Raw genomic sequence first — 56829 nt, forward strand, 5'->3', positions numbered from 1 at the left:
CTCACCCGAACCGACCGATCATCCTCACCGGCGACCGCACGACCGGCCCGCTGCATCTCGGCCATTACATCGGCTCGCTGCGCGCTCGCGTGCAGATGCAGCACGAAGCGCAGCAATTCCTGCTGCTCGCCGATACGCAGGCGCTGACCGACAACATGGGCCGCCGCCAGCGCGTCACCGAGAACGTAATCGAGGTCGCGCTCGACTATCTCGCCGTCGGCATCGATCCGGCGATCTCGACGATCGTCGTGCAGTCGCAAGTGCCCGAACTCGCCGAACTGTCGCAATACCTGCTCAACCTCGTCACGGTCGCGCGCCTCGAGCGCAATCCGACCATCAAGGAAGAGATCCGCCTGCGCGGGTTCGAGCGCGACATCCCGGCCGGTTTCCTGACCTACCCGGTAAGCCAGGCGGCCGACATCACCGCGTTCAAGGCGACGCACGTGCCGGTCGGCGACGATCAGCTCCCGATGATCGAACAGACCAACGAACTCGTGCGCCGCTTCAACGCGACGGTCGACAAGCAAGTACTGGTCGAATGCGAGGCCGTGCTGTCGTCGGTCACGCGACTGCCGGGCATCGACGGCAAGGCGAAGATGAGCAAGTCGCTCGGCAACGCGATCACGCTCGGCTCGACGCCGGACGAGATCACGCAAGCCGTGAAGGACATGTACACGGACCCGAACCATCTGCGCGTGAGCGATCCCGGCCAGGTCGAGGGCAACGTCGTGTTCACGTTCCTCGATGCATTCGAGCCGGACGTCGCGAAAGTCGACGAGCTGAAGGCCCACTACCGCCGCGGCGGCCTCGGCGACAGCGTCGTCAAGCGCGTACTGAACGAGCGGCTGCAGGCGCTGATCGAACCGATCCGCACGCGCCGCCGCGAGTTCGAGGCCGACAAGACCGAGGTGATGGCGATCCTGAAGCGCGGCACGCTGCACGCGCGGGAAGTGGCCGGCGCGACGCTCGCAGAGGTGAAGGGTGCGATGGGGCTCACGTATTTCGACTGAGCGGCACCGTCACGGCCGCTCGCGCTCCGCCGGAGCGGCATGACACACGGCCTCGATCCGGTTGCCGGCCGGGTCGACGAGAAAGGCCGCGTAGTAGTCGCCATGATAGTGCGGCCTCAATCCGGGGTCGCCGTCGGACTGGCCGCCCGTTGACAGGCCGGCTTCGAAAAACGCGTGCACCTGCTCGCGCGAAGACGCCTTGAAACACCAGTGCCGCTTGCTCGTCCCGACTTCGGCGGGATCCAGATACACCGCCAGACAAGTCGATGCGATGTCGTCCGCGTTGCAACGTTCGCCGTAGCCGAGCGCGGTGGGCCGGTCGTAGACCTTGGCTGCGCCCAGCGCGGCCATGACGGCATCGTAGAAGGGGCGCGCCTGGTCGATATCCGGCACGCCGATGGACACGTGATCAAGAAGTTGCATGGTGTGGGCTCCGTTGGACGTGCACGAGTCTACACAAGCACCACGTATTGCGCCGAAGCCCCCTCGCACATTGCGGCCAAGCACTTAGTCCACTCCGCCGATGTCGCGCCCCTGCGCACCCGCTATCGTTTCCCCGTCATCCACACAGTTCACGACACCATGACGCCCCAGGAATCGATCGACCGGCTGGACATCCAGGATCTGCTGACGCGCTACTGCCACGCCGTCGACCGCCGGGACTGGCGCGAATTCGAGCGGCTCTTCGCCGCCAACGCACGTCTCGACTACACGGCATTCGGTGGCCCGGTCGGCAGCCGCGCGGAAATTGCAACCTATCTGGAACAGATGACCTCGGCGATGCGCGGCACGCAGCACACGATCTCGACGTCGCTGCTGATCGTCGACGGCGACGCCGCAACCGCGCGAACGGCCGGCCAGGTGATGATGATCTCGGCCGATGAAGCCGGCGACGATCGCGTGTGCTTCGTCGGGCTGTGGTATCGCGACCTGCTGGTGCGGACCGAATGCGGGTGGCGCATTCAGAGCCGCATGCAGGAGCGCAGCTGGATGCACAACGCGCCGCCGGTCGCGGCGCTCTGACAAAGCCCGTGCGGCGCGTTACTTCATCTGCATCAGCTGAATCAGGTTCCCGCACGTATCGTCGACGATCGCGACGCGCACGGGCCCCGCATCCATCGGCTCCAGCGTGAACTGCACGCCGAGTGCCGCGAGCCGCGCGAACTCGCCGTCGAGATCGTCGACCTGGAACGACGCGGCCGGGATCCCGTCCTCGTACAGCGCCTGCTTGTACGGCCCCACCGCGCGATGGTTGCTCGGCTCGAGCAGCAGCTCGGTGCCGTCCGGCTGGTCTTTCGACACGACGGTCAACCAGCGGTAGTCGCCCACCGGCACGTTATTCTTAAGCTTGAAACCGAGCTTGTCGGTATAGAACGTCAACGCCTTGTCCTGGTCGTCGACAAAGATACTCGTCACGTAGATTCGCACGTCACTCTCCTGAAGCAGCTATCCGTAATCGGCGCCCGCCTCTATTCTTCGTCGAAATCGATGACAAACGCATAACCGTCGTCGATCAGCTTGCGCAGGTAGCCGTCGAAGTCGTCGGCGATCACCGCGTAGCCGTCGGGATCGTGCAGGAAGCGCACGACCTGCCCCACCTTGCCGCCGGGCGCCGGCGCGAAATCGATGTAGAGCTGCGACGTGCCGCCGTTGTTCATGCAGTGCGAGAAGCACAGGCGCCGGCCCATCGGCAATGCGATGTCGATGCGCGAATCGACGAGTTCGCCATCGTCGTTCGCGTCGTCGCCGTAGATCTCCGCGATGCTGTCGCGGTACTTCGCGCCTTCTTCGAGCATCTGCGCGGCAGACAGCAGGTAATAGGGGTATTCGTAGACGTCGGAACCCAGCACGAGCACATTGATCGTCGTACCGCCGTAGTCGCGCCAGTAGGTGCCGTCAAGCTTGCCGAGCAGTTCGAGCAGGCTGGCCGGGCACAGTGGATACGCCGCACGCAGCGCGTCGAGCTGGGCGGGCGTCGCGCCCGTGGCGACGGTGAGCGCCGTATTGTCGGCCTCGGGCAGCGCAGCCCGCAGGCCGGCGAGATAGGTATCGACGAGGGTCATCGCGAAGGATCCTGATTCCGGGAAACGGGCAAGCGCCATTCTAGCGCCGCTCGCCGCCCCGCATGATCGCCCCGCTTGAGCGCCCCCCCCTTACGTGATCTGGTACGTCGACGCCGGCACGAATTCCTCCGGTATCGGACGGTCGCCCAGTTCGAGCACCGACCGCTCGATCGTGCGCGTCATCGCATCGAGTGCGAGCGCATTCGGCGCGAGGCCGAACGGTTCGGCGACCTCGTTCGCGATCGCTTCGAGCGCGATCAGCGTGTACGAGATGAACACGCAGATCAGCGGCGTAAAGAATTCCGTCGAATCGACGAGCCCGAACGGCAGCAGCACGCAGTACGCATACACGGTGCGATGCAGCAGCACACTGTACGAGAACGGGATCGGCGTCGACAGGATGCGCTCGCAACCACCCACCGATTTGCCGAGCTCATCGAGCTGCGCATCGAACATCCAGCAGGTCGCGTCGCTACCGGGCGCGCGGCCCAGCGCACGGACGATGCCGCCGCGCAGCTCGTCGAGGATCGCAACGGGTTTGAAGCATTTGCCGCCAAGCTCGACCGTGCGCTCCACGCCGAGAATGCGCTGGAGGTCCGCGGTCGGATCGGTATGGCGCAGCTGATGCTTCAGCGCATACGTGAACGCGATCAGCAGATCGGCGAGCCGGTTGCGCTCGACGGTGCCGACGCTGTCGGGCAAGTAGCGGTTCAGTTGGGACGTCACGGTGCGCGCGGCGATCAGCAGGTTGCCCCACAGATGGCGCGCCTCCTTGAAACGCTCGAAGCTCGCATTGTTGCGAAACGCGAGGAAGATCGCGAGTGCGAGCCCGAACAGCGTGAACGGCGCGGTGTTGAGCGGAATCTTCTCGCCGAAGATGCGCCCGTTCGTGAAGACCGCCAGCGTGCTGACGATCGCCATGAACACGAGCTGCGGAATGATCGATTGCAGCACGGAGCCGTTCCATACGAACAGCATCCTGAGCCAGTTTTGTCGTGGTCTGACGATCATGGTGTTTTCTCGACTGCCAAAGGAATGCGCGGCGCGGCACACCCGATGCGCAACGGCCCGCGCGTGGCGGGCCGCTGTCGGTCGGGTGCGGTGCCGGAGGCGCGCTGCGCGTGATGATACGCCCGCGCACGCCGCGCCCCGTCACATCGCATGCTGCTCAGTGATAGCCGACGTCGCCCTCGCGCACCTTGCCGCGGAATACGCGGTACTGCATCGCGTTGTACACGAGGATGATCGGCAGCACGATCACGGTGCCGACGAGCGCGAACAACTGGCTCGAATGGCTCGACGACGCCGCCCAGATCGTCAGCGAAGGCGGCACGATGTTCGGCCAGATGCTGATCACGAGCCCCGTGTAGCCGAGGAACACGAGCGCGAGCGTCAGCAGGAACGGCGTGGCCTCATGTTCGCGCTTCACCGTATGGAAAATGCCCCACACGCATGCGACGACGAGGACCGGCACCGGCAGGAACCAGCCGAGGTTGCCGCTGCCGAACCAGCGGTGCGCGACGGCCGGCAACCCGATCACGGTCCACAGGCTCACCACGCCCATCACGGCGAGCAACACGCCCGCGAGCGGCTTCATCAGCAGCCGCATCTTGCGCTGCAGTTCGCCGTCGACCTTCAGGATCAGCCAGCCGCAACCGAGCGTCGCATACGTGACGAGCACGCCGATCCCGCAGAGCAGGCTGAACGGCGACAGCCAGTCGAACGGCCCGCCCGCGAACTGGTTGTTCTCGATCTTGATGCCCTGCAGCAGCGAACCGAGCACGATCCCCTGGCAGAACGCCGCGAGCGCGGAACCGCCGATGAACGCGAGATCCCACATGTGTTGCGTGCGGGTGGCCTTCGCGCGCAACTCGAACGCCGCACCGCGGAAGATCAGGCCGACCAGCATCAGCACCAGCGGCAGGTAGTTCGCGGGCAGCAGCGTCGAATACACGACCGGGAACGCGCCATAGAGGCCCGCGCCGCCGAGCACGAGGAACGTCTCGTTGCCGTCCCATACCGGCGCGACGGTGTCGAGCATCACCTGGCGCTCGGCCTTCGCATCGAAGAACGGAAACAGCAGGCCGATACCGAGATCGAAGCCGTCCAGCATCACGTAGATGAATACGCCAAGGCCGATGATCGCGGCCCATACGACAGGAAGATCGATTTGCATGGCTTACTCCGCTTCGGTGACGTTCAGCGGCGTGGACAGCGCGCTCTTGCGCAGCCCCGGATGCCGGTGCAGCTCGATGTACCCGGCCTGGGCAGCCGGCCCGCGCCTCATCAGTTTCAGCATGTAGTAGATACCCGTCCCGAATACCAGGAAATAAACGACCACGAAGATCAGCAGCGACACGCCGACCTGCTGCGCGCTCAGCGGCGCAACCGAATCGATGGTGCGCAGCACGCCGTAGACGGTCCACGGCTGCCGCCCGACCTCGGTCGTGATCCAGCCGGCCAGCAGCGCGACGATGCCGGAAGGCCCCATGCAGACCACGAACCACTGGAACCAGCGCGTTTCATAGAGGCGCCCGCCCTTTCTCAGCAGCAGCCCGAGCAGCGCGGTGAGCAGCATCAGCATCCCGAGGCCGGCCATGATCCGGAACGTCCAGAAGATGATCGGCGAGTACGGGCGATCCTGCGGCGGGAATTCCTTCAGCCCGCGAATCTCGCCGTCCCAGCTGTGCGTGAGGATCAGGCTGCCGAGGTGCGGCACCTGGATCGCATAGCGCGTGGTTTCGGCCTGCATGTCGGGCAGCCCGACGAGATTCAGCGCGGTGCCGCCCTTCTCGGTTTCCCACAGCCCCTCGATCGCCGCGATCTTCGCCGGCTGGTATTCGCGCGTGTTCAGCCCGTGCGCATCGCCGACGACGATCTGGATCGGCGCGAGCACGAGCAGCATCCACAGCGCCATCGAGAAGCTGCGTTTCACCGGCTCGTCGCGGCGTCCCTTCAGCAGGTGCCACGCGCCGCACGCGGCAACGATGAAGCCCGCGACGATGAACGCCGCGATCGTCATGTGCACGAGACGGTACGGGAACGACGGATTGAAGACGATCTTGAACCAGTCGACCGGCACGACGAGGCCGTTCTCGATCTTGTAGCCCTGCGGAGTCTGCATGAAGCTGTTCGACGCGAGGATCCAGAACGTCGAGATCAGCGTGCCGACCGCGACCATCAGCGTCGCGAAGAAGTGCGCACGCGGGCTGACACGCTGCCAGCCGAACAGCATCACGCCGAGGAAGCCGGCTTCGAGGAAGAACGCGGTCAGTACCTCATACGTAAGCAGCGGCCCCGTGATGTTGCCCGCGACGCGCGAGAAGCCGGCCCAGTTGGTGCCGAACTCGTACGCCATCACGACGCCGGAGACGACCCCCATCCCGAAGCCGATCGCGAAGATCTTCGACCAGAACTGGAACATGGATTTGTAGGCGGCGTCGCCGGTGACGAGATAACGCCACTCCAGCACCGCCAGGAAGCTCGCCATGCCGATGCTGATCGCGGGAAACACGATGTGGAACGACACCGTGAATGCGAATTGCAACCGGGCGAGATGGAACGCATCGAAGATTTCCATGACCGTAATTTGCTCGTGATTGTGAGGACGTACGCCCGAAGCAGGAAATCGCGCGACGGCTTGGCGACAACACATGCGAACACAAACGGTCACTCGCATGGCATCGAAGCGTGAATGACGATATCGCGTTTGCAACGATACTCGCAATCACTCGAACGTGCGCTGAAACTGTGCTGCTTCCGTCGCCGAAGATGTGTGTACGGAAAACACATTTCGTGCCCGCGGGATGGCCAGCTGTACTGCTTTCCGCGTTGCAGCGCTGTGCCTGCGGCGCGCTGTTCACTCCACTTAACATGTTATGCAACGCCTGCCCGAGGCGGTAGTGCGCCCACCCGGCGCCCCCCCCGGCGGCACCGATTCCCGTCGTCCGGCGTACGCACCGGACGATCCGCCTGGAGAAAAAACGCATGGAGTCCCGCACCCGATTCGACGATCCGACCGGCAGCGCCGCGTGTCAGGTGACGCGCCATCGCGCCGGCCAAGCGCGCGACACCGTCGATCGCGTCGTCGAGGAAACCCCGGTTGCACTCGTGTTCAACGGCATCTCGCACACGGTCATGATGGCGACGCCGATCGACCTCGACGCGTTCGGCCTCGGCTTCGCGCTGAGCGAAGGCATCGTCGAGCGTGCGTCGGACGTATTCGAAATCGAAAGCGAATGCCGGCCCGGCAGCGCCGAAGTGCGGCTCACCGTGTCGCAGCAGGCGTTCATGGCGCTGAAGGCCCATCGGCGCGCGCTGGCCGGACGCACGGGTTGCGGCGTCTGCGGGATCGAAAGCATCGCGCAGCTCGACCTGCACCCGCCGCGCATCGCGGCCGCCGGCGCGGCGGCCGGCATCGGCGCCGACGCGATTGCACGCGCCGCCCGCACGCTGCCGGCCCACCAGACGCTGATGCGCGAGACGGGCGGCATCCATGCCGCCGCGTGGTGCGACCGCGACGGCGCCGTGTGCGACGTGTTCGAGGACGTCGGCCGCCACAACGCGCTCGACAAGCTGATCGGGCATCTCGCGCGGCGCCGCGCCGACCTGCACGCGGGCTTCGTGTTCCTGTCGAGCCGCGCGAGCTACGAACTGGTGCGCAAGGCCGCACGGGTCGGCATCCCGATGATCGCGACGATCTCGGCACCGACGTCGCTCGCGATCGACGTCGCCCGCGAAGCCGGCGTGCGGCTGATCGGCTTCTGCCGCAACGACGGCTTCGTCGAATACGTGTCGCCCGATGCCGTTCACCCCGACCAACCGGCGCTTGCGCCCGCGCACCCCGCCTTCTCGTCATGAAACACCTGTTCGATTTCGATACCGCGCAACAGCACTTCGCCGGCGCGTTTGCCCCGCTTGCGACCACTGCCTCCCTGCCGGTCGCCGAAGCAGCCGGCCATGTGCTGGCCGCGCCACTGACCGCCGTGCTCGACCAGCCGCCGGCCGACCAGAGCGCGATGGACGGCTATGCCGTGCGTCACGCGGATCTCTCGCATGGCGAGCCGCTGCGCGTCGCGCAACGCTGCTATGCAGGCGACACGCCGGCGCCGCTGGCCACGCGTACGGCGGCGCGCATCTTTACCGGTAGCGTGATTCCGCCCGGCGCGGATACCGTCGTGATGCAGGAGCATGCACGCGAACAGGACGGTTGGGTCACGTTCGACGTGCCGCAGCGCAGCGGATCGCACATCCGCCGCCGTGGCGAGGAAGTGCGCGCCGGCGACCTGCTCGTGCCGGCCGGTGTGCGGATGGGCGCGATGCACGTCGGCGTGGCCGCCGCACAAGGTTTCGCGCGCATCGATGTGCGTCCGGCGCTGCGCGTCGGCATCCTGACGACCGGCGACGAGCTCGTCGCGTGCGGCCAGCCGCGTGCGCCGCAGCAGATCTACAACAGCAACGCGCCGATGCTCGCCGCGCTGGTGTCCGGAACCGGTGCCAGCGTGGCGATGAGCCTGCATGCGGCCGACACGGCGGCGGCCGTCGATCGTGCGCTGCGTGACCTGCACGCGGGTTGCGACCTGGTGATCTGCGTCGGCGGCGCATCGGTCGGCGACAAGGATCTGCTGCGCCCCGCGCTGACCGCGCTCGATGCATCGTTCATCGTCACCGGCGTGCGGATGAAGCCCGGCAAGCCGGTTGCGCTCGCGCGGCTCGACACGCGGCCCGTCGTGCTGCTGCCCGGCAACCCGGGCGCCGCGATGACGACGTTCGCGCTGTTCGTCGCGCCGCTGATCCGCCGCCTGCAGGGGCGCGATGCGTGCCTGCCGGTCGTGCCGTCGCTGCCGATCGACACCGGCTTCGAGCCGGATGCGCAGCGCGAACGCTTCGTGCGGGTGCGCTGCACGGTCGGCGCCGATGGCGTACCGGTGCTCGATACGCTGCGCCAGCAAGGCGCCGGCACGCTGCAGTCGCTCGTACAGGCGAGCGGGCTTGCGCGGCTGCCGGCCGGGCGAGCCGTCGCGCGCGGCGACGCCGTACCGTATTACGAATTCGCACACTGGCTCGCATGAGCGCGACGCCAATCACGCGCCCGATGCAGTGCATGCGCCGCGCGCGCCGCACGGTGAACTGTATTCCTGCAATTCGGGCGCGATTGTGCCTCTGCCGGCAAAACCCGGCGGACTATGCTCACGATGAGGCTCGTCACGACCTGTGCGCCGACACGTCGGCACCCGCACGGCCGACCGGCGACGCCCCTCCGCTTACTTCATGCAGGCCGACGAACCGATCGTGAATGCCATCGCTTCAGCCGCGCCGGCCGCCGCCGCTTCATCCGGCGGCGCATCGCCCGGCGCCTTTCCCCGCACGTCCGACACGCTCGGACGCCCGCTGCGCGACCTGCGCCTGTCCGTGATCGACCAGTGCAACTTCCGCTGCGGCTACTGCATGCCGCGCGAAAGTTTCGGTTCCGACTATGCATTCATGCCGTCGTCCGAGCGGCTGTCGTTCGCGCAACTCGAAAAGATCGCACGCGCGTTCACGTCGCTCGGCGTCGAGAAGATCCGCATCACGGGCGGCGAGCCGCTGCTGCGCCGCAACCTCGAGGCGCTGATCGAGCGGCTCTCCGCACTGACGACCGTCGACGGCAAACCCGTCGAAATCGCGCTGACGACCAACGGCTCGCTGCTCGCCGCGAAGGCGCGCTCGTTGCGCGACGCCGGGTTGTCGCGCGTGACCGTGAGCCTCGACGCGCTCGACGATGCCGTATTCCGCCGGATGAGCGACACCGACGTGCCCGTGTCGCGCGTGCTCGCCGGCATCGAAGCCGCGCACGCAGCCGGGCTCGCACCGGTCAAGGTCAACGCGGTGATCGAGCGCGGCGCGAACGACGACCAGATCCTGCCACTCGTGCGCCACTTCCGGCATACGGGCGTGGCGGTGCGCTTCATCGAATACATGGACGTCGGCGGTGCGAGCTTCTGGTCCGGCGACAAGGTCGTGCCGGCCGCGCGAATGCGCGAGCTGATCGACGAACACTATCCGCTCGTGCTCGTCGGCGAACCGGGGCACGACGCGACCGCGATCCGTTGCGCGCACATCGACGGCGCGGGTGAAGTCGGCTTCATCGCGAGCGTGTCGCATCCGTTCTGCGGCACCTGCTCGCGCGCCCGCGTGTCGGCCGACGGGCAGCTCTATACGTGCCTGTTCGCGACCCAAGGCACCGACCTGCGGCCGTGGCTCGACGAAACAGCGTCGACCGACGATCTCGCGGCCGCCGTCCGCGATCGCTGGATGCGGCGCGACGACCGCTATTCCGAGCGCCGGGCCGCACGGCCGGCCCGCGCGCCGGGCAAGACCTATCCGACCGTGCGCATGTCGCTCGTCGGCGGCTGACCGGCCGCCGCGCGACACAGGACGCGCCGCCTACAGGAGAACGTGTCATGACAACCTTCACCGAATCCCGCGCCGGGCTGCCGGACGATCCGTTGCGTGCCGGCGGTCACCCGCTTCCCGCCGATGCGGCCGACCCGCACACCGAACCGCCGCCCGCGATCGCCGCCGGCTTCGAAGTGCGCGTGCAGTACGCGCCGATCGACGCAGGCGCCGAGCTCGCGCCGATCGTTCGCAATCCGAATGTCGGTGCCGTCGTGAATTTCCTCGGTGTCGTGCGCAAGGAAGGCGACGTCGACGACGTCGTCGCGCTGGAAGTCGAGCACTACCCGACGATGACCGAACAGGCGCTGTGGAGCATCGTCGAGGAAGCCAGCGCGCGCTGGCGGCTCGAAGCGGTCAAGATCGTGCATCGCGTCGGCCGCATTCCGCTCGGCCAGGCCGTCGTACTGGTCGTCGTGGCCGCCGCGCATCGCGCGTCCGCATTCGATGCATGCGAATTCCTGATGGACTTCCTGAAGACGCACGCGCCGTTCTGGAAGAAGGAAATTCGGCATGACGGCGAATCCGGCTGGGTCGAGGCGAAGACGCACGACGACCAGGCGATGCGGCGCTGGGGCTGACTGCATTCTCTATGCGCTTTCCGATTCCGCCGACTCCATTCAAGACATCGCCATGAAACTGACGATCAAATACTTCGCGAGCATTCGCGAACAACTCGAACGCGACGAGGAAATCGTCGAGATCGATGCACGCGAACTCACCGTCGATACGCTGCGCGGCACGCTGGCCGCGCGCGACGCGCGCAGTGCCGATGCACTGCGGATGGACCGCCCCGTGCGGGCAGCCGTGAACCTCGAGATGGTGACCGGGGAATTCGTCGTGCGCGAGGATAGCGAGGTCGCGTTTTTTCCGCCGGTGACGGGTGGGTGACGCGACACACGGATCACGAACGCACGAATCCCGTTTCGGTGGTTGTCCGCGATCGGGAACAGGTCGCCAGGGCTGATCGTGATCCCCTGCTCCAGCGCGCGGGTACCGCCGCAACGCGCCGGCCACACGGCGCGTGTCAGCCGATGATCCGCCGGTCGTGCAGATCGGCGGCGATCTTGCGCAGCAGCGCGTCGACGGTCGCTTGCTGCCGCTCCGCGTAGACGTCGCGCTTGCCCCACTGCACGCCCATGTAACTGCCGTCGGCCGCGCCGGCCCAAAGCGGCGTGCCGTCGCTGTCCGCCAGCGACGCCGTGATCTTCAGCGTCGCGCGAAAGCCATCCTGCGTGCCGGCATCCCTGAGCAGCAGGACGGGCAGGCGATCGTGCTGCCGGTTGTCGGCAAGCAGCGTGGCGACGAGGTCCGTCTTGACCGAGCGGACCTGTGCTTCGACGCCGTATGCCTGCAGGATCGGCGGCACGTGCCGGGCGACCACGTCTCCGTCGGTCGCGTACGTGCGCGTGTCGCGTGTCGGGTCGTTGCCGGACGACGGCGCGTGGACCGCAGTGTCGTCTTCATAAATTACGAGCAGACGGGTCAACGGCGCGTCCGGCTGCCGGACGGTGTGGCTCGTCAAACCGGAATCGGCGCTACCCCCGATTACCGGCCCGGGGCCCATGTGGAGCGGGACCGTTGCGCGCGGGACTTCCTGCGCGATGGCCGGAAACACCGCACCCAGTGCGGCGACCCAGCACGCGGCAGCCATCGACGATCTTTTCATTGCGCTGTCCTGTCTTGGAGCAATCCACGAGCATAGCCCAGTGCCTGGGCTGCGTGGGCGCTGCGCCCGGGTTGACCGGCTGGCCCGGACGCGCGTACGTGCTTGCCGGCCGGCCGCCTTCGACTCGCCCGGGCGCCGACCGAATCGCTCGAGCGGCACGGGCAATGCTCAAAAAAAAACAAAGCCGGCACAAGGCCGGCTTCGTCATCGACACGCACGACACCGCGCGCCTCCATTCACCGCATGCACGCCGCGGCCAGCTTCCCGACCGCGATCACCGCCTGCTCGATCTCCGGCGACCACGGGCTGCTGTAGTTCAACCGGATGAAGTTCCGGTAGTTGTCGGTGATCGAGAACATGTAGCCCGGCCCGATCGTGATGCCCTGCTCCAGCGCGAGCTGATACAGCCGCATCGCGTCGACCTGTGCGGGCAACTCGACCCACAACACGTAGCCGCCCGCCGGGCTGGAAATGCGCGTGCCTTCCGGGAAGAACCGCGACACCATCGCCCGCATCAGGTTCGCCTGCTGCGCATACGCCTTGCGCAAGCGCCGCAGGTGATGCTCGTAGCCGTCGCGTTCCAGAAACTCCGCGATCGCCAGCTGCGGCAGCGACGGTGTCGCCAGCGTATTCAGGAATTTCAGCTTCTCGACCTGATCGCGATAACGGCCCGGCAGCGCCCAGCCGATCCGGTAGGCGGCCGTCAGGCTCTTCGAGAACGACGAGCAATGCAGCACGATCCCGGTCCGGTCGTAGGACTTCAGCGAACTCGGATGCGTATCGCCGAAGTACAGTTCGTTGTACACGCCGTTCTCGATCAGCGGCATGCCCGTCTTCGTTGCGAACTCAACCAGCTCGCGTTTGCGCTCGTCAGGCATCTGGAAGCCGAGCGGATTCTGGAAGTTCGGCATCACCATGCACGCGGCAATCGGCTGCGACTTCGCGATCGCGGCCAGCGCCGCGATGTCGATCCCGTATTCCGGATGCGTCGCGACTTCGATCGCCTTCATCCCCATCCGCTCGATCGCATGCAGCATCGCGTAGAACGTCGGCGATTCCACCGCGATCGTGTCGCCCGGCTTCGCAACGGCTTGCAGGCACAGGTTGATCGCCTCTGTCGCGCCAACCGTCACGATGATCTCGTTCGGGTCCACCGACATCCCGTTTTCCAGGTAGCGGCGCGCGATTTGGCGAATCAGCCGCGGATGGCCGGGCGGCAAGCCATCCGTCACGCCCCACAGCGACTTGTCGCGGCCGGCTGCGTACGCGTAGCGGTTCAGCTTCTCGAACGGAAACAGGCTCGGGTCCGGGTACGGCGAGCCGAGCGGCACCGCGTCGTCGGTGCCGATCGAGCGCAGCGTCGACAGCACGAGCCGGCTCACGTCGACCGACGACGAGATCGCGATCGGCTTCGACGGCCGCAGTTCGCGCACCGGCGCGTGACTGTCGTCGCGCCGCAGGTTCACGAAATAGCCCGACTGCGGCCGGCTTTCGAGCAGTCCGCGGCTTTCCAGCAGCAGATACGCATGCAGCACGGTCGTGATGCTGATCCGGTGCTGCTGGCTCGCCTGCCGCACCGACGGAATCCGGTCGCCGTGCCGGTACACGCCCTGGCGGATCAGGCGCTCGATGTCGTCCGCGAGTTTTTCATAGAGTTTCATCGTGCGTCTCCCGCCGGCATGCGCAGCCGCGCCGCCATGCCGTGTGCGTCCGACACGCACGTGTTTCGCCCGCCGACCGGGCCGTCGTGATTCCTGATCTTTCCCTCCGGTTTTGCCTTTTCCATCGCACTGGCTCTCTCTTGAAGATGCGCCAACAGGGTTCCGGTACGACTGGATCTGCGGCACTGTGCACTTGATGATGGAATATTAAGAGCAGAACAGTTGGCGGCGAGTACACACATCGACCACGCGAACAAGAGTACAGTTCGGCGCGAATCGCGCATTGTGAGAGAACTGTACGTCTTATGAAATGGCCGGACGGCCGAAAACCTTGCGCAGCAAGGCCGTATCGGCCGGGAAAGCCCGTCGCGCGGGTATTCGTCCGACTGTCTCGATAGCGGTGCAATACTGTGCGACCGCACGGTTTTCATTGCCGGAGTCAGACCCATGCCGCACACGATCGAACCAGCAGCCGGCCTCGGCGGCGCGATCCGCGCCGCCCGACCAGTACAGATGACGAAATGGTGTCAGAACGTAACGACCGACCGCGCCGGCACCGGTGCATCGCGCGCCTCCGGCAAGGAAACCGCCCATGACTGATCGCGATCTCGCCGCGCGGCTCGTCGCGCGACTGACCGGCAACGCCGACCATCCGCGCTTCACCGGCGCGCCGATCGACCTGTCGACGCTCGATGCCCACACGCTCGGCGCGGTCTGGCCGGCGCTGCGTCGCGCCGAGCACGCGCTCATGCTGCACGACCACGCATACGACGACCCGCGCGCCGAATTCGCACGCTGGCTGCGCGGGCAGATCGATGCGGTCGGCCTCGTGCCGCTCGTCGACGCCGATGCCGCACTCGAACTGTTCCGCGACATTCCGCCCGGCGGATGGAGACGCGCGCTGGAAGACCTGCCCTGCCTCGACGCGCTGCCGTCGCCCGCGCTGCAGGCCGAGCTCGCGCGCATCGCGGGCGAACCGGAAGACGGCGAGATCGGCGCGAAATCCGCCTATGGCGCATACGCGCTCGACTGGTTCGCCGGCCGCCGCGACTTCTCCGCACGGCGCGATGCGTATGCGCAGGCGCTGGCGGATTCGCCGTTTCGCGTACGCGAACTCGACGTGCTACCCGAACTCGGAGCGGCCGCGCTGCTCGCACTGGCCGCGACGAACGACGGTTATTTCGCACCAAAGCGGCTGTGGCTCGACCTCAACGACCCGGCCGTCACGCTCGCGGAAGACGCCGCGTATGTCGGATTCGCGCGCGACGCGCTGACCGAGGCCGCGCAACAGGTCGCCGCGCTTCATGCCGGCGCCGTGCCGTACGAAGCCGATCGTGCCTTCACGACCGACGACGCGCAGGTCGTCGCGCGCGCCGCGCGCGTAGCCGCCTATCGCGACGAAGCATGGCTGCGCCCGCTGATCGGGTCGCTGCTGACCGGCGTATGCGTGGCGCCGACAACCGCGAAAACGGCGCCGTCGCAGTCGCTCGCGATCGCACTCGGCCACGCGGTCGAGACGATCCCGACGCCCGAGAGCGTGCGTGCGCTGCGCGACGCACTGGCCGCCGTACGTCACGCCGGCGTGCAGAAAAAGCTCGCGCGCAACCTGAAGCCGGCCGAACGCGCACTCGGCGAGCGGCCGCATACGGCACTGCGCATGACGCTCGACGCGAAACCGGACAAGAAGCAGCTCGCGATGCTCGCCACGTGCATGGAAGCCGGCTTCTGGCAGCCGATGTCGCTCGGTCATGCCGAATGGCGCGAGCGGCTCGTCGATGCGCCGGCCGGCGCCGCATTCTCCGCGCGGATGATCTGGCAAGCGCGCGACCGTGATGGATCGACGCAATCATTCATCCCCGACATCGCGAAAGGCAAGGTCGTGCTGCGCGACGTGAGCGGGCACGCATGCGACCTCGCGGATGATTGCGAGATCCGGCTCTGGCATCCGCTGCTGGCCGACGCGGACGAGCGGCTCGCGTGGCAGCGCGCGATCGTCGCCCGCACGCTCCGGCAACCGGTCAGGCAGGCGTTCCGCGAGTACTACGTGCCGGCCGACGGCGACGCGTCGGCCAGCGATTCCGCGATGTTCGAAGGTCACGTGCTGTCGAGCCGGCCGCTGCTCGGCGTCGCGCGCCGCGAAGGCTGGTCGATCCGCGCGTACGACGACGGGCTCGCCCGCGAATTCGGCGACGTACGCGCAACCTTCCTCGTCGATGCGCGGCTCTTTCCCGGAACGGAGGGCCACGGCACCTCGCGCCGGCTGCATTTCGAGCGCCGGCACGACCGGCGCTGGGTGCCGCTGCCGATCGGCAAGATCGACGCGGTCGTGTTCTCCGAAGTGGCGCGCGCGGTCGACCTGCTCGTCAGCGTGGCCGCGTTCGCGCTCGACGACGATGCGACACGCGCGGCGACCGCCTCGCTTGCAGCGGACCCGGCCCGCCTGCGCGAGCTCGAATCCGAACGCTGGCAGCGCCTGAACCGGTTGTCGGATCTGCCGCTCGGCGTGATGGCGCGGCATCGCAAGCACGTGCTGTCGCTCGTGTTCGCCGAACCGGTTGCGCAAGGGAAGATCACGATCGACGAACGCCACGTGCGTGTCGGCGCGTGGTCGGTGCATTGCGCGACCGGCCGCGTGACGCGCGACGGCGAGCCTGTCGATACCGCGATCGAGCCGCCGCCGTCGCCGCTGCGTGCGGTGCCGTGGCTGCCCTACGACGAAGCGCTGTTGCAGCGGATCGTCGACGTCGTCGCGGATCTGCTCGACTAGCGCCTGTTCACGCCCTGGCCGCGGTCAGATCGAGCCGAACAGCGCGCGCGGCCGGTCCTTCAGCGTGCCTGACAGGATCCGCAGCCCGTTGACGAGCTCGTCGCGCGTGGCCGGGCACGCGAGGTTGATGCGCACGCCGTGCTCGATTTCCGCGCGGTCGACCGCGAACGTCGACGACGGCATCACGATCACGCCGCGCGCCTTCGCGTTCGCGGCGAAATCGTCGGCGCGCCAGGGCGGCGGCAGCCGCAGCCACACGAACATGCATGCCGGGTCCGACTTCAGTTGCCCGGCCGGCAGCAGCTCCCGTGCGAGATCGACGCGTGCGCGGATCTCCGCGAGCTGCGCGGCCATGATCCGCTCGGCCGTGCCGTCCTCGATCCATACCGTCGCGATCAGCATCGACGTCGGTGCAGGCATCCATGCGGTCGTACGCACGGCTTCCGCGCACAGTGCGACGCTGTCGCGCGGGCAGCTCAGGTAGCCGAGGCGCAGCCCCGGCGCGAGGATCTTCGACGTCGCGCCGATATGGAACGTCAGCTCGGGACACAGCCCCGCGATCGCCGGCAGCCGGTCGCGCACGAGCGGCCCGTATACATCGTCCTCGATGATCGTCACGTGATGGCGGCGGGCAATGTCGACGAGCGCCATCCGGCGCGCGAGGCTCATCGTCGTCACGGTCGGGTTCTGCAGGTTCGGCACGACGAAGATCGCCTTGACCGGCATGCGCTGGCAGATCCGTTCGATCTCGTCGGGCAGCAGGCCGTCATCGTCGGCCGGCGCGCTGACGATCTCGAACTGGAATACCGGCGCGAGTGCCTTGAGGCCGTAGTACGTGAGGCGATCGGCGACGATCACGCCGTCGGTGCCGATCAGGCTGTTCAGCACCGCATACAGCCCGTGCTGCGCACCGCTCGTGACGACCACCTGGTCGCGCGACGGCGTGAAGCCGGGCGCGGCGAGCCACTGCGCGCCGGCCGCGCGCGCCCAGTCGGGGCCTTGCGGCGGCTGGTATTCCTGCAACGCGGCGAAACGCGGGTCGTTCGGCAGCGTGCCGAACGTCTGCGCGAGGCGCGCGAGAAATTCACCGGTGGCCGGCCGGTTGACGGTCAGGTCGATCACGCCGTTGCCGGCCGCGAGCGACGCGCGAGCCGGCTCGATGCTTGGCATCGCACCGCCGGTGACGAGCGAGCCGCGCCGCTTGCTGCCGATCACGAGGCCGCGCAGCTGCAGTTCCTTGTACGCACGCGACACGGTCGACACGTTGATGCCGAGCTCGGTCGCGAGCTGGCGCTGCGGCGGCAGGCGGCTGCCCGGCGGATACATGCCGTTGCGGATTTCCGCCTCGATCGAGCTCGATACCTCGACATAAGTCGGCCGCTTCGCCTGCGCCGGCAGGCCGCTGTCGCGCTCGCCTGAAAGTTTGTCTGATGCCATTTGTCGCCCGTGACCACACAAAAAGCGTTTGTCTGCCGTTTTGACTTGCCCAGCGATTGTATATGACATCCCCGCCCCGTCAAACGCTTACGGAAAAGTCTGCTGAATCAATGGATTGGAATCGGGTAAACACTAGCGCCACACAATCGCTTTTTGATTGCACACAAAAAATTACTGTGTGATTCTTGATCGCAACTTTGTGTGAATCACGTGGACCGGAGGGGAAGCGTCATGGCGAATGTCGCCATCGTGGGTGCAGGCTTCATCGGGCTCGGCGCGGCGGCATGGCTGCAGCGCGACGGGCATCGCGTGACCCTGTTCGATCCGGCCGGCGTCGGCCAGGGCGCGTCGTTCGGCAATGCCGCGACGTTCGCGCCGTACGGCTGCGTGCCGGTGAACGGCCCGTCCGTGTTCCGCAACATGCCGCACTTCCTGTTCGCGGCCGATAGCCCGCTGCGCATCCGCTGGCCCTACCTGCTGCATGGCGCACCGTGGCTCGCGCGGTTCCTGCTGGCCTCGACGCCCGCGCGCCACGCACGCAGCGCGAGCGCGCTGGCCGCGCTGCTGTCGCGCGCCGCCGACGGCTATGCGCCGCTGCTCGCTGCGCCGCGGCTCGCGGCGTTCGTGCGGCCGCGCGAATGCCTGTACCTGTACACGCGGCAGGCGTCGTTCGACGCCGCGCAACCGTCACTCGCGCTGCGGCGCCGGCTCGGCGTGCCGTTCGAGACGCTCGACGCGAGCGCGATCCGCGCGCTCGAGCCCGCGCTTGCACCGATCTTCACGCGCGGCGTGCTGTTCGTCGGCAGCTGGCATTTTTCCGATCCGCATGGCTTTCTCGGCGAGCTGTTCGCGCAACTCGCCGGCGGCGGCGCAACGCTCGAACGCGCGCGCGTCGAGCGGATCGCGCCCGCCGGCGACAGCGTGACCGTGCAGTCGGGCGGCACGGTGCGCGCGTTCGATCATGTCGTCATCGCCGCGGGCGCCCGCTCGCGCGACTTCGCGGCCGCGTGCGGCGACGCGGTGCCGCTCGATACCGAGCGCGGTTATCACGTGCAGTTCGGCGCACCCGGGCAGGTCGTCACGCGGCCGGTCGGCTGGGCCGAACGCGGCTTCTACATGACGCCGCTCGACGAAGGGCTGCGCGCGGCCGGCACCGTCGAACTCGGCGGCTTCGACGCGCCGATGAACCCGTCGCTCGTCGCGCTGCTCACGCGCTCCGCACGCGAAGCCGTGCCGTCGCTCGGCGCGCCGATGCGCAACTGGCTCGGTTTCCGGCCAACATTGCCCGACGGCGTACCCGTGATCGGCCGCGCGCGTGGCAGCGCACGCGTGATCCACGCATTCGGTCATCAGCATCTCGGCGTGACGCTCGCCGGCATCACCGGGCGGATCGTCGCCGACCTCGTCGCCCAGCGCGCACCGCCGCTGGACCTCACGCCGTACCGGGCCGCGCGATTCTGACGCGCGCCACGACTTCCACCAACGCAAGGAGAGGCATCATGCATCGTCGAAACTGGCTGGTATGGCTGGCCGTCTGCTCGATCGGCACGATCGCGGGGGCCGCACGGGCCGCCGACCCCGAAACCGTCAAGATCGGCTTCGCCGGCCCGCTGACGGGGCCGGTCGCGCGCGTCGGCAAGGATCTTCAATACGGTGCGCAGCTCGCACTCGACGAGGAAAACGCGAAGCATCCGACCATCGGCGGCAAGCCCGTGCGCTTCGTGCTCGACGTGCAGGACGACCAGGCCGATCCGCGCATCGCGATCCAGGTCGCGCAGAAGCTCGTCGACGACGGGGTGGTCGGCGTGATCGGCCACTACAACTCGGGCTGCAGCATTCCCGCGTCGGCCGTCTACAAGCAGGCGAACGTCGCGATGATCACGCCCGGCTCGACCAATCCGCAGCTGACGATGCAGGGCTTCAAGAACGTGTTCCGCACGATGGGGCACGACGGTGTCGGCGGCGTGGTGGCCGGCCGCTTCGCGGTCGAGCAGTTGAAGGCGAAGCGGATCGGCATCATCGACGATCGCACCGCGTTCGGCCAGGGCCTCGCCGACGCCTTCGAGAAAGGCGTGAAGGACGCGCACGGCAGCATCGTCGGCCGCGAATACACGAACGACAAGGCCGTCGATTTCCGCGGCATCCTGACGACGATGAAGAGCAACAACGTCGACCTGCTGTTCTTCGGCGGGCTCGACGAACAGGGCGCGATGCTCGTCAAGCAGATGCGCTCGCTCGGCATCCGCGCGCAGCTGTTCGGCGCCGGCGCACTGAAAAGCAACGCATTCCTGAAGATCGCCGGCAACGCGGGCGAAGGCACGCAGGATCTCGAGCCCGGCCCCGCGCTCGACAAGCTGCCGTCCGCCGTCGCGTTCGCGCAGCGCTACAAGGCGCGCTTCAACCAGGACGTCGAGCTGTACGCACCGTTCGCATACGACGCGGCGCTCGCGATGATCGCGGCGGTCCGCAAGGCCGATTCGCTCGATCGCGCCAGGATCGTCGCGAGCCTGCCGGGCGTGTCGGTGACCGGCGTGACCGGCAAGATTTCGTTCGACGAGCGCGGCGACCTGATCAAGCCGCCGTACACGCTGTTCCGTGTCGAACAGGGGCAATGGCACAGCATCCGCACCGTCGGCGGCGCATCGAACTGACGCCGGGCGGCGCGGCGGCGGATCGCACCGTCAGCGCGCCGCCTGCTGCCGCTGCACCTCCTGCGCTTTCATCTGCAGATACGCGCTTCGCTCGACTTCGTGCAGTTGCTGCGGATACTGCTCGGTTGCGTCGAACCAGCGCGCGAGGCGCTGGTCGAGCGGCTTGTCGAGCGTCGCGAGATACGTGTCGATCGCGAGGTAGTAGCGCATCGTGTTGCGCTCCAGCAGCCCGCGCACGCCGCCGATGTACTGCGGCTGCGCGGCCGATGCGCCGACGTTCGTGAACCCGACCTTGTCGCTGCCGACCGTCGCGAGGTAGGTCTTCATCGCCATCCGGCCGACCGTGCCGAAACCATACGAATACGTGAGATGCAGGAACGTGCGCGACGCGCCGACCGGCACGGCCTCCAGCGCGATCCGGTAATCCTTCGTGCCCATCGGGCCGCTGTCGGCGGTCAGGTCGACCTGGAAGTAGTCGGGCGTCGCGGCCGCCACGCGATAGCGGAACTGCACGCGATAGGTATCCGACAGCTTCTGCTGGATCTTGCGGCCGAGGTTCACGTCGAGCACCGGGCCGTTGCTGTCGCTCGACGCATGACAGTATTTCGTGTTCAGGTGCAGGATCAGCACCGCGCACCAGTTCGCGGGGCCTTGCGCGGGATCGTTGAGCTGGCCGTTCACGGCCGCGAACGGATGGTCGACCACGGCGTAGATGTCGCCCTTCAGCGACGACGACGCCTCCGCCGATTCAAGGACCAGCGGCCGGTGAAACGCGTTGTCCTTCAGTTGCGCGCCGAGGCTGCGATAACGATCGAGCAGCGCGGCCGCGCCGTTCGTGCCATCGGCGCCGAACGACAGCACGCTCCAGCCGACACACAGGGTCGCAACGAGCGCGTGCCAGACGCGGCGGGCACGCCACGCGCCGCGCGGATGTCCGGATGTCTCCATTCTTGTACTCCCTGCCGCGCGAGGGTCGCGCGCATGTGTCACAGAATACGCCGGCATGTCGCACTACCGCTATCGGCTCCGCTTCACCGGCATCGGCAACTGCGCGGCGGTGATCCGGATCAGTGCGGACAGCCATTCGCGGTCATCCCAGCGATCGCCGGCGATGACGAGGTGCGGTTTCGCGGTCGGATACGGCGGGCCTTCCTCGCAGGCGCCGAGATACGCGCGCCCTTCCGGTGTCGGCTTCACGAACAGCCGGTCGTCGCAGACGAGCGCGACCATCCTGCCGTCGCAATAGATGCCGTATTCTCCGAACATCTTGCGGGCCGATACCGCGCCGGCCGCCGCGATCTGCTCGACGATGAAATCGACCGTGCTCTGGCTCGATGCCATTCACTGCTCCTCGCAAAGCATTTATGACCGTCGTGTGCGCCGACCGTTCCGCTCCATCGGCAGATACGCTGCGGCGCATCATCCGTTCGTCGACGGAAAGCCTGTTCCAGCACAGGTGCGCCTCCCCGGCCGACAATCTCCTGACACACCTGACAGTTACGTCACGGCGCGATGAATCGTCCAATAGCGCTTCACAAAAATCCGGCTTCGATCGTGCATCGGATGCGACGCGCGGGCCGACTGGCCGGACAATGGTGTGCCCCGAAGCATCACGACGAGGATTTCGATGAGCGTACCCGCCCACTTCCCCGCATGGCTCAGGCAAGCCTACGAACGATGCAGGTATCTCGTCCCCGGCGCGATGCTGAGCGAGACGATTCCGGTCGATGGCGCTGCATTGCGTGTCACGGCCGAGGACGTCATCGCACCCGACGACGTTCCTTCCGTTGCGCTTGCCGCCGGCCACGGCTACGCGTTGCGTGCGGCCGATACGGCAACGGCCTCCCGCGCCGAACCCGTCGAGCTCGATTGCGAACTCGGGCTGGCCGCGCTGGCGTCACGCACGGCCAGCCCGGCCGCCCGTGCGCTCGCCCCACGGCGAGCGGCCAGCATTCCAGCCTACGTCGCCATGCCGGATCACGCCGACACGGTGGTGCCGAAGACGGAGCATCGATGGATCGACGGAAACGCGGGCGCACGCCTGCGGTTCAATGCGCCGCTGGCGGCCGGACAGCACGTGGTCGCCGTCGGCAGTGAATTTCGGAAAGGACAGGTGCTGCTCGCGAAAGGGATGCGGATCACGCCCGCACGGCAGGCGGTGCTGATCGCGGCGGGCGTGCGCGACATTGCCGTCACGAAGCGGCCGCGTATCGGCGTCGTGATCGCCGGCTACGACAGCGTGCCGCCGGGCCACGCACGCGAACCCTGGCAGCGATTCGACTCGATCGGGCCGTATCTGCGTGCGGTGCTGCGGCAATGGGGTTACGAGGTGCCGGCCGTCGAGATCCTGCCGTTGCCCTCGTCGTTTCCGTGGTCGTCCGAGGTCGAACGCAACGAACGGGAATTCAAGCAACGGCTGGGCGCGCTTTCCGGCCGTTACGACCTGATTGTCGGTGCCGGATTGCCGGCTGGTGCACCGTTCGAGATTCGCGGCCTGAATGCGCAGACGATGTACTCGAACAGTCGCGAGACGATCGGGATCAAGCAAACACCCGGCGACCGGTTCAATGTCGGACGGAGCGACGACCGTTCGCCGCCGACGAAGTGGACCGTGCAATCCACCAGGCCGGATGGCTCCGTCTACCGCACGGAAGCGTTCGTCAGCTACGACCAGGCCGTACTGGTCAATCTGCCGGGCCATACGAGCGGCGTCGCCGCGCTGATGCACGCGATCGTCCCGCACGTGCTCGATCTGCTGGAACATGTTGCGGCGCCGGGACCATACTGGGAAACCGCGCTGACCGCGCACGACATCGCACCCGATGCCGAATGCAACGGGATGCGATGGGGCACCCTGTCCGCAACCGAACGCGGCGAAGCGCGAGTCCGCCTGCTGCCGTTCCAGGGTGACGGGCCGATTCGCGGTATCGCCGAAGCCGATGTGCTCGTCGCGATCCCGGCGGGCGTCGATGTGCTGCCGGCCGGGACGCCCGTTCTGTTTCTGCGGCTGGACGGTACGGGCACGCGCACATCGCCCACCGCCGTGACGCCGGACGACCCCGCGAACGTTCCGGCGCAACCGCCGCAGACCGCACCCTACCCCGACGCACCGGTTGCCGGCACCGCGACGCCCGATGTTCGCGGCGCGTGGACCCGCATCGAACACGCGATCGCCGCGCATCCCGCCAGCTTGCCGGGCGGCCTGAACGGGCCGGCCGACGATCATGTGCTTGCCGAACTGCATGCCGCACTGGGTTCGACGCTGCCCGATGACGTGATCGAGAGCCTCCGGCTGCACGACGGGCAAGCCGACCCAGACGCCGTCTTCACCGAAAGCGACGCATTGCTCAGCGCGCAGGAGATCGTCGCGCAATGGTCGATCTGGCAGAAACTCGTTTCCGGCGGCGACTTCGACGGCATGACGTCGGAACCCGATGCCGGCATCCGCGACGACTGGTACAACCTCAAGTGGATTCCGTTCACGCACGACGGCAGTGGCAATCATCTCTGCCTCGACCTCGATCCCGCGGAAGGCGGCGTGATCGGCCAGGTGATCCGCGTGTGGCATGACGACGAGCTGCGTGAGCACGTCGCATCGAGTTACGCGGAATGGCTCGCGCGCGTGGCGGCGGAACGCGACGGCGCGGCCGCCGGTTGACCGGCTCGGGCAAACGAGCGGAAGCGCCGCCGCGCCATCCGCTTACTTGTCGGCGGCAAACGCACTCGACATCTGCCGCGCGCGCTTCACATCGTCGCCGTGCAGATAAATCGACGTCGTCGAGATCGACGCATGCCGCAGGTTGTCGCGCACCGTCGTCAGCTCCGCGCCGCGCGCAAGCGCGTGCGTCGCATGCGTATGCCGCATCCAGTGCGGGCTCGCCTGGCGCAGCTTCTGCGCGAGCGCCGGGTTATCGGCCTCGACGGCCTCGGCCGTCTGCGCAAAGAATCGCTGCATCACCTTCCACAACCGCACGCTCGTGATCGCGGCCGCCTCGTCTTCCGCCAGGCTCGCGATCAGCGGCGTATCGGGCCGCCAGCGCACCGGTGTGACCGGCAGCCGGCGCGCGACCAGATAGCGGTCGAGCGCCGTGCGCGCGAGCGGCGGCAGCGCGACGCGTGCGGCCTTGCTCCCCTTGCCGATCACCTTCAGCCACGCGTCGCCGTGCGCGTCCGTCTCGATGCCGCCGAGCGTCGCGCCAACCAGCTCGCTCGCGCGCAGCCCGGTCGCATAGCCGAAATCGAGAATGAAGCGCAGCCGTTGCGCGGCAGCCGGCGTCCAGCCCGCCTGCGGCGCACCGTCAGCCGTGCGCTTGCGGAACTCGAGCCCGTCGGCGATCGTGCGGACCAGCAGCCACTCGCCTTCGGTGAACGCATGCGATGTATCGAGTGCGTTCGCGCCGCGCGTATCGCGCACCTTCACGCCCGCGAACGGATTCGCGAGCAGGTAGCGCTGCTCGATCAGCCAGCGGAACAGCGCGCCGAGCACCGATAGCGTGTACGCGGCCGAGCGCGCGGAGAGCGCACCCGAGAACGGCCGCCAGTCGGGCGCACCGCGCGGCCGCACGGGCCCGACCCAGCGCTCGTGCGGCGTCGGGCGGCGGATGAACGCGCGATACGCGACCGCATCCTCGGTCGTCAGCGACGACAGCGCGCGGCCGCGCTCGACGATTGCCCACAGGATCAGCCGCTCGGCCTCCTTCCGGTATGCACGCCGCGTCGCGGCCGATTCGTGCAGCGACAGCCATGCATGCACGGCCGCGTAGTCGTTGTCCGCGTCGAGCGTGCTGGTCGCGCGCGGCGCGCGGAACGTGCCGGCCGAACCGTCGACCTCGTGCGGCAGCTTCAGCTGTTCCCACGGCACGATGCTGCCGCGCGGCGTCGCGGCGATCAGCGCGCGCGCCCGTTCGGTCAGGTCCGGATGCGCGGCGAAGAACGCCTCGATGCGCCGTGCGCTGGCCACGCCGAGGCCCGCGATCGCGCTCCACCACTGGCGCCGGCGCGGAATCCGCACCGTCAGGTCGGCCAGCGTCGCGATGCCGTGCGCACGCAGCGCGACGACCGCGCGCGCAGGCAGCCACAGGCCGACGTCGTCGCTGATCTGCGGGAATGGCGCACGCGCATGACGCAGCAGGCCGATCGCTTCGGTTGCCGCTTTCGCCTCCCGTAAACGCTCACCGTCGGAATGACCGAGCCGTTCCGCGAGATCGGGCCGACCGGCCTGCCGCGCGACGCGCACGAGGCGACGGCGAATCGCGCCGATCACACCGCGCGCCGATCGCCCCTCACCCAGGCGATCGGGCAAGTAGCGCTCGACGGCCTGACGCACGGTCATGCCCGCATACCACGCACGCAGCGCGGCCAGTTCGTCGGCGTCGGGAAAGCCTGCGGGCGCAGGCGCGGAATCGGGGGATGGCGGTGAAATGAGGCGCGGTTTCATGGGCGCCAGTTTGACAGAAGCGCGTGCGGCCGAGTATCGACAATCGACATCGTCCGGGAAAAACGGCGCTCGGGGGGCTCTGATGGCTTCAAGACAGCGCTTGAACAGGTCCGTCGGGCACGCGCAGGCGACATGGCGAATTCATGTACCGCCGCGGATCGAGCGAAGCCAAATTAACTTCAAAATCGATCCCGGCACAAAGGTCCCTCGTTTTCATTGTTGTCGCGCTCGCGTTGTTGTTGTCGTTCTTCGAGCACTATAGTGCCTGCGCGCATTCCTTCAAGAAGAGATGCGCCTTCCCGCGTCACTCCTCCCCTTTCGCGCCCGGATTGAGCATCACGACGAAGCCGGCCACGCCGACGATCAACGCGATCGCGCCGCCGCGCAGCGCCATCGTTTCGTCGAACAGCAGCCCCGTCACGACGGCCATCATCCCCGCGAGCGACACGAACACGGCAATCGCCGCGACGACGATGCGGTACTGGCGGCGTATCATCGCGCGCTCGCCGCGTTACGCTGCCACGACCGCCGGCTCGTCGGCGTCGCCGCCGCGAATCAGCAGCACCGGGCAGTTCGAGCCGCGCACGAAGCGCTCGGCGACGCTGCCGAGCAGCACGCGCCGGATGCCGCGCCGCCCGTGCGTGCCGACCACCGCGAGATCGATGCCGCGCTCCTTCACGTAACGTTGCAGGCGCTCCGCGATATCCTCGCCGATGCTCTCGGTCTCGACGAGTTCGGCTTCGCCGTTTGCGCCGGCCAGCGCGATGATCTGTTCGGCTTCGCGCAGCACCTTGCGCCCGTCGTCGCGGATTTCCTCGACGAGCGCGTGGGGATCGATACGGCCCGCATAAGTGAACAGCACCGACTTGTCGACCACATACACGACGCTGACGTGCGTATCGCCCGCCAGCGCCACCTTCACGGCCTCGGCAAGCGCCTGTTTCGACGAAGCGCTGCCGTCGACGGCCACCATGATCTTTTCGTACATGCGAACCTCGCTGGGGTGAACTGCCGCGTGCGATATCGCGCGCGGCCATGTCACCATCATCGGCCGGCGACGGATTCGGATGTTGACGACGATCAAGCGGGCGGGCAGCCTGCCTGCGACCGGACGACGCGGGCGCCGCGCGGCGACGCCGGCGCCCGTGCCGTCATCGCGCGTGCGGCGCGCGGTACTTGTAGGTATCGAACCCGCTGGCTTTCGACCATGCGCTGGCGACCGCATCCACGTCCTGTCCCGCGAACGGCAGCACCGTATCGGGCTGGGCGCCGTGCCGATAGTTCGGCCCGGTGAACTCGGGATCGGCCGCATAACCGAAGTACGCGTTGCCGCTCCACACGATGTTCGCGTAGCTACCCTGCGGATTCTTCGTCCGGAAGATCGCGCCACTGTCCGATGCGTTGTAGAAGCGGTTGCCCGTCACCTGGAACGCGTTCGCATAGCTGAGGTTCTCGACGATCGGCGTCACCAGCCCCGGCGTGCGCGTGATCACCACGTTGTCGCGCACGACGGAATCGGCCGATCCTGCTGCCGAAATGATCCGCCGCTTGTCGTTCAGGCTCAGGTTGTTTTCGACGATTGCGCCCGTCTCCTGCGCCGTGTGACCCAGCCCGTCGGAACCGCATCCGCAGAACAGCATCAGCCCGCCGTCGTTGTCGTGGCTGAAATTCGCGGCCACGCGCGTGTTGCGCGTGCCGAGATCGGCGTCGAACGCCATCCCGTCGCCAGCCTCGATGTTGTTCTGCAACCGCACGCCGTTGACCTCGTTGTACTGGAACAGCGCATCGTCGGTGTTGATCGCCCAGGCGCCGGCGCTGTTGCCCGGTGCACGCATCCAGATGTCGTACAGGTGGTTCGCCTCGACCTTCGGCGCGGTCGCCGTGCGCACGATGATGCCGTCGCCGCCGACGTTGTGGATCAGGTTGTTGCGGAGTACGACACGCGTCATCGGGAAATAATCCGACGCTGCCTGCGTGGCGGGATTCGTCAGGTAGGCCGGATTGCCCTTGTACGGCGGATAGTCTCCGCACGGTGCACCGCCCTCGCGGCACATCCACGCGGATCGCGTCGACAGTGCGACTGCATCGACGTTGTAGATCTCGCTGTTCTCGACCGCGATGTCGTCGAACCTGGTCGGCTTCTCCTTCGTGCCGACGACTTCGTTGTCGCGCGTCACCTCGAACAGCATCCCGCCGGTCGTCTTGTACGAGCCGACCGTATTGCCCGCGACGTCCTTCAGATAGCCGCGAACGTGATGCACGTATACGTCGTCGACCGCATAGTGGCTGCCCGTGCCGTAATCCTCGAGCCGCACGTACAGCCCGAGGCGACCGCCTGGCGTCGTCGCATCGTTGGTCAACTCCAGCGAACGAATCTCCCAGTACTGCGTGTTGTACAGGTAGATCGCCGCGCGGTTCACGGTTGGGTTATCCGATTTGCACAGCGAGTAGTAGCCGCTGAACCCGCCCGGCGTCTTGTGCTGCTCGGTGACCGACTGGTCGGGGTCGGCCGCCGTATCGGCACAGCCGGCCGCGATCACGGGGCGCGATGCCTTCGGGTCGCCGTACGCGTCGACGACGATGGGCGCGCCGGCCGCGCCGGTACTGCCCGGTGCGGGCGTAAAGCTGCCGTTGCAGGTAGTGCCGCGCTTGAAGCGCACGTGTGTGCCGGGCGCGAGCACGATCCGGTTCAGCGTCGCGAGATCATGGATCGGATTCGCCGGGGTGCCGAGCGTCGCGGGCGAGCCTGTTCCAGTCGAGCCGAGCGAACAGTCGACGTGCAGCGTGCCCGGCGTCGCGCCGTCCGCCCGTCCAGCCGCGGGCGCAGCGGCGAGTTGCTGCCCCGCCACGCCATCCGCCGATTCTCCACCGCCGCATGCGGCAAGCGCGCCGATCAGCGGCGCCACGACAATCTTCCAGTGTTTCAAAGTCAGTCTCCCGAAATATTGCATTCGCGATCCGGCATCGGGTCGACCGCTGGTCGTTCCGCATGCCGGCCGCCCATTCCGGCAGCCGGTTCGTCCAGACGACCCGGTGCCCTCTCGCTTGCCGCGGGCAACAGCCCTGCCCGCTCGGCCAGCACCCACAAACCGGCTGCCGCCGCGCCGTCGATCGTGTCCACCGGCGGCCAGCCGAACAATGAAGCCGCGTGCCGGTAACGCGCACACAACGCGGCATCGCCAATCAGCATCGGCCGCGGCGCACGTGTGCCCGTGTCGGCGCCCGGCCCGTCGCCCTCCGCGGCGAGTCCTGCAAGCTCGTGCCCGATCAGCACGCCGGACAGGTAGTCGCGCTGCTCGTCGGCCGCCAGTTCGCCAGCCAGCAGCCGCGCGCGGCTGCCGAAGATCGTCGCGAGCAGCCCCGTCGCATGGCCGGCCTGCGCGGCGCGCACGCCGCGTTCGAATGCGTCGCGCGCGAACGCGGCCGGCGGCCGCATCGTGCGACCGAGCAGACTGTGCGTGCACAGCAGCGCGTACAGTTCGCCCGTCATGAACGTGCGGAAGCGCTCGATGTGCGAGCCGCGCACTGCGACCCATTTCGAATGCGTGCCCGGCAACCCGATCCACCGGGCAGGCGCCGAATCGTGCGCCGCGCCGCGCGCATGCAACGCACCGACGATCTGCGTCTCCTCGCCGCGCATCACGTTCGCGAGCGCGCCGCGCTGGATCAGCCCCGGCACGATATGCACGGTCACGCCGCGCGTCGCACGCACCGGCTGCAGCGACGCGCCGAGCCGCGCCGCATCGATCGGCACCTCCGCATACGGCGCCTCGCGCCAGCCCTGCGCGCTGCCGACCATGCCGGCCGCGACCACCGGCAAGTCCGGCCACGCGCCGAGCCACGCACCGCAGACATCCTCGAACGCCTCATCGCATGCGCCGGCGATCGCAATGCCCGCGCCACCGATCTGCATCACGCCCTTCGGGGCCGCGCGCTCGTCGAGCACGGTGCGCGCATCCGCCATCAGGTACGCACGCAGCGACGTGGTGCCCCAGTCAAGCGCGATCAGGTGAGGCAACGGTGATTGCCCATCGGCGCGTGGCGTTGCATCTTGCATAGGATTCCTCTGTTTGAAGGTTGTGGCTCGCCGCATGATTCATGCGTGGATCAGAAGAGCGTCTCGATCCCCGCGTAGATGCCCGTCTGCCCATGCCCCGGCATCGGCGATGCACCGAGCCCGCTGCCGTTGCCGAGCCCCGGCGACTGCGGGTTCACGCCCAGGTTCGCGTTCGCGCTGTTGAACACGTGCGCGGCCGTCGCATACAGGAACGTGCGCTTGGACAGGTCGTACATCGTGCCGAGCCCGAGGATCGTCGAGCGCCCTTCGCCGCTGTGGTCGGCGGTCCACTGGCCCGCGTCGATCTTCATCGAATAGACGGCGCCCTGCAGATGCAGGAACGGCGTCGCGTCGTACGTCAGGCCGCCCCAGTAGTAGTTCGCGGTGCGCGACAGGCCGGCCGGCGTGTCGGGCGCGCTGTAGCGCGTATAGCCGAGCTGCACCAGCGCGGGGCCGAAGCGCTGCCGCACGCCGATGAAGGCTTCCTGCGATGCGGTGAACAGGTTGTCCTCGCGGCCGTACTGGTTGCGGATCTCGTTCCAGATGGCGCGCACTTCGAAATCGCCGTGCGTGTACGCGACCGTTGCGCCGTCGGACAGGCCAGTCGCGTTCACGTTGTTCGGCGAGCCGCGCAGCCAGCCGTTCGAGCTGTTGCCGAGGTTCGCCTGCAGCGCGAACGAGAAACCGCCGAACTTCGGCGATTCGTAGCGAATCCCGTTCGACAGCTTCGGGCCGTTGCGGTACGACGTCAGCGACTCGACCGAATAGTTCTCCTCGAGCAGCGGATCGTACGACCAGATGTAGCTGTTGATGAACGAGCCCTGCCCGAGCCGGAGGAAACCGTAGCGCTCGTTCTTCAGCCCGACCCACGCGCCGCGCTGGAACAGCACGCCGCCGCCGTAGTTGCCGTTCGCCGCGTTGATCGACGATTCGAGCCAGAACACGGCCTGGTTGCCGCCACCGAGATCCTCCTTGCCGGTGATGCCGAGGATGCTCGTCCCCCAGTCGTTACCCTCCGAGAAGCGCGAACCCGTCGAATGCGGGCCGTTCTGCACGCCGCTCAGGTACTGCACGTCACCGCCGACGCGCCCCCATACGGTCACGCTCGATTGCGCCTGCGCCACGGCCGGCACCGCCAGGGCCAGCGCCGCGATCCACCCATACTGTCGCATCTAGATCTCCTCCTGCTTTTCGTTGACGTCTCGTCTGATTTGGGAAAACGCTTTCCCTTCAAAGCAAAAAAATATCGCGGCGGTGGTCGTGCGTCGTTTTCCGTTGCATCTCGAACGGAAGGCACGCGTGCTATGCTCGCGAAGTGGGAAAGCGCTTTCATTGTCGACGCGCGATTGCGCTTTTTCAAGAAAATTCTGGCCCTCCAAGGGATACTACCGAGTCCGGTCGCGCGGCACGCATGCGATGCCGCCGCACGGTCGCCACCGCCGGTGCGCATGCTATGCTCGCCGGCAAAATGCACTGACACTCACTTTCATCGTGGCCAAGATCAACGAAGTCGCCGCCGCTGCCGGCGTCTCCATCGGAACCGTCTCGAAGTTCATCAACAAGACGAAGCGCTTCTCGCCTGACGTCGAGCGCCGCATTGCCGAAGCAATCGCGCAACTCGACTACGAGTCGAACCCGCTCGCGCGCTCGATGGCCACCGGCCAGACGGGCGCGGTCGGCGTCGTGATCCAGGACATTCTCAACCCGTACTTCACCGCGATGGTCAAGGGCGTGAACCGGATCGCGCAGCGCAACGATTTCGTCGTCCTGATCGTCGATGCCGATGAAAACCGCAAGGGCGAACGGCCGGCGCTGACGAAGCTGAGCCGGCGCGTCGACGGGCTGATCCTGAACACCAGCATGCCCGACGACGACCTGCGCTGGACCGCGAGCCTCGGCAAGCCGGTGGTCGCGGTCGGTTCCGCGCCGCGCGACGGCTTGCTCACGCTCTACTCCGATCCGGTTCGCGCGGGCGAGATGCTCGGCCAGCACCTGTTGATGGAGAAGTACCAGCGCTTCGCGTACATCAGCCTGCCGAACGCGCGCGGCGACGACGAACGCCGCGCCGGCGCCGAGCAGGTGCTCGCGCGCGCCGGCCTGCCGCTGCGTACGTTCAGCGTGCCGCGCGCGACGGTGGCCGACGGCGAGCGCGTGTGCGCGTCGGTGATGCTGTCGGCCGAGCCGCCCGATGCGGTGATCTGCTACAACGACATGATCGCGGCCGGCTTCATCAAGGAAGCCGAACGGCTCGGCATCGCGATCCCGCACGACGTCGCCGTGTGCGGCTTCGACAACCTCGAACTCGGCAAGCTCACGTCGCCCACGCTGACGTCGATCGACACCGAAACCGAGCGCGCGGGCGAAGTCGCGATGACGACGTTGCTCGATGCGCTCGCGGGCAAGTCGCCGGAGCCCCATACGATGCTCGAAGCACGGCTCGTCGTACGCGAATCGACGGTGCGTCCGCGCGACGCGCGGCGCCGCTAACCGCCCGCCCGTTTATTCGTTCAACGCGGCGCGGCCGCGACCGCTTCGCCGAGCCACGCACGCGCGACGCAATGCTGTTCGAGCCCGGCCACGCCCGGGCGCGTCTCGAACAGGCTGCCCGCGAGCGGCCCGCGCAGCAGCCCGTCCGCGCTCACGTTGACCGACGCCGACGTGACGAACAGCGTCGCGCGATCGGCGCCGCCGAACGCGACGCTGGTCGGCCGCTGCACCGGCATCTCGACGACCCTGTCGAGCGCGCCGTCCGGCGCGTAGCGATGCAGCCGCCAGCCGTCCCAGATCGCCGACCACACACCGCCTTGCGCATCGACCGCGAGCCCGTCCGGCACGCCGCGCGCATCGCCGAATGTCGCGAACGGCCGCGCATTCGACAACTGACCGGCCGCGACGTCGAAGTCGTACGCGAAGATCGTGCGGCGGCCGGAATCCGTCACGTACATCGTCGCGCCGTCGGGGCTCCAGCCCATTCCGTTCGCGCACGCGAAACCGGCGACCGCGACGCGCGACGCATGCGCATGCTCGAAGCAATGCAGATCGCCGGGGCCGTCGCCGTCGTCGGCCATCGTGCCGACCCAGAAGCGGCCGCGCGCGTCGACCGCGCCGTCGTTGTAGCGCAGCGACGGCCGTGCATGCGCGGCGTCGGCCAGCCGCTCGAGCGTGCCGTGCGCGGGATCGAACAGGTGCAGGCCGCTCTTCAACGCGACGAGCAGCCGCCCGTCGTCGACGCCCGCGACGCAGCCGGCCAGCTCCGGCAGCAGCCAGAAGCCCGTCTGCCCGTGTCCGGGCGTGTAGCGATAGAGCGCGGTGCGCTTGATGTCGATCCAGTAGAGCGACGCCGAGCGTTCGCACCAGAGCGGGCCCTCACCCAGGATCGCGTTCGCGCCCTGTACCAGTTTTACTGTCGTCATCGAAATTCTGTTTTTATGCATGCGTTCGGCCGCCCGCCGGTACGGCGGGCGGAACCTGCCAGCCGGGCCGGACTCAGAGCGCGCGGCCGGCGTCGTCGAAGAAGTGCGCGTGCCGCATGTCGACGCGTACGCCGACCGGCTGCCCCGACGCGACTGCGTAGGCGTCGCGGTTCTGCCGTACCGACAGCAGCCGGTCGTGACCCGCGAGCTCGACATAGACGATCGTTGCGTCACCCAGATGCTCGGCGTGCGTGACGCGGCCGTCGAGCCCTGTGCCGGGCGCGCCGACCATGAGGTTCTCCGGCCGGATACCGAGCTGCAGCGAACCCGCCGGCCACGTGCGCGACGCGTCCGGCGCCGCGGCGAGCGAGCCGCCCGGCACGTCGAAGCGCGGCGCATCGGCGCCGCCGTGCGCGCGGCACGGCAGGAAGTTCATCGACGGCGAACCGAGAAACGATGCGACGAAATGGTTCGCCGGCTGCTCGTACAGCGACAGCGGCGAGCCGACCTGCTCGATGCGCCCGCCGTTGAACACCGCGATGCGATCGCCGAGCGTCATCGCCTCGACCTGGTCGTGCGTCACGTAGATCATCGTGCTGCCGAGTTCGCGATGCAGCCGCGCGAGTTCGAGCCGCATCCCGCCGCGCAGCGCCGCGTCGAGATTCGACAGCGGTTCGTCGAAGAGAAACACGCCCGGCTTGCGCACGATCGCGCGGCCGATCGCGACGCGCTGCCGCTGGCCGCCCGACAGCGCCTTCGGCTTGCGATCGAGCAGCGCGGACAGCCGCAGCGCTTCGGCTGCCTGCCCGACACGCGTGCGCGTCTCGGCCGCATCGACACCCGCGAGCTTCAGCCCGAACGCCATGTTCTCGAACACCGTCATGTGCGGATACAACGCGTAGTTCTGGAACACCATCGCGAGCCCGCGCTTCGCGGCCGGCACGTCGTTGACGCGGCGGCCGTCGATCAGCAGGTCGCCCGACGTGATCTCCTCGAGCCCCGCGAGCATCCGCAACATCGTCGACTTGCCGCAGCCCGACGGGCCGACGAACACCATGAATTCGCCGTCCTCGATGTCGAGGCTGACGTCCTTGATCACATCCGCGCCGTCGTCGTAACGCTTGCGGATCTGCTTGAGCGACACACTTGCCATGATTGCGTTTCTCCTCGTCCGTTCGTGCCGCTTACCATTCGGCGACCGAGCCATCCTCGCGGCGCCACACCGGGTTGCGCCAGCGGTGCCCCGTGGCGGCGGCTTCCCTCACCTTCTCCTCGTCGATCTCGACGCCGAGCCCCGGCGCATCCGGACGCGCGACATAGCCCGCGTCGAACGCGAACGGGATGCCGCGCGTGTACGCGTACATCGCGTTGTCGTCGTGATAGGCCACATTGGTCGACTGCTCCTGGATGAACGCGTTCGGCGTGCAGAAATCGATCTGCAGCGACGCCGCGAGCGTCAGGGGCCCAAGCGGGCAATGCGGCGCCACCGCAACGTCGTACGCCTCGGCCATCGCCGCGATCTTGCGCAGCTCCCAGATGCCGCCCGTATGGCTCACGTCGGGCTGCACGATGTCGACGACGCCTTCCTGCAGCAACTCCTTGAACTGCCAGCGCGTGAACAGCCGTTCGCCGGTCGCGAGCGGCACCGCGCAGTCGCGCGCGACTTCGCGCAACGCGTCGTTGTGCTCGGGCAGCAGCAATTCCTCGTAGAACATCGGGTCGAACTGCGCGAGCGCCCTTGCAAGCGCCTTCGCCACCGGCCGGCGCACGCGGCCGTGGAAGTCGATGCCGAGCCCCACCTCCTTGCCGATCGCGTCGCGCACCGTGCCGAAGCGCGCGACCGCGCGATCGATCGCCGCCGGCGACTCGATCCAGTCGGTCGCATTGACGACGCCCATCTTCAGCGCCGTGTAGCCGGCCTCGACGAGCTGCCGCGCATTCGCGGCCATCTCCTCCGGCGTGTCGCCCTTCACGTGCGCATAGACGCGCGCCTTGTCGCGCACGGGGCCGCCGAGCAGGTCGTAGACGGGCACGCCGAGCGCGCGCGCCTTGATGTCCCACAGCGCCTGCTCGATGCCCGAGATCGCGCTCGTCAGGATCGGGCCGCCGCGGTAGAAGCCGCCGCGATACATGACCTGGAACAGGTCCTCGATGTGGCGCGGGTCGCGGCCGATCAGGTAGTCGGCGAGTTCGTGCACGGCGGCGGCCGTGGTCGCCGCGCGCCCTTCGACGATCGGCTCGCCCCAGCCGGCAAGGCCCTCGTCGGTGCTGACCTTCACGAACTGCCAGCGCGGCGCGACCGCGAATGTTTCGATTTCGGTGATCTTCATGTGGAGGAACGGGTGCGGTTGAACAGCAGTGCCGACATGCCGTTGTCGGCGACGAGATCCGCGCCGGCGATGCCGATCGCCGCATCCGACAGCAGGAACGCGGCGATGCGGCCGATATCGGCCGGCTCGTTGATGCGCTGCGCGGGATGCAGCGCGCGATACGCGTCGAGCAGCGCGGGATCGCGCTCGAGCGCCGCGCCGATCGGCGCGTTCAGTGTGAAACCGGGGCTCAGCGTGTTGACGCGGACGCGCTGCGGCGCGAGGCTCGTCGCCATCGCACGCGACATCGCGACGATGCCGCCCTTGGTCGCCGCGTACATCTCGAAGCCCGGCACGCTCGCACCCGCGTGATTCGACGCGATGTTGACGATCGCACCGCCGCCGGCGCGCGCGATGCGCGGCGCCGCGAGCTGCGCGCACTGGAACATCGCGCGCAGGTTGGTGCGGTACAGACGGTCGCAGTCGTCGAGCGAGAACGCGTCGAACGGGCCGTGCAGCGTGATGCCGGCGTTGTTCACGAGCCCGTCGAGCCGGCCGTGGTGCGCGTCCACGCGCTCGAACAGCGCGGCGACGCTCGCCGGATCCGCGACATCCGTTTCGACGAACAGCGCGTCGCGCCCGTCGAGCCGTTCGCGCACCACGTCGGCACGCGCGGCATTCTTCTCCGCGACGACAACCCGCGCGCCGCACGACGCGAGGACTTCGACGATGCCGAGGCCGATGCCGTCGCCGCCGCCGGTGACGACGACCACGCGGCCGTCGAGCGATTCGAATGGATTCATGATGTCACCCCTTGACCGCGCCGGCCGTGATGCCCGCGACGATCCTGCGCTGGAGAATGAAGAACAGCACGAGCAGCGGCAGCGTGCCCATCACGGCCGCCGGGAACAGCTTGGTCGGATCGATGTCGTTGGTGCCGATGAAGCGGAACACTGCGACCGTGATCGTGAACTTCGACGAATCGGTGAGGAACAGCAACGGATAGACGAGGTCGTTCCATACCGACAGCGTGACGAACATCGCGAGCGTGCCGGTGATCGGGCGCAGCAGCGGCAGCACGATGTACCAGTACACCTGCAGCGGGCTGCAACCGTCCATCACCGCCGCCTCTTCCAGTTCGAGCGGGATGCGCTTCAGGAAGCTCGTGTAGAAGAACACGCCGAGCGGCAGGCTCTGCACGGTGTACGCGAGCACGACGCCGAGATACGTGTTGAGCAGGTGCAGGTCGCGGAACAGCACGTACAGCGGCGTCAGGCTGACGAACATCGGGATCGTCAGGCCGAGCGTCAGCACGATGTAGACGGCGGTCGACAGCCGGCCCTTCACGCGCGCCAGCGGATACGCCGCGAGCGACGACAGCAGCGCGACGAGGAACGTGACCGCGAGCGTGATGCCGATCGTGTTCGCGACACTGCGCCAGTAGTTCATCTGCGTGAACACCGCCGCGTAGTTGCCGAAGAACACGTGATCGGGCAGCCCGAGCGGGCGCGCGATGATGTCGTCCCCGGTGCGCAGCGACATCAGCACCATGTAGATCGTCGGCAGCAGCACGATCGCGACGATCGCGATCGCGGCCACCAGCCGCGCGAGGCCCGGCACGCGGCGCAGCAGCGTGCCCGCGCGCAGCCCGCCGCCCGACGTGCCGGCGGACGGATGGTCCGCATGAAAGCGTTGACGGATGACGTTCACAGGTTGTCCTCCCGGCGGCGCAGGATCGTGTTCTGGGTGGTGGCAACCACCACGACGATCGCGAGCATGATCATCGACAGCGCACTCGCGAAGCCGAACTTGTAGTCGTTGAACAGGCTGTGGAAGATCTGCAGCCCGAGCGTGGTCGTCGCGCCGTCCGGCCCGCCGTTGGTCAGCACGAGCGGTAGCTCGAAGGTCTTCAGCGTGCCGATCGTGCTCAGCGTGATGTTCACGGTGAACGCCGGCGCGAGCAGCGGCAGGTCGATGCGCGTGAAGCGTACCCACGCATTCGCGCCGTCGAGCTTCGCCGCGTCGTGCAGCTCCGTCGGAATGTTCAGGTAGCCGGCCAGGAAGATCGCCGTCGAATAGCCGACATACATCCACACGTGCACGGCCGTGACGGCCGGCAGCGTGACCGACGGATCGCCGAGCCACACCTGCTGCAGCGCGTCGAGATGCACGAGATGCAGCAGTTCGTTGATGCCGCCGCCGAGCGGCGAGTACAGGTACTCCCACACGAACCCGGCGATCACCGCCGAGAACATGCTCGGCACGAGCAGCCCGACGCGCAACGCGCCGCGCAGCCGCGGCAGCGAGAACAACAGCGCCGCGAACAGCAGCCCGAGCCCGTTCTGCACGATCACGACGATCGCTGCATACGCGAACGTGACGACGAGCGTATGCAGGCTCGCGGGATCGCGAAACGCGGCCGCGTAGTTCGCGAGCCCGATCCAGTGCGCGTCGCCCACGCCGGAGAAATCCGTCAGGCTCATCCGCGCGGCCTTGAACAGCGGATACAGGCTCAGCAGCGCGTACAGCGCGAGCGCCGGCACGGCGCACCACAGCAAGGTCCGGTTGCGCTTCATCGTGCGCCTCCTTCGTCGAACCGTGCCGCGCGACCTCGCGCGGCACGGGAAATGTCAGCGGACGGACGGTTCATCGCGCGGCCGCATCCCAACGGGCGAGCAGCTTCGCCGGGTCCTGCCCGATGTCGAGGAAATACGCGGACATCGAATTCCAGATCGCCGTGAACAACGTGCCGGTCCACACGCCCTTCGGATACAGCACGACGTGCCCGTTCTTCTGCGCGGCCGCGTACGGCTGCGCCTGCGGCGGCATCGCGTCGGTGCCGCCTTCGAACGGGCTGAACCCGGCTTCCGCGTCGAGGAACTGGCGGTCGTTGTCGGAGCGCGCCCAGAACGCGAGCCATTTCTTCGCGGCGTCGGCCTGGTGCGACGCCGCATTGATCGCCCACGCGGTGCCGAGCATGTCGAGCGCGACGGGCCCGTTACCGGGCACGAGCGCCGGCAGCGGCGCGAACTGGAACGACAGTCCCTTCGTCGCGCTGAACTTCGCGATATTCCACGCCCCCTGCGGCATCATCGCAACGCGGCCGGCCTGGAACTCGGTCAGCCCCGTGCTCCAAGCGCTCACGCCATTGTTCAGGCGCGGTACGAAGCACTTCGCGTCCGCGAGCACCTTCAGCGCGGCCATCGATTGCCTGAACGCCGGATCGGCCGCGAAGCGCGCACTGCCCGCGCCGACGAACGACTCGGCGCGCGCATCCGCGTCGCCGCCGCCGGCGGCGAGCCCCGACGCGATCACGAGCGCCGCGGGCGCCCAGCCTTCCTTCGCGGGCAGCAGCATCGGCGTGATGCCGGCCGCCGCGAGCTTCCCGCACGCGGCCTTCAACTGGTCGGCGTCGGTCGGCACCGTCGCGATGCCCGCGCGCTTGAACAGGTCGAGGTTCGCGAACAGGCCGATGCCGACCAGTTCCATCGGCAGCATGTAGGTCTTCCCGCCGATCTGCGTGTGGTTACGCACGCCACGCCAGATCGTCGGCACCCACTTCTCGCCGCTCAGGTCCAGCAGTTGATGCGCGCCCTGCCACTGCCGCATCAGCTCGCGATCGACCATCAACACGTCGGGGCCGTTGCCGCCCTGCAGCCGCGACGACACGACCGTCGTCGTGTCGTTGCGCGACATGTACTCGAACTTGACCTTGATGTCGGGGTTTTCCTTCTCGAACTTTGCGATCAGCGCCGCCATGCTGGCGGGCTCGGCGCCGCCGCCCTTCCAGCCCGTCACGTCGAGCGTGACCGGCGCGGCGCACACCTGCGCCGCCAGCACTGAAAGGACTGCGAAAGTTATCGTCCGAAGCCTGTTGAACATCTGCTGTCTCCACGTTGTTGTTGATCCGTCGCGCCGGAAGCCCGCGTTTCCCGTCGTTCGATTCATTTGGGAAAGCGCTTTCCCTATTGTGTCGCACAACCTGCCCGGCGTGCAAGCACCGGCATGAAACGATCGTCTAGGGGATATCCCGAGGGCCTGTCGGGGCGGCCGCGAGCCGCCCGGACGCAACCGGACCGAGCGGCCATCATGCCGAAGGCGCTATCATCGACTCTGCGACTTTCGTCCGGCCCTTTTTTGCCGGCCCCACTTTCAACTCGCACAACCGACATGACAACGACTACCGAACGCGTGGACGGCGCCGCCCAGCATCTCGTCGCCGCCCGCCATGCCGGCTCGCCCGGCCCGCTGTTGCCCGATGCGCTGCGCCCCGAGGACGTCGAGACCGCACTCGCGATCCAGCAGCGCGTGGCCGACCTGCTCGGCGAACCCGTCGGCGGATGGAAATGCGCGCTGCCGCCGCCCGATCGCGTGATCCTCGCGCCGATCTTCGCGTCGACGATCCGCGAAGCCGATGCGCCGTACCGCGTCGTCGGCGGGCCGATCGTGCGGATCGAACCGGAAATCGCCTTCGTGCTCGATCGCGACCTGCCCGCGCGCGAGCGGCCCTATGAAGAAAGCGACGTGCGCGCGGCGATCCGCGAAGTGCGCATCGTGCTCGAAGTGCTCGGCTGCCGCTATGCGGAGCCGGCGCGCGCGTCGAAGTTCGAGCTGCTGGCCGACGGGCAATTCAACCAGGGGCTGTGCGTCGGCCCCGTCGTGCCCGACGGGCTGAACGTGCCGCTCGCGACGCTGGCGCTGTCGTTCGAGGGCGCGCTGAACCGTACGATCGACGGCCGCCATCCGGACGGCGATCCGCTGAAGCCGCTCGTGTGGCTCGTCAATTTCCTCGCGGCGCGCGGCGATGCGGTGCGCGCCGGGCAGATCGTGACGACCGGCTCGTACGCGGGCGCGATCGACGTGCCGCTCGGCGATGTGCTGACGGTCCGCTTCGGCGAGCTCGGCAGCCTGTCGGTGACATTGACGGCGTGACGGATCGGGTGCGTGGGAGCCGGGCCGCGCCACCGTGCACCTGTCGCCCGCCGTGATACCGTTGCAGATCGTCGCGCGTTCCGGCCCGAGGGCCGCGCACGCGAACTGCCTTTACGCTCGAACCCGCCATGTCGCTGACACCGCTTCCCGCCCTGCTCGACGAAACCCTGCGCGTCGTCGCCCGCCGTTACCGGCTGCCGCCGCTCGACGGCACGTCGTCATTGAGCGACACCACGAATCCGGCCACCGCCCTTGCGATCGTGATCGAGGAAGCGCGCCGGATGCGGACTGACGGCCAGTCGCCCGGCGCGGCATTGCGGCAGCACTTCATCGATGCACTCGCGCAGATGATCCGCGACGCGATGGATCCTCAATCCGGCGATCCGTCCTTTCAGGCATCGGTGCTGAGGCACGATGCCCCGAGCGTGCGCGAATATGCGTCGCTGGCCGCACACGCCGAACAGGATCGGCGCGCGCTGTACTCGGCCGTCAACGCGATCGCGCACCCTGCCAAACTCGAACGCAGCGCGCAGACGTGGCAACGCGACGGGCTCGCACGATTGCATGCGGCCGCAACCGCCGCGACCTGGGCCGATCTTCATGCGACGCTGCAGCAACTGCTCGCCCTGCCCGACATGACGACCGACGCCGCTTTCGAGCAGGACATCGTCAAGCTGAAGGAGAGCCCCGCGCTCGAACGCATGTTGCGCCTCGACGTGCTGGCATCGGACGACGACGTCCGTCGATACCGCGCGCTGTGGGTCCGCCAGGGGCCGCTCGAAGGCAGCACGATCGCGGTCGCGCAGGGCGTCGCCTCCCAGCAGCGTGGCGCGGCCGTCGAGGCGCTGGCGGCGCAGGCACTCGACGCGCTGGCCGGCAGGCTCGATGCGGTGGACGGGGAGCGGACCTACCGGGTGGTCACGTCGATGCGCGTGCCGTCATCGATCCCCGGCCGCCACGACCGCGCAAAAACCGAATGGGACGCGATCCTGCTCGAACGCGCACGAAGCGATGACGCGACGTCCGCGTGGAACGTCCGCTTCCTCGTCGAAGCGAAGGCCTCCGCCGATGCCGCGACCACCGATTTGCCGCGGCTGCTGCGCGGCCTGAACCTGCTTGCGCAGGCCGACCCGGACACGATCTATGCGTTCGAGACGCACCAGGGCACGGTGCGCGTGCATGGCGCATCGCTGCGCGCGCTGACGACCGACGACGCCGCGCTCCAACGCGAAGTGCTCTATTGCTGCGACGCCTCCGCGGACGCGACGCCGCGCCTGCTCGGCGCCGCGAGCCGGATGCAACTGCTGTCGGCGCAGGCGAGCCTCGAATACGCGAGCGCGCTCGCGCAGCAGCAGCCGGATGCCGACCCGGACGGGCTCGGCGTCATCTGGCACGCACTGCTGACACTGCCGCAATGGCATGCCGTGCTGCATCAGTACCCGTCGTTGCGGCAGGTCCGCGAACTGATGGTCGCGATCGACGACCTGCGTGCCGCGATCGGCGATGCCGATGACGGAGACGTCGCCAGCAGTGTGTGCGCGTGACGGACGAGCGGCACCGGCCGCTCAGTTGGTGAGCACACCGAACGGTAGCGTCCACCCGGCCAGCCGGCCGCCATCGCCCCAGCGCGCGTCGGCCGCATCGACCGGCAGCAAGGCCGGCGCGGCCGCGCACTCGAGCGTTTCCTTCGGCGTATGGCCGAATTCCGCCTTGAACAGCCGGTGGAAATACTTCTCGTCGGGGAAGCCGTGCGCCCACGCAATTTCCGCGATGCGCTGGTGCCGGCGCTGCGGATCGCCGAGCACGTGGTAGGCGTGGCGCAACCGCCGGCGCGTGATCTGCCGCATCACGCCGCCTTCCTCCTTGAACAACTGATAGAGCCGCGCACGCGACACGCCGATGTCGCGGCAGATCCGCTCGGGCGTGAGGTCGGGCTCCAGCAGATGCACGTCGATGTAGCGCCGGACCCGATCGACCAGCGCGTGGTCGATCGGGCCGCGTGCGTCGTTCAACGCCTGCGCGGTCGGCGCAACGGCCGCGGCCAGCAGCAGCAACATCGACTGGACGATGCTCGGCACCTCGTGCGTGCGCAGGTTCGGCAGGTTCCGTAACAGCGACAGCATCTGGTCGCCGACCAGGCGCCCCACGCCGCTCGTCAGCGTCTGGCCGTGCGCCTGCGCCGCATGGCTCGGCAACAGGTATCTGGGCACCACGAGGCTGATCACGTCGCCGGCGTCGACCCGGCAGTCGTTGATCTGCGCGACGTCGTAGACGAACAGGTCGCCGGCGCGCTTGACCAGCTCGGGGCCACCGGTATGACTGGCGAGCCGCCCGCCGAGCAGCAGCGTGAAGCGGATCGAATCCTGGCCGTCGAGCCGGATCCGCCGCGGCGTCCGGCGGACCGTATAGGTCGGCGCGCGCGAGCGCCATTGCCGGCCCGACAGGATCAGCGGGCCGAGTGCCGCACCGCTCGCCTCCGCGTCGAACGGGCCAAGCCCGCCGTCGTCATCGAGCCGGTAGTCGCACAGCATGTCCTTGACCCAGACGTGGAACCGGTCCGGCTCGGGATAGTCGATCGTGCGAAACTTGAAAACAGGGACGAATGCCGCTTGATCCATGACAGTTTTTTATCGAACCGGTGGAAAAGGAGGAATCGGTTCGTCGATTATCGGACCAAATTGCGCCGGCGCAAGGCCGACGCGCCATATCGTCCACTCAAGCAGTCGACCGGCGCCCGGTGACGGGCGCCGTCGACACCGCGGCCATCAGCGTTGCGGATGGCATTCCCAGTTGTTGTACGTCGGCCGATCGATCGGCGTGAGCCCCGGAATCATGAACACCGTACAGCCGAAACGCCGCCCCTTGCCGGTCGTCGCGTCGTAACTCACCTTCTGGCCGCCCAGCCCGTCCTTTTTCCCGTACTGCACGTTGGCGACGGTGATCTCGTCCGACGACGCGAGCCCGAGCGTTTTCGCGGTCGACGTCTGCACGTCGATCATGTTCATCTGCGTCGTGCCGCACGCGGACAGCACGAGGCCGGCGACCGTGATGCCCAGCGCGGTCCGGACGGTGCAATGCAAGGTTCTTTTCATGGTTTCTCCTTCGAATTCGCGGCGCGAGCCCGTTACGAGCCCGGCGTATAGAAACTGGCCTGCACCTGGCTGCCGATGCTCGGGACATACGATAGCCAGGCGAGCGCCATCGCCCCGGTCGCGTTGACGGCCAGTGCCGGCCACGACGCGCTTTGCGCCGCCACCGTCGACGCGCTCCATGCGCCCTTCCGGTAGCTGGCCGCGATAACGGCCGACGCGCCCGGCAAGCCCGTGTCCTGCCATGCGGCCGTCACGTTGCCGGCCGCATCGATCACGAGCGGCGGGAACTGGATAGCCGCGCCGTTCAGGTGTTCCGTCAGTCGCTGCAGCGGCCCCCAGTTCCCGCTGGCATCGGACACGCTCACCTGCAGGGCCGCGCCGCCCTCCGCCCACATCGCAGCGGCCACGCCGTTGTCGTTGACGGTCAGCATCGGCGTGGCGACGAAACCCGTCGGCTCTACGATCGCCGGCGAGACGGGCTGCGCGGGCTGCCACCCGGTTCCGGACACGTAGCGTTGCGACATCGTGGCGGTGTAGATCTTGCCGCCCGTCACGTCGATCTCCCCCCAGAGCAGCGTGATGTTGCCCTTCGCGTCCATGCCGGCCACCGGCGAGATGATCGTCGTGAACAGGCTCGTGTTCGACACGGCCTGATTGACGTTGGTCCAGCCGTTGGTCGCGTCGTACGTGGCCGTCCACAGCGCCGAATGCGTATGGTTGGTCTGCCGCCACGCGAGCACGGCACGGCCCGACGCCAGGACCGAGATCATCGGCCGCACGTTGTCGGTATCGCCGGTCACCGCGCCCGGGCCGCTTTGCACCGGCATCTGGATCACCGCCGCAGGCGACCACTGTCCGGCCTGCGTGTAGCGCGACCAGGCGATCCGCGTATCGAGCAGGCTGATCGACTGCGTCCACGCAACGAGCGCGTTGCCCTGGCTGTCGATCCCGGCCGAATAGGTCGAACCCGTCACGTCCGGCACCAGCTCGAATGCCGCGCCCCATCCGCCGGCCGGGCTGTACGGGCGCGCCCACAGCGCGTACGTGTTGGGGCCCGGCATCCATTCGGTCCAGAACGCGACGGCCTGCCCGCTCGCGTTGCCCACCAGTTGCGGCGGACTCGAACTCGTGGTGTTCATCGAATGCGAGCCGTCGCCGGTGTCGAGCCGTGTCGCGCTGCCCCAGCCCGACCCCGCGACATAACGCGCGCCCCACATCTCGTTGCCGTTCGCGCCGGCCGGGCCGTTGGTCATCCAGGTCGCAAGCGCGTTGCCGCTCGCGTCGATGGTCACGCTGGGGTCGCCCTCCGGCCCCTTGCCATCCACCGCGACAGCCTGCGACCAGCCGGCCTGCGGCTGCGTGGTACCACCGCCCGTCGGGCCGCCGCTCGAACCGCCGCCGGGCGAGGTCGGGCCGGAAGGCGAACCGGGATTGTTCGGTGTCGACAGCGACGCGCCGTCGTTCGGCGCGACGTCGTCACCGCCGCATGCAGTCAGCGCGAGCGCGGCTGCCATGACCATCCATGTAATGGGTTTCATCGGAATCCTCTTGTTTTCATTTGTCGGCGCACGCTCATGTTCCGTTTGCCGAAACAGCGCATCGCATTGCCAGTAAATTAATAAGCAATGCTATTTATAAGGCATGGAAACCGGCATCCTTTCACGCCCCCGTCACGATCGACTCCGTCGTGCGGATCGATGCGAACGCCGCTTTCGGCAAACCGCCCCCGTCGCGTAGCGAGAACGACGACAGGTCGTCTATCGTCGGATGTCCGTCACTGCCGGCTGCATCTTAATTCAGGCAGTCCGGATTCAAGGTGGCGTTGCGTCCACACTGAGTGGACTTCCATTTCACCCGGCGGCGAGCGACGCAACCGGCCCGCCGGCGCATACCGGCAACCATCGCCGCGCGTGCGGTACGATACGCGCCGGGGCGACACGCCCCGCCTGAGAGACCCGGCCGTCGCGGCCCCCTACCCAGCACAAGAAAAATGCCAAGCAACCCATTGCTGCACCGACACCTGTTCGCCGCGCTGGCGGCCAGCCTGCTCTGGATTCCGGCCGCCCATGCCAGCGGCGACGACGGCTGCTACGCACCGACCACGCTCCGGCAGCCCGGCTACTCGTGCGCCAACCTGCCGATGCTGAGCCCCGCCAACGACACGCGCGTCAACGCGATGCTGCTGATGGTCGACAGCGCCAAGGTCGCGCAGGTGTTTCCAGACCCGAAGGCCATCCCGGCGAAAGACCGGATCAACCAGATCATCGTGCCGTTCCCGATGGACTTTTCCGGATGGATCGACATCGGCCAGAAGGAGCCCGAGAAGGCCGGCGGCACGACGGATGCCGATGCATCGTCGAACCGGTATGCCGACGGCGAAGGCAGCATCTGCCGCAGCATGAACGCGGGTGCCGATGCGTTCGACGATGCCCTGACCGGCGCCGGCGGCCTGCCCGCCGACGAAGCCACGCGCCTGCGCGCGGCGCGTACCGACATCGCGCGGAAAACCTGTGCCGCCGGCGGCGCAAGCGCCGCGTGGGCGAAACCGCCGGTCAAGTCGCCGCTCGGCCAGCAGTTCGCCGCGTACCTCGACGGCACGAACGCGTTCTATCGCGCCGACTTCCTCACCGCTACCCAGTCGTTCGCGAAGGCTTCGCACAGTGCGAACCCGTGGCTGAAGGAAACCGGGCTCTACATGGCCGGGCGCGCGCAGCTGAACGCCGCGCAGGCCAACGTGTTCGACAACGACAGCCCGACGCCGACGCGCGCGCGCGTGTCGAAGGTGTCGCTCGACGCCGCGAACACGGTGTTTCGCACCTACCTGAAGGTGTATCCGCAAGGGCGCTATGCGGTGTCCGCGACGGGCCTGTTGCGGCGTGTCGCGTGGCTCGGCGGGAACGTCACGCAGCAGGCCGACCTTTACGGGCACGCGCTCGCGCGCTGGTCGCCGGCGACGTCGAACGTGCCGCTGATGCAGCTGGCGAACGAGCTCGACAGCAAGCTGCTGTTCGGACCGGATTTCGACGCACGCCAGATCCAGTCGCCGACCGTGCTCGCGACCGTCGACCTGATGCGCATGCGCGTGTCGGACAGCGGCGATTCGAGCAGCAACAAGCCGATTACGCTGGACGAGCTGCAGGCGCAGAAGCCGCGCTTCGCGAACGCGCCCGTGCTCTACGACTATCTGCTCGCGACCTGGTATGTCCAGATCGGGCACAAGCCGGACGCCGCGCTCGAACTGCTGCCGCAGACGCCCGCCGCACCGCTCGACTACTTCGGCCTGAGCCAGCAGGCACTGCGCGCGTTCGCGCTGGAAGACAGCGGCCAGAGCGACAAGGCACGCCAGCTGTGGCGCGACCTGATCCCGCTCGCGAAATTCCGTTTCCAGCGTGAAGCGCTGGAACTCGCGCTCGCGATCAACCTGGAGCAGGCCGGGCTCGTCAACGACGTGTTCGCCGACGATTCGCTCGTGCAGAACGCCGCGATTCGCGCGGTCCTGCTCAGGCGCGCGGCCAATGCGGACCTGCTGCGCGCGCAGGCGCAAAACCAGGCGGCCGGCGGCGCGCTGCGCGACACCGCGCTGTACGCGTTGCTGTACAAGGAGCTCACGCGTTCGCACTACGCGGAGTTCATCGCCGATACCGCACTGGTGTCCGGCACGCCGGCCGATCCGCTGAAGCCGTTCATCGCTGCCGGCCCCAAGAAAGACGACGGCTATACCTGCCCGTCCGCGCGCGACATCGCGACGACACTCCAGCAGAATCCCGCCGACGCGAAAGGATTGAACTGTCTCGCCGAGTTCGTACGCCTCAATCCGCTCGTGGCCAACCTCGAAGGCGATTCGGCGCCGTGGGTGCGTTACACGCCGCCGTCGAGCACTCCGCGCACGCCGCCGCCGACCCTCGGCAACGCACCGTCGCAATTCGCGGGCAAGCCGTACGAACGGATGTCGAGCTACGTGACGGTCATGGCCGATGCGCAGGCGAACCCGAACGACCGCGCCTACGCGCTCTACCGCGCGATCAAGTGCTATGCGCCGGCAGGCAGCAACGAATGCGGCGGCAAGGAGGTGCCGAAGAACACACGCAAGCGCTGGTTCGATACGCTGAAGACCGCCTATCCGGGCAGCCCGTGGGCGCAGAAGCTCCGCTACTACTGGTGAGCGCCGCATGAAGCGCATCGCGTGCATCGCACTGTTGCTGGCCGCACGCGTCGCGCTGGCCGGCACCGTCGATGCCGCCCGGTACGACGCGTTCTGGCTGTGGGCCGGCGTGAAGCCGCAGGCCGTCGTGCGCGGCGCGCGCACCGTTTACGTGCTGCAAGGGCAGATCGAGGCGGCGCCGCGCGACGAGTCGCAAGTCCGCGTGATCGCGCAGGGCGTCGCGCTGCCGCCGGCACCCAACGCGCGCGTGTGGCTCGTCTATCGCGCGCATACGCTGCGCTGGACGCCGCGCGTCACGCAGATCATGCTCGCGCAGCTCGAACGCTGGCGTGCGTCGGGCCGCACGATCACCGGCATCCAGATCGACTTCGATGCGCGCACGCGCCATCTGCAGGATTACCTCGAATTCCTGCGGACGCTGCGCACGAGCCTGCCCGCCGATTGCCGGCTGAGCATCACGGGGCTGCTCGACTGGAGCAGCCGCATCGATACCGACCAGGTCAACCAGCTCAGGGGCATCGTCGACGAGGTGGTCGTGCAGACCTACCAGGGGCGCCGCACGATTCGCGACTACGCTGCCTACCTGCCGCGCGTCGCGCGGCTGCAGCTGCCGTTTCGCGTCGGCGTGATCCAGGGCGGCGAGTGGGACGCGCCGCCCTACCTCGCGTCGAATCCGTGGTTCCGCGGCTACGTCGTGTTCCTGCGTAACGACTAGCGGGTGGCAGCGTGCCGACGGCGAGCCGGCCCGTGCACGGGCGTCAGTCCGGACGCGGCGAACTCGCGTCGACGTACACCCACGCCGAGACGCCCGATTCGAGCACGACGCGATCGCGGCGATAGGCGGCGACTTCATAGTCGTCCGCGTGCTGCAGCTCCTCGCGCGTGATCGCGAACACGGCACCGGTCACGCGGTCGCCGGCCCGGCCCGTATAAGCCACCACCGGATGATGGGTCTTCCCGTTCGTCGCGACCACTTCCGGATCTTCGATCTTCAGCATCGTCATCGTGTAGCCGGGCATCGCATCTTCATGACCGTCGAGTTTGCGGCCGAAGGTGGCGAGCTGCACCTGTTCGAGTTGCAGCGTGCCGTAGGAAAAAAGATGCTCGGAGAAAGTCGGATCGGTGCTGAACATGAGGGAGCTCGATGGAAGAAGTCGGGGCCAACAAAGCGTAACGCAGATCGCCGATGCCCTACGCGGCTCCCGCGATCGTGCCGGCGAGCCCCACGAGCGCGATCACGAGCAGCGCGAGCGCCGACGATGCGGTGATCCAGCGCTGCTTCCGGTGAATCAGCGGATGGTTGATCGCGGCCATGTAGCCGGTCAGGATCGTGAAATCGACCGCGATCCACAGCGCGGCCAGGATCGCCAGGCTCACGCGCGAGTCCGGCGTAATCGCGACGAACTGCGGAAAGAACGCGACGAAGAACAGCAGGTCCTTCGGATTCGCGATGCCGACGAGAAAGCCTCGCACGATGCCGGGCAAACCGCGCTGTTGCGGGACCGCTTCGCCCGCCGCTGCGCCGCCGCTGCCGCGCATGCGGCCGGCGCGCCATTCGCCGAGCAAGGTGCGGATCGCCAGCACCGCGATGAACACGCAACCGATCACGTGCAGCCCGTCGAGCAGGCGATCGCTGACGAGCACGACGCCGAACACCATCAGCATCGCGCCCGCGATCATCACGAGGCTCGCGGCATTCGCGCCCACCGCGGTCAGCATGCCCTGACGGAAGCCGCGTCGCGCAACAGTGCCTGTCACGAGCATGACGACCGGGCCGGGCGTCGCGATGAGCAGCACGATCGCGGCAAGATAGGCGAACAGCAGCGGGTAATGGAATTGCATGACAAAAAGTTGATCTATCGATTGATGGACAGGCCGGTCACGGTGGCATCATGGTGGTCCGGCACGCAGAATTGCACCGTTTTATGGAGTATTGCGCGTCCGGGCCACTGCTGAAAAACGGAAAATCCTGTTACATCACATGAGTTTTATTCATATTAGAAACCCATGAAGGCCAAACCGCTCCCACCCGTCTACGCGCTGCGCGCATTCGAAAGCGCCGCGCGCACCGGCTCGTTTACGCTTGCCGCCGAGGAACTGAGCCTGACGCAAAGCGCGGTCAGCAAGCATGTGAAGACGCTCGAGGCCTACTTCGGCCGGAAGCTGTTCGTCCGGCGCGGGCCGAAGATGACCGTGACGGCGGAGGCGCACATCTTCGCGTCGGGCCTGAGGCGCGGCTTCCGGCAAGTCGAGGAAGCGTGCATGCTGTTCCAGACGCAACGCGACGTGCTGCGGCTCAAGGCGCCGTCGACGCTCACGATGCGCTGGCTGCTCGACGCGCTCGCCGCCTTTCGCGCCACGCGGCCGGCATTCGAAGTGCAGATCGCGAGCGTGTGGATGGATGTCGATACGGTCGATTTCTTCAGCGAATCCTACGATTGCGCGATCCTGCTCGGCACCGGCAGGTTTGGCGAAAGCACGCACTGCGTGAAGTTGTTCGACGAATGGCTGATTCCGGTGTGCTCGCGCGCGACCGCGACGCTCGCACGTGCGAACCCGTCCGCGTGCGAGCTGATTCACCCGTCGCCCGACCGGCGCGACTGGCGCCGCTGGCTCAAGGGCAGCGGCCACGATCTGGACGTCGATATCACGCGCGGGCAGGTGTTCGACATGCTCGAACAGGGGATGGCGGCAGCGATCGCCGGCCACGGGATTTCGATCGGCGACCTCGCGCTGTGCGCGAAGGCAATCGACGAGAAGCAACTCGCGCTGCCGTTCAAGACGGCCGTCAGCACCGGCGACGCGTACTACCTCGTCTGGCCCGAGGATTCCGGCAAGGCCGCGCAGGTGCGCGAGCTGCATGCGTTTCTGGCGAGCCGGATGCCGCGCCTGACGCGTCCGGGCGTCCGCTTCAACGGGATGGGCTGAAACATGCGGCAGGCGGTCGGATCGCCTGCCGCCCATCATGGCGCAGCCCGCCGAAGCAGGCATGCGCCCGACATCGTTACGCCTGCACGAACGCCAGCAGGTCGGCGTTCAGGATGTCCGCGTTGACCGTCAGCATCCCGTGCGAATAGCCCGGGTAGGTTTTCAGCGTGCCGTTCTTCAGCAGCTTGACCGACTTCAGCGCGGAATCCGCGATCGGCACGATCTGGTCGTCTTCGCCGTGCAGCACGAGCGTCGGGACGGAGATCGACTTCAGGTCGCCGGTCTGATCGGTTTCCGAGAACGCCTTGATGCCTTCATAGTGCGCCTTCGCGCTGCCTTCCATGCCCTGGCGCCACCAGTTGCGGATCACGCCCTGATGCACGGTTGCACCTTCCCGGTTGAACCCGTAGAACGGGCCGCTCGGCACGTCCAGGAAAAACTGCGCGCGATTGTCGGCGAGCGCTTTCCGGAAGCCGTCGAACACCTCGAGCGGCAGGCCTTCGGGGTTCGATTCGGTTTTCAGCATCAGCGGCGGCACCGCGCTGACCAGCACGGCCTTCGCGACGCGGCCGGCCGGCTCGCCGTGCTTCGCGACATAACGCGCGACTTCGCCGCCGCCGGTCGAGTGACCGATATGCACGGCATTGCGCAGGTCGAGCGCTTCGACGACCGCGAATGCGTCCGCGGCGTAATGATCCATGTCGTGGCCGTCCGAGACTTGCGCCGAGCGGCCGTGGCCGCGCCGGTCGTGCGCGATCACGCGATAGCCCTTCTGTACGAAGAAGAGCATCTGCGCATCCCAGTCGTCGCCGGACAGCGGCCAGCCATGGTGGAACATGATGGGCTGCGCGTCCTTCGGGCCCCAGTCCTTGTAGAAGATCTCGACGTGATCCTTCGTGGTGACGTATGGCATCGCGATTGACTCCTGTGAGGTGGATGAACATGGCGCACTGGCCGACGGCCATTATCGGACATTATTGTGAAATCACGATGCCACGACGCGACGCGATGGCCGATCACCCACTAGCAGGAAATGAACGGCGCCGTTGCGTCGCGCACCGCGCGCGTCAGCCGTCCGTCGAGACCGTCACGGCCTCCCATGCGCGGATTTCGTCGTCCAGTGCCGACAGCTTGTTCCGCACGAGCCGCAGCGCATCGCTGCCGAGCAGCAGATGCGCGGGCGGGTGGTCGGCTGCAATGACGGCGAGCATCGCCCGCGCGGCCTTCGCGGGATCGCCGGGCTGCTTGCCGCTCTTCTCCTCGCGCGCCTGACGGATCGGGTCGAATAGCGCGTCGTAGTCGGCGATCGAGCGCGGCGTGCGCGCCATCGAGCGGCCGGCCCAGTCGGTGCGGAACGATCCCGGCGCCACGGCCGTCACCGCGATGCCGAACGGCGCGAGCTCCTTGCCGAGCGTTTCGGAAATGCCTTCCAGCGCGAATTTGCTGCCGCAGTAGTAGGCGATGCCCGGCATCGTGATGTGGCCGCCCATCGACGTGATGTTCAGGATGCGCCCGCGCCGGCGTTCGCGCATGAACGGCACGACGGCCTTCATCATTGCGACCGCGCCGAACACGTTCACGTCGAATTGCCGGCGCATCTCCGCGAGCGGCGCTTCCTCCATGATCCCTTCGTGCCCGTAGCCCGCGTTGTTCACCAGCACGTCGACGGGCCCGACGTTCGCCTCGATCTCCGCGACGACGCCGTCGATGCGGTCGAAGTCGGTCACGTCGAGCACGCGCGCGAACGCCGCCTGCGCGGACAGCGCTTCGAATTCCCGCGCCGCCTGCGCGCCTCGTACCGTCCCGACCACCGTGTGACCGGCCGCCAGCGCCTCCCGTGCCAGCGCGCGGCCGAAGCCGCTGCTGACGCCCGTGATGAGCATGATGTTGCCGGATGCCATGTGTGCTTCTCCCGAATCTCGATTGGAGCATGCATACTAGTCTGACCATCGACGCCGATTAAGCCCGATTCCACTGATTTTCTTGCACAAAACTATGAGTGCCGCCCCCACCTCTGCTCCAGCGCCATCGCTGCCGCCGCGCGACCGGAAGCGCCTGGTGACGCTGCTGCGCACGCTGGCGCCCGACGAGGGCTACAACCTGACCGCACTGCCGAGCGTGCGCATCCTACGCTCGAACCGCGCGCTGTCGCGCACGCCGGTGCTGTACGACCCGGGCATCGTGATCGTGTGCCAGGGATCCAAGCGCGGCTACTTCGGCGGCGAGCGCTATCTGTACGACGAACACCATTACCTGGCCGTGTCCGTGCCCGTCCCGTTCAGCATGGAGACCGACGCGACGCCCGAGCGCCCGCTGCTCGCGCTGTACCTGCACCTCGATTTCACGCTGGCCGCCGAACTCGCGGCGCAGATCGACCGCGAAGGCAGCGCGGAACCCGTGCAGGCACCGCGAAGCATGATGTCGACGCCGATGGATCAAACGATGCACGCATCGGTGCTGCGTTTCGTCGAGGCCATGCACCGGCCGCTCGACGCCGCGGTGCTCGGCCCGGCGCTGCTGCGGGAGTTGTATTTCCGCGTGCTCACCGGCGCGCAGGGCAGCGCGATGCGCAGCGCGCTCGCGATGCGCGGGCAGTTCGGCCGGATCGGTCGTTCGCTGCGCGTGATCCACGCCGACTACGCGCAGCCGCTCGACGTGTCGCAACTGGCCGACGAAGCCGGCATGAGCGTGCCGAGCTTTCACAGTCACTTCAAGGCGATCACGCAGGTATCGCCGATGCAATACCTGAAGTCGACGCGCCTGCATCAGGCGCGGTTGTTGATGGTGCGTCAGGACCTAACGGCGGAAGCAGCCGGCTACGCGGTCGGCTATGCGAGCCCGTCGCAGTTCAGCAGGGAATTCAAGCGCCTGTTCGGCCTGACGCCGGCGAAGGAGACGCAGCGCATGCGCGCAAGCTTCGCGATTCCGGAAGCATTCGAGGATGCGGTGTTCGTGTCGTCGCATTGACGCGCACCGGAATCCGGCCGCGACGCACGCGTTCATCGCGCGACATCGAGCGCCAGACCGGCCAGCGACTTCAGGATGAACGCGGTCACACCCCAGATGTCCTGCGGCTGGTCCGCCCAGTACCAGCCGCCCACGCGTTCGCCGTCGCTGTACTGACGCGGCAGGTCCGGATTCAGCAACGCGGAAAACGGAAACTCGAAAATCTCCTCGACTTCGGCCGGCGCGGCCTTCCGTGCAGCGGTTTCCGGCACGATGCCGATCACGGGAAAGATCGCGTGATTCCGCTTTCGGGTTTTATGAATCGGCAAGCACCCGACCACGCGAACCGCGCCGGGCGCGAGGCCGATTTCCTCGAACGCTTCACGCAGCGCCGTCGCGCCGATACCGGCGTCGCCCTCCGCCGGACGTCCGCCCGGAAAGCTCACCTGCGACGAGTATTCGCTGAGCCCCGACGAACGCTTGGTCAGCAGGATCGTCGGCTCGCGCCGCGTAACGATCGCGACCAGCACGGCGGAGAATTTCCACTGCCCGTCGTTGTCCGCAAGATATTGCTTCGCCGTCGGCCAATCCGTTGCGGCCGAAATCCGGAAGCCTTCCACGCCGCGCACGATCGCTTCCAGGGCGGCTTGCCCGCCGCCGTTGCTCGACACGTTTCCGTCGGAAACCATGTGTTCCTCCTGCCCGCCTGAATCGGCAAGCGCCGAGCGACACCGAACCCGACACGTGTTAACCGGGCGCGGCGTCATAATCCTGGTCGTAAAACCGGATGCCCCTCATTCGGATGCGCTCGCCGATGGCGCGCACACCCACTCGACTCTCCGCTCCAGCGCAAGAATAGCCGCCATCGTTGCGGAAATCCGCGCGACCGGGCCGAATCGCAGTCGACGCATCAGAGCACCCTGATGATGCACGAAACGCGGATCGAAGGTATGCCGCACCTTCATCGCCTCTTGCGGGCACAATGGCATGCCGCATCGCCACGCCATGCATCGAGAACGTCGGCGCAAGCAACCGATCGATCCTGTTCCAGAGTCGGGCAATCGCCCCCCTACACGAGATTCCAATGACGCCGTATGCCTTCCGCCTGCTGAATGTCTTCGCCGAATCGACGTTCGGCGGCAACCCGCTGTGCGTGTTCGAAGACGCGCGCGGCATGGACGACGCGACCATGCAGGCGCTGGCCGTGCAGTTCAACCTGTCGGAAACGACCTTCGTGCTGCCGTCCGAGCATGCGCACGCGCGGGTCCGCATCTTCACGCCGGGCTATGAAATGGCCTTTGCTGGCCATCCGACGCTCGGCACCGCGCATGTCGTGCGCGACCTGCTGAAAACGGGCGATGCGCTGTCGCTCGAATTCAAGGCCGGCGTCGTCAACGTCGACGCGCGTGACGACGTGTGGACGTTCGTCGCGCCGCACGCGGGCATGCCGAAGTCGGCGCCATGCGAATTGTCCGACGCGCAGACGGCGGCACTGCTGGGGCTCGCCGAGGACGATCTGCTCGCGCCGCCGATCTGGGTCAACACGGGTGCCGATCAACTGCTGGTCGCGCTCAAGGACCCCGCAGCCGTGCGGCGCGCACGGCCCGACGGCGCCCGCCTCGACATCTGGCCGCCCAGCAGCCTCGGCCGCAAGACCGCGTATGTGTTTGCATTCGACGCGGAACGCCCGGGGACGGTGGTGTCCCGCTACTTCTTCGTGAAGCAAGGCGGCGGTGTGTCGGAAGATCCGGGCACCGGGTCGGCCTGTGCGAATCTCGGTGGCTGGCTGCTTGCCGCCGGACGCGATCTGCCTGCCGCGTTTCAGGTCGAGCAAGGCGAAGCCGTCGGGCGGCCTTGCCTGCTGCGGTTGTCGGTCAGCGCGGCTGGCGCGATCAGTGTCGGCGGTCGCGTGGTGGAGCTCGGACGCGGCGTCGTCAACGTGTAAGGACAGCCGACGGACATCTCACCGCCCGCTCCCGATCCGCTCACCGGCATGAACGACATCACCCTCGCACTGCGCTCATCCTGCGATGCCTGTTTCGGTACGGCCGCTGTCTGGCCGCTCGTCGAGCGTGCATACGGCGAGTCGCAACGCTTCTACCACACGCTTGCACATCTGGTGGAACTGTTCGCGCATCTCGCGCCGTATCGTACGGAACCGCTATGGCCGGCAATCGAACTCGCCGTCTGGGCACACGATGTCGTCTACGCAACGACACTGCCAGATTATTCGCATAACGAATCACATAGCGCGCAATGGCTCATGCGGGTCACGCACGAACACTGCGCGGCATCCTGGCAGCATGCACACGCATTGCACGTGTCCGTCGCACACGATCTCGTGCTCGCCACGAAGTCGCACCGGTTGCCCGAATCGTTCGCGCTCGATCCGGCGCTGCAGCGCGCCGGACAGCTCTTTCTCGATGCCGATCTCGCGATCCTCGCGGCTACGCCCGACCGGCTGCGCGAATACGATCGCGCGATCGCACGCGAATGGGCGCAGGATCCCGATGCACCGTCGGCCGCCTTCCGCGCCGGTCGCAAGCACGCGCTCGAACATCTGCGCGGACAGACTCCGCTGTTTCGATCGGCGGAATTTGCGGCGCTCGCGCCGCTCGCGCAACGCAACCTCGACACGCTGATCGACGCATACGCGTGAGCGTCACCGCGCCCGTTCGCGCGAACACACCTTCATCGCCGCCGCGCTCGCGGGGCTCGGCCTCCCGCGAAAACAGGGACAGCCTCGTCGATTTCGAGCGCCATTTAACGATGAGTCGCGCTGAACCCCCCGATTTCCCGCCGAACTGCCCGCTCGTCCCACGGCCCCTCAAGTGACCCCACTAACATCATAAGATTGCATT

53 protein-coding genes (1 of these 53 running past the window's edge) are annotated in these 56829 nt (G+C 67.5%); 21 read left to right on the top strand and 32 right to left on the bottom strand.

The window, feature by feature from the left end; translation table 11 throughout:
* Window positions 1-1010, top strand: the 3' portion of a protein-coding gene (gene trpS / locus U5809_RS02555) for a tryptophan--tRNA ligase (RefSeq protein WP_322085361.1). The gene continues 4 nt to the left of window position 1, outside the view; 1010 of the gene's 1014 nt are visible here — the last part of the coding sequence; the start codon falls outside the window, past its left edge; it ends in the stop codon at window positions 1008-1010.
* Window positions 1011-1019: 9 nt separating this feature from the next.
* Here the strand turns inward: trpS and U5809_RS02560 are convergent, their stop codons facing one another.
* The gene (locus U5809_RS02560; RefSeq protein ID WP_322085362.1) at window positions 1020-1433 is read right to left on the bottom strand and encodes a VOC family protein; all 414 of its coding nucleotides are present in this window, start codon (window positions 1431-1433) and stop codon (window positions 1020-1022) included.
* Between U5809_RS02560 and U5809_RS02565 the strand changes: the two genes are divergently transcribed.
* Window positions 1416-2033, top strand: coding sequence for a nuclear transport factor 2 family protein (locus tag U5809_RS02565; protein ID WP_322085363.1), 618 nt, complete (start codon window positions 1416-1418; stop codon window positions 2031-2033). The two genes, U5809_RS02560 and U5809_RS02565, sit on opposite strands and share 18 nt — an antisense overlap.
* Before the next feature lie 18 nt (window positions 2034-2051).
* Here U5809_RS02565 and U5809_RS02570 read toward each other — a convergent pair whose 3' ends face one another.
* From U5809_RS02570 to U5809_RS02590, 5 genes are all read right to left on the bottom strand, one after another.
* Window positions 2052-2438: a VOC family protein gene (locus U5809_RS02570; protein WP_322085364.1), complete on the bottom strand. Its 387-nt coding sequence runs from the start codon at window positions 2436-2438 to the stop codon at window positions 2052-2054.
* Window positions 2439-2479: 41 nt separating this feature from the next.
* Window positions 2480-3073 carry an SMI1/KNR4 family protein gene (locus U5809_RS02575; RefSeq protein WP_322085365.1) on the bottom strand — a complete coding sequence of 198 codons (594 nt, stop codon included), beginning with the start codon at window positions 3071-3073 and terminating at the stop codon, window positions 2480-2482.
* 90 nt (window positions 3074-3163) lie between these two features.
* Window positions 3164-4084: a bestrophin family protein gene (locus U5809_RS02580; protein WP_322085366.1), complete on the bottom strand. Its 921-nt coding sequence runs from the start codon at window positions 4082-4084 to the stop codon at window positions 3164-3166.
* A 157-nt stretch (window positions 4085-4241) separates the two neighbouring features.
* A complete protein-coding gene (gene cydB, locus U5809_RS02585; RefSeq protein WP_282512758.1) occupies window positions 4242-5249 on the bottom strand; it encodes a cytochrome d ubiquinol oxidase subunit II in 1008 nt (335 codons plus the stop codon).
* Between the two features lie 3 nt (window positions 5250-5252).
* Complete coding sequence (locus U5809_RS02590) at window positions 5253-6653, bottom strand: cytochrome ubiquinol oxidase subunit I (protein ID WP_282512756.1); 1401 nt, start codon at window positions 6651-6653, stop codon at window positions 5253-5255.
* A gap of 407 nt (window positions 6654-7060) precedes the next feature.
* Here U5809_RS02590 and fdhD point away from each other — a divergent pair, with 407 nt between their 5' ends.
* From fdhD to U5809_RS02615, 5 genes are all read left to right on the top strand, one after another.
* A complete protein-coding gene (gene fdhD / locus U5809_RS02595; RefSeq protein WP_322085367.1) occupies window positions 7061-7933 on the top strand; it encodes a formate dehydrogenase accessory sulfurtransferase FdhD in 873 nt (290 codons plus the stop codon).
* Window positions 7930-9144, top strand: coding sequence for a gephyrin-like molybdotransferase Glp (gene glp / locus U5809_RS02600; RefSeq protein ID WP_322085368.1), 1215 nt, complete (start codon window positions 7930-7932; stop codon window positions 9142-9144). The genes fdhD and glp overlap by 4 nt, the downstream gene beginning before the upstream one ends.
* Before the next feature lie 199 nt (window positions 9145-9343).
* Entirely contained in the window at window positions 9344-10468 is a 1125-nt protein-coding gene (gene moaA, locus U5809_RS02605) for a GTP 3',8-cyclase MoaA (protein ID WP_322085369.1), read from the top strand.
* 47 nt (window positions 10469-10515) lie between these two features.
* The gene (locus U5809_RS02610; RefSeq protein WP_176051009.1) at window positions 10516-11088 is read left to right on the top strand and encodes a molybdenum cofactor biosynthesis protein MoaE; all 573 of its coding nucleotides are present in this window, start codon (window positions 10516-10518) and stop codon (window positions 11086-11088) included.
* 52 nt (window positions 11089-11140) lie between these two features.
* Window positions 11141-11398, top strand: coding sequence for a MoaD/ThiS family protein (locus U5809_RS02615; protein ID WP_322085370.1), 258 nt, complete (start codon window positions 11141-11143; stop codon window positions 11396-11398).
* 136 nt (window positions 11399-11534) lie between these two features.
* Here the strand turns inward: U5809_RS02615 and U5809_RS02620 are convergent, their stop codons facing one another.
* Both U5809_RS02620 and U5809_RS02625 read right to left on the bottom strand, forming a co-directional pair.
* Complete coding sequence (locus U5809_RS02620; RefSeq protein WP_322085371.1) at window positions 11535-12176, bottom strand: hypothetical protein; 642 nt, start codon at window positions 12174-12176, stop codon at window positions 11535-11537.
* A 236-nt stretch (window positions 12177-12412) separates the two neighbouring features.
* The gene (locus U5809_RS02625) at window positions 12413-13837 is read right to left on the bottom strand and encodes a PLP-dependent aminotransferase family protein (RefSeq protein ID WP_322085373.1); all 1425 of its coding nucleotides are present in this window, start codon (window positions 13835-13837) and stop codon (window positions 12413-12415) included.
* Window positions 13838-14284: 447 nt separating this feature from the next.
* Here U5809_RS02625 and U5809_RS02630 point away from each other — a divergent pair, with 447 nt between their 5' ends.
* On the top strand, window positions 14285-14437 hold the full coding sequence (locus U5809_RS02630; RefSeq protein WP_322085374.1) for a hypothetical protein: 153 nt from the start codon (window positions 14285-14287) through the stop codon (window positions 14435-14437).
* Window positions 14430-16604, top strand: coding sequence for a DUF4132 domain-containing protein (locus tag U5809_RS02635; protein ID WP_322085375.1), 2175 nt, complete (start codon window positions 14430-14432; stop codon window positions 16602-16604). The genes U5809_RS02630 and U5809_RS02635 overlap by 8 nt, the downstream gene beginning before the upstream one ends.
* A 24-nt stretch (window positions 16605-16628) precedes the next feature.
* On the opposite strand, the gene U5809_RS02640 is transcribed toward U5809_RS02635, so the two are convergent.
* A complete protein-coding gene (locus tag U5809_RS02640; protein WP_322085376.1) occupies window positions 16629-18041 on the bottom strand; it encodes a PLP-dependent aminotransferase family protein in 1413 nt (470 codons plus the stop codon).
* 231 nt (window positions 18042-18272) lie between these two features.
* Between U5809_RS02640 and U5809_RS02645 the strand changes: the two genes are divergently transcribed.
* Window positions 18273-19502, top strand: a complete 1230-nt coding sequence (locus U5809_RS02645) for an NAD(P)/FAD-dependent oxidoreductase (RefSeq protein ID WP_322085377.1) — start codon at window positions 18273-18275, stop codon at window positions 19500-19502.
* Window positions 19503-19540: 38 nt separating this feature from the next.
* Window positions 19541-20692: a branched-chain amino acid ABC transporter substrate-binding protein gene (locus U5809_RS02650; RefSeq protein ID WP_322085378.1), complete on the top strand. Its 1152-nt coding sequence runs from the start codon at window positions 19541-19543 to the stop codon at window positions 20690-20692.
* A gap of 30 nt (window positions 20693-20722) precedes the next feature.
* On the opposite strand, the gene U5809_RS02655 is transcribed toward U5809_RS02650, so the two are convergent.
* Both U5809_RS02655 and U5809_RS02660 read right to left on the bottom strand, forming a co-directional pair.
* Complete coding sequence (locus U5809_RS02655; protein WP_322085379.1) at window positions 20723-21640, bottom strand: hypothetical protein; 918 nt, start codon at window positions 21638-21640, stop codon at window positions 20723-20725.
* A 69-nt stretch (window positions 21641-21709) separates the two neighbouring features.
* On the bottom strand, window positions 21710-22033 hold the full coding sequence (locus U5809_RS02660) for a TfoX/Sxy family protein (RefSeq protein ID WP_322085380.1): 324 nt from the start codon (window positions 22031-22033) through the stop codon (window positions 21710-21712).
* A 286-nt stretch (window positions 22034-22319) separates the two neighbouring features.
* Here U5809_RS02660 and U5809_RS02665 point away from each other — a divergent pair, with 286 nt between their 5' ends.
* Entirely contained in the window at window positions 22320-24350 is a 2031-nt protein-coding gene (locus tag U5809_RS02665) for an SMI1/KNR4 family protein (RefSeq protein WP_322085381.1), read from the top strand.
* A gap of 42 nt (window positions 24351-24392) precedes the next feature.
* Here U5809_RS02665 and U5809_RS02670 read toward each other — a convergent pair whose 3' ends face one another.
* The 6 genes from U5809_RS02670 to U5809_RS02695 all read right to left on the bottom strand — a co-directional run bounded on the left by U5809_RS02670 (window position 24393) and on the right by U5809_RS02695 (window position 31358).
* Window positions 24393-26129 carry a site-specific integrase gene (locus U5809_RS02670; protein ID WP_322085382.1) on the bottom strand — a complete coding sequence of 579 codons (1737 nt, stop codon included), beginning with the start codon at window positions 26127-26129 and terminating at the stop codon, window positions 24393-24395.
* Window positions 26130-26433: 304 nt separating this feature from the next.
* On the bottom strand, window positions 26434-26625 hold the full coding sequence (locus U5809_RS02675) for a DUF2964 family protein (RefSeq protein ID WP_176050991.1): 192 nt from the start codon (window positions 26623-26625) through the stop codon (window positions 26434-26436).
* A gap of 15 nt (window positions 26626-26640) precedes the next feature.
* A complete protein-coding gene (locus tag U5809_RS02680) occupies window positions 26641-27117 on the bottom strand; it encodes a universal stress protein (protein WP_322085383.1) in 477 nt (158 codons plus the stop codon).
* Between the two features lie 163 nt (window positions 27118-27280).
* The gene (locus U5809_RS02685; RefSeq protein WP_322085384.1) at window positions 27281-29035 is read right to left on the bottom strand and encodes a hypothetical protein; all 1755 of its coding nucleotides are present in this window, start codon (window positions 29033-29035) and stop codon (window positions 27281-27283) included.
* 23 nt (window positions 29036-29058) lie between these two features.
* Window positions 29059-30186, bottom strand: a complete 1128-nt coding sequence (locus U5809_RS02690; RefSeq protein WP_322085385.1) for a 2-dehydro-3-deoxygalactonokinase — start codon at window positions 30184-30186, stop codon at window positions 29059-29061.
* Window positions 30187-30236: 50 nt separating this feature from the next.
* Window positions 30237-31358 carry a porin gene (locus U5809_RS02695; protein WP_322085386.1) on the bottom strand — a complete coding sequence of 374 codons (1122 nt, stop codon included), beginning with the start codon at window positions 31356-31358 and terminating at the stop codon, window positions 30237-30239.
* Between the two features lie 319 nt (window positions 31359-31677).
* Here U5809_RS02695 and U5809_RS02700 point away from each other — a divergent pair, with 319 nt between their 5' ends.
* Window positions 31678-32673: a LacI family DNA-binding transcriptional regulator gene (locus U5809_RS02700; protein ID WP_322085387.1), complete on the top strand. Its 996-nt coding sequence runs from the start codon at window positions 31678-31680 to the stop codon at window positions 32671-32673.
* Window positions 32674-32693: 20 nt separating this feature from the next.
* Here U5809_RS02700 and U5809_RS02705 read toward each other — a convergent pair whose 3' ends face one another.
* The 7 genes from U5809_RS02705 to U5809_RS02735 all read right to left on the bottom strand — a co-directional run bounded on the left by U5809_RS02705 (window position 32694) and on the right by U5809_RS02735 (window position 39790).
* Window positions 32694-33599, bottom strand: coding sequence for an SMP-30/gluconolactonase/LRE family protein (locus U5809_RS02705; RefSeq protein WP_322085388.1), 906 nt, complete (start codon window positions 33597-33599; stop codon window positions 32694-32696).
* A gap of 73 nt (window positions 33600-33672) precedes the next feature.
* Window positions 33673-34752 (bottom strand): sn-glycerol-3-phosphate ABC transporter ATP-binding protein UgpC, encoded by a 1080-nt coding sequence (locus tag U5809_RS02710; RefSeq protein ID WP_322085389.1) that lies wholly within the window; start codon window positions 34750-34752, stop codon window positions 33673-33675.
* Between the two features lie 31 nt (window positions 34753-34783).
* Entirely contained in the window at window positions 34784-35929 is a 1146-nt protein-coding gene (gene dgoD / locus U5809_RS02715) for a galactonate dehydratase (protein ID WP_322085390.1), read from the bottom strand.
* Window positions 35926-36711: an SDR family oxidoreductase gene (locus U5809_RS02720; protein WP_322085391.1), complete on the bottom strand. Its 786-nt coding sequence runs from the start codon at window positions 36709-36711 to the stop codon at window positions 35926-35928. Before U5809_RS02720 ends, dgoD begins: the two co-directional genes overlap by 4 nt.
* Window positions 36712-36715: 4 nt before the next feature.
* The gene (locus U5809_RS02725) at window positions 36716-37618 is read right to left on the bottom strand and encodes a carbohydrate ABC transporter permease (protein ID WP_282512685.1); all 903 of its coding nucleotides are present in this window, start codon (window positions 37616-37618) and stop codon (window positions 36716-36718) included.
* Window positions 37615-38484, bottom strand: coding sequence for a carbohydrate ABC transporter permease (locus tag U5809_RS02730; protein WP_166959355.1), 870 nt, complete (start codon window positions 38482-38484; stop codon window positions 37615-37617). Before U5809_RS02730 ends, U5809_RS02725 begins: the two co-directional genes overlap by 4 nt.
* Window positions 38485-38554: 70 nt before the next feature.
* On the bottom strand, window positions 38555-39790 hold the full coding sequence (locus tag U5809_RS02735) for an ABC transporter substrate-binding protein (protein ID WP_322085392.1): 1236 nt from the start codon (window positions 39788-39790) through the stop codon (window positions 38555-38557).
* Window positions 39791-40078: 288 nt separating this feature from the next.
* Between U5809_RS02735 and U5809_RS02740 the strand changes: the two genes are divergently transcribed.
* Together U5809_RS02740 and U5809_RS02745 are read left to right on the top strand one after the other, a co-directional pair.
* Window positions 40079-40840, top strand: a complete 762-nt coding sequence (locus U5809_RS02740; RefSeq protein ID WP_322085393.1) for a 2-keto-4-pentenoate hydratase — start codon at window positions 40079-40081, stop codon at window positions 40838-40840.
* A gap of 128 nt (window positions 40841-40968) precedes the next feature.
* Complete coding sequence (locus tag U5809_RS02745) at window positions 40969-42384, top strand: 3-deoxy-D-arabino-heptulosonate 7-phosphate synthase (protein WP_322085394.1); 1416 nt, start codon at window positions 40969-40971, stop codon at window positions 42382-42384.
* 21 nt (window positions 42385-42405) lie between these two features.
* Here the strand turns inward: U5809_RS02745 and U5809_RS02750 are convergent, their stop codons facing one another.
* The 3 genes from U5809_RS02750 to U5809_RS02760 form a co-directional block, all read right to left on the bottom strand.
* Window positions 42406-43458 carry an AraC family transcriptional regulator gene (locus tag U5809_RS02750; RefSeq protein ID WP_322085395.1) on the bottom strand — a complete coding sequence of 351 codons (1053 nt, stop codon included), beginning with the start codon at window positions 43456-43458 and terminating at the stop codon, window positions 42406-42408.
* 147 nt (window positions 43459-43605) lie between these two features.
* Complete coding sequence (locus U5809_RS02755) at window positions 43606-43932, bottom strand: hypothetical protein (protein ID WP_322085396.1); 327 nt, start codon at window positions 43930-43932, stop codon at window positions 43606-43608.
* A gap of 32 nt (window positions 43933-43964) precedes the next feature.
* The gene (locus tag U5809_RS02760) at window positions 43965-45470 is read right to left on the bottom strand and encodes a hypothetical protein (RefSeq protein ID WP_322085397.1); all 1506 of its coding nucleotides are present in this window, start codon (window positions 45468-45470) and stop codon (window positions 43965-43967) included.
* Window positions 45471-45922: 452 nt separating this feature from the next.
* Between U5809_RS02760 and U5809_RS02765 the strand changes: the two genes are divergently transcribed.
* Both U5809_RS02765 and U5809_RS02770 read left to right on the top strand, forming a co-directional pair.
* Window positions 45923-48094, top strand: a complete 2172-nt coding sequence (locus U5809_RS02765) for a hypothetical protein (RefSeq protein WP_322085398.1) — start codon at window positions 45923-45925, stop codon at window positions 48092-48094.
* 7 nt (window positions 48095-48101) lie between these two features.
* Window positions 48102-48809 carry a DUF3142 domain-containing protein gene (locus U5809_RS02770; protein WP_322085399.1) on the top strand — a complete coding sequence of 236 codons (708 nt, stop codon included), beginning with the start codon at window positions 48102-48104 and terminating at the stop codon, window positions 48807-48809.
* A 43-nt stretch (window positions 48810-48852) separates the two neighbouring features.
* Here the strand turns inward: U5809_RS02770 and U5809_RS02775 are convergent, their stop codons facing one another.
* Window positions 48853-49227: a gamma-glutamylcyclotransferase family protein gene (locus U5809_RS02775; RefSeq protein ID WP_322085400.1), complete on the bottom strand. Its 375-nt coding sequence runs from the start codon at window positions 49225-49227 to the stop codon at window positions 48853-48855.
* Window positions 49228-49285: 58 nt separating this feature from the next.
* Window positions 49286-49936, bottom strand: coding sequence for a LysE family translocator (locus tag U5809_RS02780; RefSeq protein ID WP_322085401.1), 651 nt, complete (start codon window positions 49934-49936; stop codon window positions 49286-49288).
* Between the two features lie 165 nt (window positions 49937-50101).
* Here U5809_RS02780 and U5809_RS02785 point away from each other — a divergent pair, with 165 nt between their 5' ends.
* Window positions 50102-51022 (top strand): LysR substrate-binding domain-containing protein, encoded by a 921-nt coding sequence (locus tag U5809_RS02785; RefSeq protein WP_322085402.1) that lies wholly within the window; start codon window positions 50102-50104, stop codon window positions 51020-51022.
* Window positions 51023-51098: 76 nt separating this feature from the next.
* Here the strand turns inward: U5809_RS02785 and U5809_RS02790 are convergent, their stop codons facing one another.
* Together U5809_RS02790 and U5809_RS02795 are read right to left on the bottom strand one after the other, a co-directional pair.
* Complete coding sequence (locus tag U5809_RS02790; protein WP_322085403.1) at window positions 51099-51935, bottom strand: alpha/beta hydrolase; 837 nt, start codon at window positions 51933-51935, stop codon at window positions 51099-51101.
* A 154-nt stretch (window positions 51936-52089) separates the two neighbouring features.
* Entirely contained in the window at window positions 52090-52923 is an 834-nt protein-coding gene (locus U5809_RS02795) for an oxidoreductase (RefSeq protein WP_322085404.1), read from the bottom strand.
* Window positions 52924-53017: 94 nt separating this feature from the next.
* On the opposite strand from U5809_RS02795, the gene U5809_RS02800 reads away from it, so the two are divergent.
* The gene (locus U5809_RS02800) at window positions 53018-53989 is read left to right on the top strand and encodes an AraC family transcriptional regulator (protein WP_322085405.1); all 972 of its coding nucleotides are present in this window, start codon (window positions 53018-53020) and stop codon (window positions 53987-53989) included.
* A 32-nt stretch (window positions 53990-54021) separates the two neighbouring features.
* On the opposite strand, the gene U5809_RS02805 is transcribed toward U5809_RS02800, so the two are convergent.
* Entirely contained in the window at window positions 54022-54657 is a 636-nt protein-coding gene (locus U5809_RS02805) for a CoA pyrophosphatase (RefSeq protein ID WP_322085406.1), read from the bottom strand.
* 395 nt (window positions 54658-55052) lie between these two features.
* Between U5809_RS02805 and U5809_RS02810 the strand changes: the two genes are divergently transcribed.
* Complete coding sequence (locus U5809_RS02810; protein WP_322085407.1) at window positions 55053-55913, top strand: PhzF family phenazine biosynthesis protein; 861 nt, start codon at window positions 55053-55055, stop codon at window positions 55911-55913.
* Window positions 55914-55961: 48 nt separating this feature from the next.
* Window positions 55962-56627 carry a hypothetical protein gene (locus tag U5809_RS02815; protein WP_322085408.1) on the top strand — a complete coding sequence of 222 codons (666 nt, stop codon included), beginning with the start codon at window positions 55962-55964 and terminating at the stop codon, window positions 56625-56627.
* The last annotated feature ends 202 nt before the right edge of the window (window positions 56628-56829 follow it).

This window comes from Burkholderia sp. BCC1999, assembly GCF_905339975.1.
Classification (GTDB): Bacteria; Pseudomonadota; Gammaproteobacteria; order Burkholderiales; family Burkholderiaceae; genus Burkholderia.

Coding starts and splice junctions, on each gene's coding strand:
- U5809_RS02560 (WP_322085362.1), bottom strand. CDS start 1,433: ATGCAACTTCTTGATCACGTGTCCATCGGCGTGCCGGATATCGACCAG.
- U5809_RS02575 (WP_322085365.1), bottom strand. CDS start 3,073: ATGACCCTCGTCGATACCTATCTCGCCGGCCTGCGGGCTGCGCTGCCC.
- U5809_RS02580 (WP_322085366.1), bottom strand. CDS start 4,084: ATGATCGTCAGACCACGACAAAACTGGCTCAGGATGCTGTTCGTATGG.
- cydB (WP_282512758.1), bottom strand. CDS start 5,249: ATGCAAATCGATCTTCCTGTCGTATGGGCCGCGATCATCGGCCTTGGC.
- U5809_RS02590 (WP_282512756.1), bottom strand. CDS start 6,653: ATGGAAATCTTCGATGCGTTCCATCTCGCCCGGTTGCAATTCGCATTC.
- fdhD (WP_322085367.1), top strand. CDS start 7,061: ATGGAGTCCCGCACCCGATTCGACGATCCGACCGGCAGCGCCGCGTGT.
- glp (WP_322085368.1), top strand. CDS start 7,930: ATGAAACACCTGTTCGATTTCGATACCGCGCAACAGCACTTCGCCGGC.
- moaA (WP_322085369.1), top strand. CDS start 9,344: ATGCAGGCCGACGAACCGATCGTGAATGCCATCGCTTCAGCCGCGCCG.
- U5809_RS02610 (WP_176051009.1), top strand. CDS start 10,516: ATGACAACCTTCACCGAATCCCGCGCCGGGCTGCCGGACGATCCGTTG.
- U5809_RS02615 (WP_322085370.1), top strand. CDS start 11,141: ATGAAACTGACGATCAAATACTTCGCGAGCATTCGCGAACAACTCGAA.
- U5809_RS02620 (WP_322085371.1), bottom strand. CDS start 12,176: ATGAAAAGATCGTCGATGGCTGCCGCGTGCTGGGTCGCCGCACTGGGT.
- U5809_RS02625 (WP_322085373.1), bottom strand. CDS start 13,837: ATGAAACTCTATGAAAAACTCGCGGACGACATCGAGCGCCTGATCCGC.
- U5809_RS02630 (WP_322085374.1), top strand. CDS start 14,285: ATGCCGCACACGATCGAACCAGCAGCCGGCCTCGGCGGCGCGATCCGC.
- U5809_RS02635 (WP_322085375.1), top strand. CDS start 14,430: ATGACTGATCGCGATCTCGCCGCGCGGCTCGTCGCGCGACTGACCGGC.
- U5809_RS02640 (WP_322085376.1), bottom strand. CDS start 18,041: ATGGCATCAGACAAACTTTCAGGCGAGCGCGACAGCGGCCTGCCGGCG.
- U5809_RS02645 (WP_322085377.1), top strand. CDS start 18,273: ATGGCGAATGTCGCCATCGTGGGTGCAGGCTTCATCGGGCTCGGCGCG.
- U5809_RS02650 (WP_322085378.1), top strand. CDS start 19,541: ATGCATCGTCGAAACTGGCTGGTATGGCTGGCCGTCTGCTCGATCGGC.
- U5809_RS02655 (WP_322085379.1), bottom strand. CDS start 21,640: ATGGAGACATCCGGACATCCGCGCGGCGCGTGGCGTGCCCGCCGCGTC.
- U5809_RS02660 (WP_322085380.1), bottom strand. CDS start 22,033: ATGGCATCGAGCCAGAGCACGGTCGATTTCATCGTCGAGCAGATCGCG.
- U5809_RS02665 (WP_322085381.1), top strand. CDS start 22,320: ATGAGCGTACCCGCCCACTTCCCCGCATGGCTCAGGCAAGCCTACGAA.
- U5809_RS02670 (WP_322085382.1), bottom strand. CDS start 26,129: ATGAAACCGCGCCTCATTTCACCGCCATCCCCCGATTCCGCGCCTGCG.
- U5809_RS02675 (WP_176050991.1), bottom strand. CDS start 26,625: ATGATACGCCGCCAGTACCGCATCGTCGTCGCGGCGATTGCCGTGTTC.
- U5809_RS02680 (WP_322085383.1), bottom strand. CDS start 27,117: ATGTACGAAAAGATCATGGTGGCCGTCGACGGCAGCGCTTCGTCGAAA.
- U5809_RS02690 (WP_322085385.1), bottom strand. CDS start 30,186: ATGCAAGATGCAACGCCACGCGCCGATGGGCAATCACCGTTGCCTCAC.
- U5809_RS02695 (WP_322085386.1), bottom strand. CDS start 31,358: ATGCGACAGTATGGGTGGATCGCGGCGCTGGCCCTGGCGGTGCCGGCC.
- U5809_RS02705 (WP_322085388.1), bottom strand. CDS start 33,599: ATGACGACAGTAAAACTGGTACAGGGCGCGAACGCGATCCTGGGTGAG.
- U5809_RS02710 (WP_322085389.1), bottom strand. CDS start 34,752: ATGGCAAGTGTGTCGCTCAAGCAGATCCGCAAGCGTTACGACGACGGC.
- dgoD (WP_322085390.1), bottom strand. CDS start 35,929: ATGAAGATCACCGAAATCGAAACATTCGCGGTCGCGCCGCGCTGGCAG.
- U5809_RS02720 (WP_322085391.1), bottom strand. CDS start 36,711: ATGAATCCATTCGAATCGCTCGACGGCCGCGTGGTCGTCGTCACCGGC.
- U5809_RS02730 (WP_166959355.1), bottom strand. CDS start 38,484: ATGAAGCGCAACCGGACCTTGCTGTGGTGCGCCGTGCCGGCGCTCGCG.
- U5809_RS02735 (WP_322085392.1), bottom strand. CDS start 39,790: ATGTTCAACAGGCTTCGGACGATAACTTTCGCAGTCCTTTCAGTGCTG.
- U5809_RS02740 (WP_322085393.1), top strand. CDS start 40,079: ATGACAACGACTACCGAACGCGTGGACGGCGCCGCCCAGCATCTCGTC.
- U5809_RS02745 (WP_322085394.1), top strand. CDS start 40,969: ATGTCGCTGACACCGCTTCCCGCCCTGCTCGACGAAACCCTGCGCGTC.
- U5809_RS02750 (WP_322085395.1), bottom strand. CDS start 43,458: ATGGATCAAGCGGCATTCGTCCCTGTTTTCAAGTTTCGCACGATCGAC.
- U5809_RS02755 (WP_322085396.1), bottom strand. CDS start 43,932: ATGAAAAGAACCTTGCATTGCACCGTCCGGACCGCGCTGGGCATCACG.
- U5809_RS02760 (WP_322085397.1), bottom strand. CDS start 45,470: ATGAAACCCATTACATGGATGGTCATGGCAGCCGCGCTCGCGCTGACT.
- U5809_RS02765 (WP_322085398.1), top strand. CDS start 45,923: ATGCCAAGCAACCCATTGCTGCACCGACACCTGTTCGCCGCGCTGGCG.
- U5809_RS02770 (WP_322085399.1), top strand. CDS start 48,102: ATGAAGCGCATCGCGTGCATCGCACTGTTGCTGGCCGCACGCGTCGCG.
- U5809_RS02775 (WP_322085400.1), bottom strand. CDS start 49,227: ATGTTCAGCACCGATCCGACTTTCTCCGAGCATCTTTTTTCCTACGGC.
- U5809_RS02780 (WP_322085401.1), bottom strand. CDS start 49,936: ATGCAATTCCATTACCCGCTGCTGTTCGCCTATCTTGCCGCGATCGTG.
- U5809_RS02785 (WP_322085402.1), top strand. CDS start 50,102: ATGAAGGCCAAACCGCTCCCACCCGTCTACGCGCTGCGCGCATTCGAA.
- U5809_RS02790 (WP_322085403.1), bottom strand. CDS start 51,935: ATGCCATACGTCACCACGAAGGATCACGTCGAGATCTTCTACAAGGAC.
- U5809_RS02795 (WP_322085404.1), bottom strand. CDS start 52,923: ATGGCATCCGGCAACATCATGCTCATCACGGGCGTCAGCAGCGGCTTC.
- U5809_RS02800 (WP_322085405.1), top strand. CDS start 53,018: ATGAGTGCCGCCCCCACCTCTGCTCCAGCGCCATCGCTGCCGCCGCGC.
- U5809_RS02805 (WP_322085406.1), bottom strand. CDS start 54,657: ATGGTTTCCGACGGAAACGTGTCGAGCAACGGCGGCGGGCAAGCCGCC.
- U5809_RS02810 (WP_322085407.1), top strand. CDS start 55,053: ATGACGCCGTATGCCTTCCGCCTGCTGAATGTCTTCGCCGAATCGACG.
- U5809_RS02815 (WP_322085408.1), top strand. CDS start 55,962: ATGAACGACATCACCCTCGCACTGCGCTCATCCTGCGATGCCTGTTTC.